Here is a 57,186-nt window from a genome sequence, read left to right as displayed (position 1 = left end):
CCATTGGTTGAGCAGGTAGGCCAGCAGCATGCCGACCACGATGCCGATGCCGGCCAGCAGGAAGTTCTCGGTCTGGAAGTAACGCAGGATCTGCGCGCGGGTCGCCCCTAGGGCACGACGGATGCCGATCTGCTTGGTGCGCTGCTGCACCCAGAAGCTGGCCAGGCCGATGATGCCCAGCGCGGTCACCAGCAACAGCAGGCCGCTGACGATCAACAGCAGGCCGATCATGTCGCGGTCATTGGCGAAGTTCTTGGCACGCTTTTCTTCAACGGTCTGTTTGGTCCAGACCAGACGGTTGGGATCGTTCTTGTCCAGCGTCGCCAATGCCTGCTTCAACACCTCATTGCGACGGCTCGGGTCGGTGACGCGCAGGATGTAGCGGCCGCCGTTGGAGAAGTTCATGCGGATCGGAAAGATGAGCGAGTGGGTGCGGTTGTTGTTCTGCATGTTCGGCCGCAGCAGGGTCTGCGCCACGCCCACCACGGTCACCGGGATGTTCGCCATGTACAGGGTCTTGCCCACCGCATTGCCATCCGGGAAGAACTGCTTGGCCATGGCTTCGGTGAGAATGGCCGGTGCTTTCAGCTTGCCCAGGTCTTCCACCTTCTCCAGTACATCGCTGCTCTGGTATTCATCGGCATTGAAATCGCGGCCGGCGACCAGCTTGACTCCCAGGGTCTTGAGCGCGTTCTCGCCCACCATGTACTGGGCACCATTGATCGACTGCGCTTCTGGCTCCGCGGTGGCTGCCAGCGAGGTGTTCCAGGAGCCGCCCTGGAACGGCAGCTGGTTGACGATGGCCACGCTCTCGACGCCGGGGATGCCGCGCAGCGAGGCGATGTCCTCGGCAGTGCGGGCGTCGGCATCAACCTGCTCACCAATGCCGCTCAGGCCGATCTCGATCAGCTGGTTGTCATCGATGCCGCTCGCCAGCTGCATGGCGTCGATGCGCTGCGACACGATGAACAGTGCATTGCAGATGATGGCGCAGCTCAGCGCGATCTCCAGCACGATCAGTGCAGCGGCAGTCTTGTGCCGCGACAGCGTGGAGAGGATGGGACGGATTTCCATGAGGTTTCTCCGGGGAAGCGTGGAGCTGGGAATGGGGTTTATGGAATGAGGCGAGGGCGTTGCTACTACCAAAAGCACCCCTCCCCAGCCTTCCCCTGCGCGTTGCGCAAGGGAGGGGGAAATGGCGTTACTGGCTCTTGAGCTGCAGTGCCGGGGTTACCTGCATGGCGCGCCAGGCAGGCAGGATGCCGGCGAGCATGCTGGCCAACACCGCCAGGGCGAAGGTGACCAGCAGCATCGAGCCATCCAGGTGGGCGAGCGAGGCGTATTCGGCCGGCCGCTGGCGTACCGCCCACAGGCCCAACAAGGCGAACACCAGTCCGAGCAGGCCGCCGGCCAGGCCAATCGTGCCGGCCTCGATCAGGCACTGCTTGAAGATTTCGGCGCGACTGGCGCCCAGTGCACGGCGCACGCCGATCTCGCCGCTGCGACGCAGGAACTTGGCCAGCAGCAGGCCAACGGTATTGACCAGGCAGACCAGCAGGAAGCCGAAGGCCAACCACATCTGCAGGCGCACGTCGCCCGGCACTGCATTGCGGTATTCCATCAGGTCCATGACATCACGCAGGCGGGTATTGGCTGGGCGCTCGAAGCGGCCAGCAGCGCGCTGCTGCTCGGAGTAGTTGTCCAGGTAGGCCTTGAAGTCTTTGGCATCACCTGGCGAGTTCAGCTCGACCCAGTACTGGATCCACGAGCACGGCACGTTCACTGCGGTGGCGTCATTGACCAGCTCGCGGCCGAAGCAGTTCATGCTGCCATTGCGGCCCAGCTTGAGCTCCAGCGCAGTGCTGAAGGGCAGGTAGACATCTTCCTCGGAGTCGAACTTGCCCGAGTACAGATCGTAGAACTTGGGAGCAGGCTTCCACTCCTTGAGCACGCCGACGATGCGCATGGCATTGCCTTCGACCAGCACTTCCTTGCCGACGCTGTTTTCGCCCTTGAACAATTTGTCATTGAGGGTGTCGCTGATCACCGCGACGCGACTGCGACCCTGATCCTCGTCGCTGCTCCAGCCCTGGCCGAACGCGAACGGCGTATCGAACATCGGGAAGAAGTCGGCCGAGGTGTAGCGCATGCTGATGCTGAAGGGCTTGAGCGCATCCACCCGCGGATCGACGATGCCGCTACCGCCGGTCATCATTGCCTGGCGCGGCGCCTTCTTCTGCCGTAGCAGTTCTTCGGAGTCGAAGCGCGTCATCTGCATCTCGGGCTCTTCGCCCGGCTTGTAGCCTTCCTTGGTATAAGGGTCCAGCTGCACATAGAACAGACGATCACTCTTGTGCGGAATCGGGTCACCGGACAGCACCTTGAACACCGTCAAGGTGGTCATCGCCGCACCGATGCCGAGCGCGATGGCCAACACCATCAGTGCGGTCAGGATCTTGTTGCGGCCGAAGCTGCGCAGCGCAAGTTTGAAGTAGTAACTGAACATGGACGATCCTTGGCAGCTCAGGCGCTGCGCGTGGCGACGATGGGCGGGATGGATGCGGCGCGCAGGGCAGGGCCGATAACAGCGGCCTGGCCCAGCAGGAACAGCAGTACGGCACCCAGCGGGAGGTAATACAGCGGCAGCCGGGGAATTTCGAAGTACGTCATCAGCAGTTGGTTGCCGGCGTAGGCCAGCAACATGCCGATGGCGATGCCGGCCGTGGTCAGCAGCAGGTTTTCGGTCTGGAAGTAGCTGATGATCTGGCGCCGGGTTGCGCCCAATGCGCGGCGCACGCCGATCTGCTTGGTGCGTTGCTGCACCCAGAAGCTGGCCAGGCCGATGATGCCCAGCGCGGTGACCAGCAACATCACCAGGCAGATGCCCAGCAGCAGTCGGGTCATGCTGCGGTCCTGCTGGAAGTAGACCTCGCGCAGTTCCTGCAGCGGCTTGCTGTAGTCGGCGGAGATGATCGCCTCCGGCGTGACCTTGGGCGCGGCGGCGACGGCGTCGCTGACGATGCGCTGCAGGTCACGCGGATTGGCGCGGATCACATAGGTGCCAGCCTGTGCATCGGAGGTCACCGGTACGATCACCGACCACTCCATGCCGGCCAGGCCGTTCTCGCTGCGGCCCGGGTCCGGCCGTGAGAAATGTGCCAGCACGCCGGCAACGGTGAGCTGGTAGTCGCCCATCCACAGCTGCTTGCCCAGCGGGTCCTGGCCCGGCCACAGATGCCTGGCAAAGGCCTGGGTGATCCAGACCTGCGCGTGCGCGGGCAGGAAGTTCTCCACCGGCTGGTAGTCGGCATCGCTGAACATGCGGCCCTGTACCGGCTTCAACTGCAAGGCATCGATGGCGCCCGCATCCATCAGGTAGAAATGTGGCACGCCGCCATGGTGCTTGCCTTCCTGATCCAGCGAGACGCCGGCGGTGCCGGCGCGCTGGCCGAACGGCACGGCATTGAGGACGCCCACCGCCTGCACGCCGGCCTGGCCGCGCAGCTGCTGCAGCCAGCGGCTGTTGATGTCCACCTCGCTGCAGGACTCACAGTCGAGCAGGCTCAGTGTTGCGATGGAGGCCTCGTCGACGCCGCTGTTCATGCCGATCAGCTCCATCCGCGATGCGGCCAGGAACAGGGCATTGCACAGCACGGCGCAGGCCAGTGCGATTTCCAGCACGATCAGGCTGGCGGCGATGCGGTGCCGCGACAACGTGCTGATGATGGGTTTGATGTCCAGGGTCATCGCTTACAGCGCCTTGATCTGCAGGGCCGGATCAATGCGGGCGGCGCGCAGCGCCGGCAGCAGTCCAGCAAGAACGGTGGTGGTTACCGCGGTGGCGAACGTGAGGCCAAGCATGGTCATGTCCAGCTGCACCATGTCGGCGTAGGCCAGTGGTTGCTGGCGGATGCTCCACAAGCCGACCAGGGTGAACAGCAGCCCCAGCGCCGCACCGCCAACGCCGATCAATGCCGCCTCGATCAGGCACTGCTGGAACACCATCGCGCGGGTGGCACCCAGGGCACGCAGCACACCGATCTCGCCGGTGCGACGCAGGAACTTGGCCAGCAGCAGGCCGATGGTGTTGAACAGGCAGATCACCAGGAAGGCCAGTGCCATCCACGCCTGCAGCTTGACGTCACGCGGTACCACGCCGTTGAAGTCCATCCACTCCATCAGGCTGCGCAGGCGCACCAGCTCGGGCTGGCTGATGCGGCCCAGCTGTTGTTGCTGCTGTACATAGGCCTGCAGGTGCTGCTGGTAGGCAGCAACCTTTGCTGCGCTGTCCAGCTGCACCCACAGTTGCAGCCATACGCAATCGGTGTTTTCCAGGTGGCCGGGCTTCTCCGGCAGCGTGTTGCAGGTGAACTGGCGGAAGTTGCCGGCGTTGATCTGCAGGCCGGTGTAGAACGGCACCATCACGTCTTCGACTGGACGGTAGTAGTCGGCGGTGTCGCCCTGCGCGAAGCGGCCACCGGCCACGGTGTAGAACAGCGGTGAAGGGCGCCACGGCTTGAGCACGCCGATGATGCGTACTTCGCTGTCGCGGATGCGCAGCATCTTGCCGGTGCTGTCCTTGCCGTCGAACAGACGCTGGTTCAACTCCGAGGAGATCACGGCCACGCGGGCGCGGCGCTGGTCATCCTCGGCCGACCAGCCGGCACCGTAGGCCATAGGTGCCTGGAACATCGGGAAAAAATCGGCGGTGGTGGACAGCAACGTGGTCATCATCGCCGGCACTTGGCTACCGGGAGCGGACAACTTGACGGGGCTGTCCACCACCAAAGCCTTGCGATCGGCCGGACCGTCACGCCACAGGTCGGTCGCCGAGGTGTAGTCGAGCATGTCCAATGGCTCGCGCCGCGCCCGCTCGCCGCGCGTCGATGCATCCACCTGCGGGTAATAGATCTGCCCACTGCGTCCGGGCAGTGGATCGCCCGAGAGCAGGTGCTTCACTGTCAGTGTGGTCATCGACGCGCCAATGCCCATCGCAATCGACAGCACCATCAGTGCGGTCAGCACGGGGGTGCGGCGCAGGCTGCGCAGGCCTTGGCGGAGGTGGTAGGCGAACAGCGACATGCGCGGGATCAGCCCTGGTTGTCGGCAACGGCGGCGATGCGCGCGGCGTGGGCCAGCACCGGCTCGCGGATCAGGTCGGTGGCCTGGCCGTCGACGATGTGCACGTTGCGCTGGGCACGTGCAGCCAGTTCCGGATCATGGGTCACCATGACGATGGTGGTGCCCTGGCTGTTGATCTCCTCCAACAGTTCCATCACGCCACGTGCCATCTGCGTATCCAGGTTACCGGTCGGTTCGTCGGCCAGCAGCAGGCGCGGGCTGCCCGCCAGGGCACGTGCGATAGCGGCACGCTGCTGCTGACCGCCGGACAGTTCGGCCGGGTAGTGCTTCATGCGCGAACCCAGACCGACATCGCTCAAGGCCTTCTCGATGCGCTGCTTGCGCTCGGCCGAAGGCATGCCGCGGTAGCGCAGCGGCACATCGACGTTGTCGAACAGGTTGAGGTCGGGGATCAGGTTGAAGCCCTGGAAGATGAAGCCGATCTTCTGGTTGCGCAGGCGCGAGCGGGCGTCGTCGCCGAGGTGGCTGACGTCCTGGCCATCAAGCAGGTACTGGCCGCTGGTGAAGGTTTCCAGCAGGCCTGCGATGTTGAGGAAGGTGGTCTTGCCTGAGCCCGACGGGCCGGTGACCGCGACGAATTCGCCTTCGCGCACATGCAGGTCCAGCGAACGCAGCGCATGGGTTTCGACCTGCTCGGTACGGAAGACCTTGGAGACGGATTGCATATGGAGCATGGGTATTCCTTTCAGCGACGGGGAATGTGGAAGGTGGAGCGGGAGCGGGGTGCTGGGACTGCGTTTGAATGGGTGGAGCCAGGTCCGGCGATGGGGGAGGGAGTTCGAGGGTTGCAGCGTGGACGGCAGGGCTCACGACAACCCGGACGCCTGCAGCTGTTTCCAATCACGATTCCCGACTCCCCAATCCCGGCCCCTATCAATTGATCGACACGCGTTCGATGTCACCGAACAGATCCGCGCCGGAGACAACGATCTTCTCGCCCGGCTGCAGGCCGGAGACGATTTCAACTTCGCCCAGGCTGCTGACACCGGTCTGGATCGGACGGCGCACCGCAGTGCCGCCGCTGACCACATAGGCGTAGCGACCACCGGACTGCTCGACGAACGGGCCGCGCTCGACCTTGAGCACGTTGTTGCGGGTATCCAGCAGGATGCGCGCGCTCATGCGCTGGCTCTGGCGCAGGCCCGGCGGCTGCTTGTCGGAGAAGCGCAGGCGGGCGACGACTTCACCGTTCACCACTTCCGGCGACACCGCGGCGATCTCGCCCGGGAACGGTTGGCCCGAACCGCTGGTCAGCTGCGCCGGCATGCCGATCGCCAGATCACGGGCAAAGCTTTCCGGCACCTTGATCTCGATCTCGAAGCGCGACAGATCGACCACGCCCAGGATCGGTGCGTTGGCGGCCACCTGGGTGTGCTGGGTCGCCTGCACCTGGCCGACCTGCCCATCAAACGGTGCGCGCAGGGTCAGCGCATCTACCTGGCGCTTCACTTCAGCTACCACGGCTTCCTGGCGATCCGCCATCAAGCGCTTGTTGCGCGCATCCAGGCTCGCCCCCTGGCTCTGCAGGCTGGCATCCTGCTGGGCGTGCTGCAGTTCGATCTGGGCTTTCTTCAGTTCGTCCTGGGCCTTGGCCAGGTCGACCTGCGGCACCGCGCCGCCATCGAAGCCGCGCTGGTAGCGTTGCAGGTCGCGCTCGGCAGCGGTGCGCACCAGCCCGGCCTGGTCGGACAGCTTGGCGCCGGTGGCACGGGCCAAGGTGGCATCCAGTGCGGCGCGGCTGGCTTCGGCTTCAAGGCCGGCCAGGGTCGCCTGTTCCTGGGCCAGCTTGCTGCGCAGTTCCGGGCTGTCGATCACCGCCAGCTCCTGGCCCTGCTTGACCACGTCACCTGCGACCACCTTCAAGGTCACGGTGCCGGCGGAGATGGCGTACAGCACCGGGCTGTTGGCGGCGATGACGCGGCCATCGGCGGCGATATCGCGGACCAGATCGCCGCGCTTGACCTCGGCGATGCGCAGGCGGTCACCGTCGAAGGAGCGGCTGGCGCCCAGCCAGTTGCTGGCGACGTAGCCAATGCCGGCCACCACCACCACGGTGATCACCGCCGGCCACATATAGCGACGCCACACGGGTTGCGGGCGCTGGGTACTTACCTGGTCCTGGGCGGAGGTGTCGCGGATCATCGTCGGCTTCGCTGCTGGGTTTGTTATCCATTAAGCAGATCGCGTGCCAACTCCAAGGTATTGAATTTGTTTGAAAAATATTCATCGATGTGAGTGTCCGGGTGTCCGCGGACGCTTGCGCGGACAGTGTCCGGGCGCCGATGTCCCGGCATGTCCGCTGGTTGTCTGATCCGGCTGACTTAGAATGTCCGCTCGTAATTACCAATGGATAGGCTATGTGCGGGATTGTTGGGGCGATCGCTGATCGCGATGTGGTTCCGGTACTGATTGAAGGACTCAAGCGGCTGGAATACCGCGGCTACGATTCTTCCGGCATAGCCGTGCTCGATGGCGAGCACATCCGCCGCGTGCGTCGCACCGGCCGTGTTGCCGAAATGGAAGGCGCGGCCATCGCCGAGCAGTTCCATTCGCTGATGGGCATCGGTCATACCCGCTGGGCCACTCATGGCGGTGTCACCGAATCCAATGCCCATCCGCATATCAGCCAGGGCGTGGCCTTGGTGCATAACGGCATCATCGAGAACCACGAGGAGCAGCGCGAGAAGCTGCTGGCGCTGGGGTATGTGTTCGAGTCGCAGACCGATACCGAGGTCATCGCCCACCTGATCCATCATCACCTCAAGGCCGATCGCGACGATCTGCTCAGCGCCCTGCAGCGCACGGTCAAGGAATTGACCGGTGCCTACGCGTTGGCGGTGATCAGCGAGAACGAGCCCGCGCGCATGGTGGTGGCACGCATGGGTTGCCCGTTGCTGATTGGCTTGGGCGAAGGCGAGAATTTCGTCGCTTCCGATGTATCGGCCATCCTGCAGGCCACCCGCCGGGTGATGTTCCTGGAAGAGGGCGACACCGCCGAACTGACCCGTCACGGCGTGCGCGTGTTCGATGCCAACAATGCCCCGGCACAGCGCGAGCAGCGCCTGTCGGATGTGTCGTTGGCCTCGTTGGAGCTCGGCCCGTACCGCCACTTCATGCAGAAGGAAATCCACGAACAACCGCGCGCGCTGGCCGACACCGTCGAGGCAGCGATTGATGCCGGCGGTTTCCCGGCAAGCCTGTTCGGCCAGAACGCCGAGGCGGTGTTCAAGGACATCGAAGGCGTGCAGATCCTGGCCTGCGGCACCAGCTACTACGCGGGCTTGACCGCGCGCTATTGGATCGAAGCCATCTCCGGCCTGCCGTGCAGTGTGGAAATCGCCAGCGAATACCGCTACCGCGCCGCCTACGCCAATCCCAGGCACCTGATCGTCACCATCTCCCAGTCCGGTGAAACCCTGGACACGATGGAAGCGCTCAAGTACGCCAAGTCGCTGGGCCACAAGCACACGCTGTCGATCTGCAATGTGCCGGAAAGCGCTATCCCGCGCGCCAGTGAGCTGGTCTGCTACACCCGCGCCGGCGCCGAGATCGGCGTGGCTTCGACCAAGGCCTTCACCACCCAGCTGGCAGCGCTGTTCCAGCTGACCGTGGTGCTGGGCAAACTGCACGGCAAGGTTGATGCCGCCCAGGAAGCAGACTACCTGGAGCAGCTGCGGCATCTGCCGGGCAGCGTGCAGCACGCCTTGAACCTGGAGCCGCAGATCATCGCCTGGGCTGAGCGTTTCGCTGGCAAGTCGAACGCGCTGTTCCTCGGCCGTGGCCTGCATTACCCGATCGCCCTGGAAGGCGCACTCAAGCTCAAGGAAATCTCCTATATCCACGCCGAGGCTTATCCGGCCGGCGAGCTCAAGCATGGCCCGTTGGCACTGGTGGACGCGGAAATGCCGGTGGTGGTGATCGCTCCCAATGACAGCCTGCTGGAGAAGGTGAAATCCAACATGCAGGAAGTGCGTGCGCGTGGCGGCGAGCTGTTCGTGTTTGCCGACCAGGACAGCAATTTCAACGCCTCCGAGGGCGTGCATGTGATCCGCACCCCGCGCCATGCCGGCGTACTCAGTGCCATCGTGCACACCATCCCGGTGCAGATGCTCGCGTACCACACGGCGCTTGCCCGCGGCACCGACGTGGACAAGCCGCGCAACCTGGCCAAGAGCGTTACCGTGGAGTAACGCAGGTGTCACGGGAGCGTAACCGGGACTACGGACAATCACCTCCAGCAGCCCGGTCCTCTCTCCCCCGACGTTGCTCGAAGCCCGGCCCAGCGCCGGGCTTTTGCTTTGCGGGCAGTGGGCATGCACCGCCGGTGGACCCGGGCAGCTGCCCGCGGGCCTGTGGCGGCAGAACCGCGAATACCGGGCAGCGCCGGGCTAAGCTGCCCGTCCTTGTGATCGCGAGCTGAACCCGTTGTTTTCCAGAAGTACCCAAACCGCCCCTTGCCACGCACTGCATGGTCAAGGGGGCGCCATGTCCGTTGCCCTTGCCATTGGGAGTGGGTGATGAGGTTGTGGAAAAGCCAGGGCCGGCATGGTCCGGGTAGGAGGCGATGATGGAGCCGGCCGGACAGGACCAGCCAGGGCGCGATTTCGCGGCCCGCGCGGTCCATGACTACAGCGCCGAGCTGCACCGCTACCTGCGCCGGCGGGTGGCCGAGGCGCAGGATCTGGGTGACCTGGTGCAGGAGGTCTACCTGCGCCTGCTGCGCGTGCAGAGCATCGAAACCGTGCGCAACCCGCTGGCCTACATCTATGGCATCGCCGCGCACGTGGCCAGCGAGTTCAACATGCGCCAGCGCCAGGGCCGCCTGCTGTATGACTCGACGGTGGTGGACGCGGTATCCGAGAACCCCGCACAGGTCGCTTTCAGTGAAGGCGGTGGCTTCTTCGAGCGGCAGGTGGGCGATGCGCTGGCGCAGCTGCCGGCCAACCGGCTGGCGGTGCTGCTGCTGGAGCGGCGCGAAGGCCTCAGCCATGCGCAGATTGCGCAGAAGCTGGGGCTGAGCGTGCATACGGTGAAGAAATACAGTGTCGAAGCGCTGGCGCATGTACGCGCGAGCTTGGAACGATGAACAGGATGTGGACCTTGCCCCGGGCAAGGCGGGTGAAAGCATGAATATCTATCGCACATCGCCGCAACAGAGCCGGGAGCGCGCCGCACGCGAGGCCGCCGAGTGGCTGCTCGTCATGGCTGATACGCCCAGCGCTGCAGACCGTGCCGGTTTTGCGGCCTGGGTGGCGCGTTCGCCACTGCATCTGGAAGAGCTGCTGATGGCGCAGCTGGTGCAGCGCGAGCTGGCGTCCAGCGCCGCACTGCAGGCCTTTGATCTGGATGCGGTGCTGGCGCAGGCACAGGCCATGGACAATGTGGTGCCGCTGCACCCCGCACCCAGCGCTGTAGCAGGGCCGGGGCCGCTGGAGCGCAAATCTGTCGCGCGTGGGCGCCGCCGCAGGGTGGGCTGGGCATTGGCAGCCGGGGTGGCTGGCTGTGCACTGCTGGCTGGCAGCTGGGCCCTGCTGCAACCGGAGGTGCCGGTGTACCAGTACGCCAGCGCGGTCGGTGAGCAGCGCAGTATCGCCCTGGCGGATGGCTCGATGGTCACGCTGGCACCGGCCTCGTATATCGCCGTGCGTTTCAGCGCCGGTGTGCGCGATATCGAACTGCGTGATGGCGAGGCCAGTTTTGACGTTGCGCACGACAGCAATCGCCCCTTCCGCGTGCATGCCGGTGACAACACCGTGCAGGCAGTGGGAACCCGCTTTACCGTCAACCGGCTGCCCTCGGGCACCCTGGTGGCGGTCAGCGAGGGCAAGGTGAAGGTGACGACCAATAGCAGCTGGCTGGAATCGCTGTGGCGCGACGATGCGTCGACGTTGGAGGCGGGCAAGGCCAAGGTTGAGTCATTGGGCCGCCCGGCAGCCCTGTCGGCCGGCGAGCAGGCGCGCATACCGCAAGGCCAGCAGGCCATGCTGCGGATGCCGCTGGAAGCGCCGAACGAACCCGTCGATGGCAAGCGTCGGCTGAGTTTCCGCAATGACACGCTGGCCGACATCATCAGCGAGTTCAATCGCTACAACCCGCGGCCGATCGTGGTCACCGATCCGCTGATCCGCGAACAGCGTTACAGCGGTGTGTTCTATGCCGATGATGCCGATTCCTTCCTGCAGTTCCTGGAATGCTGCTCGCAGCTGCAGGTGAGTCGCCAGGTCGATCGCAACGTGATCGGGAGCCGCGGCAGTCGCCAGTAAGCCGCAATGCGGGTGGTCGCAAAAATATTTTTGACCCTGAGTACCCTTTTCCCGCACTTGGACACACGGATGTAACAAGAGGCTGGTTCCGCGCAAGGCGGCTCCGGTTGCTCGGTAACCATTCGATGTCTTTCGGGGGCGAATTATCCATGGGGTCCAGCACTATTCTTCGTAAACACACGCTGGTGACAGCAGTGGCGGTCGCACTGCTGGTCGGTGCCAGCAATGTGGCCATGGCACAGTCAGCAGCGGCGGCCGATACGGCTGCCGCTGCGGCGGTGTTCCAGTTTGATATTCCAGCGCAGTCATTGGCCTCGGCACTTGAGGCGTTCGCCGAGCAGAGCGGCCAGCAAGTGGTGTATGCCGGTGGCGCTGGTAGCGGGGTGCAAAGTGGCGCGGTCAATGGCCGTCTCGGCGCGGACGCGGCCTTGCAGCAGCTGCTTGCGCCTACCGGCTATACGCATGCCTATATCAATGCCAAAACCGTTGCCATCCGCCCGCGCAGCAGCGCCGGCGAGGTGGTTGAACCGACAGCTGGCAACGCGGAGACGCTGGAGACGATCAATGTCACCGGTACCTACCTGAAGAATATCGATCCGGCCTCGCCGCTGATCGTGATCGACTCGCAGCTGATCGAAAGCCGTGGCTATGCGTCCATCGAGGATGTGCTGCGCAACTTGCCGCAGAACTTCTCCAACCGCACCAGCGCCTCACGCGCGCTGGGTGAGAAGGAGTTCGGCAGTACCTATGGTGATGGGGTGTCCGGGCTGGGCTCCTCCGGTGCCAACCTGCGTGGCCTGGGCAGTCGTTCCACGCTGATCCTGGTCGACGGCCGCCGCCGCAGCGGCTCGGCACAGGCGCAGGGCGCCTACACCGATATTTCCTCGATTCCTGTTTCGCAGATCGAGCGCATCGAAGTGCTCAGCGATGGCGCCAGCGCCATCTATGGCTCCGACGCCGTCGCCGGCGTGATCAACATCGTGCTGAAGAAGTCCTACGACGGCACCACCGCGCAGCTGCGTCATGAAAACTCCAGCACCGGCGCCGATGTGTCGCGGCTGGATCTGGCCCACACCTTTGGCTATGGCAGTGGCCACGTCACCGCTGCGGTCGGGCTTGAGCGTACGCTGCCTGCAGACGTCACCAGCCTGATCCACGTCGGCCCGGACGGCCGCGGTGACTTCAGCGACCGTGGTGGCGTCAACGGCCGCACCCGCAACAAGGGCCAGCCCGGCGTGGTCTATGAGTCGCTGGATTTCGGCATCGATTACCACTTCATGGGCGACGTGCTTGGGGTGATTCCCGGTGGCCAGGATGGCACTGCGCTGGATCCGGACAGCCTGCTTGCCTACGACCCGGCAACTGCGCCGTCGACCTATGAGCGCAGCCGCATCGGCCCCAAGGTGGACAACACCTATGTCCGCATCAGCGGCGTGCACGATCTTGCCGAAACCACCCAGCTGAACTACGGCATCAGCCATGTGCGCCAGGTCAACAAGGAGAACTGGCGGCCGACCCTGTTCGACTTCAGCATCTTCGAGGACGGTTACAACACCTACGTTCCCGAGAGCAACAAATACAACAACTTCGGCAGCGACGTGCTGGTGGGCTATTCCTTCGAGCGTGAGTTCGAGGGCATGAACCTGAGCGAAGACCAGAAGCAGACCAACAGCGACGCGCATGTCGGCATCAACGGCAAGCTGCCGTTCGCCAAGGGCTGGGATTACGAGGCGACGTACAGCATCGGCCGCGAGAAGGGCACCACCACCGCCCTGATGGACCTGACCGGCTCGATGGGTGCCGATGGCTATGCGCGCACGCTGGAAGTGCTCAATGGCTTGAACGTGTTTGGCGACGGCAGCAATGACGCCATCGTCGCGCGCAACCGCGAGCTGCTGCAGAGCCTGGTCGAGCGCCACGTCTATCGCTTCCAGTCGCGCGCCAATACCGTCGACCTGCTGACCCGTGGCGAGCTGTTCCAGCTGCCCGCAGGCAAGATCGAAGCGGCATTCGGCGCACAGCACCGAGAGCAGCGTTACAACTACGAGAGCAATCTCGGCGAGCAGCTGACCTCTGAGAGCAAGGGCAAGTCCGAGGCGCTGTTCACCGAAATCGGTATCCCATTGTTGAAGGATCAGCCGCTGGCCAAGCTGCTGAGCCTGACCGTTGCCGCCCGCTACGAGCGCTTCGACCAGCGTGGCGACAGCGCGCTGCGTGATTGGTCGGCTGGGCTCGGTGAACTGGGTGGCTTCGATGTCGAACGGCTGACCGGCGTCAACAACGACGGCGCAAGTGGCAGCACCGGCAGCGATACCGTGGTATCACGCAGCTTCAGCCGCACCAGTCCGCTGGCACGCTTGGCGTGGAAGCCGATTGAGCAGCTGCGTCTACGCGCCACCTGGGGTGAGTCCTTCCTGGTGCCGCAGGCCCAGCAGCAGTTTGGTCAGCTGATCATGGATGACTACACCTCACGCGTGTTGTTCAACGGCGGTCAATTGCCAGATGGGATCACCCAGATCGTCGCGCTCAGTGGCCCCAACGTGAACCTGAAGCCGCAGGTGGCCAGCGTGGTGACCTATGGTTTCGATTGGTCGCCGACCTTCGCCACAGGGCTGCAGCTGTCGGCTACCTATAACCGCACCACCTTCGACAACTACATCGGCGATCCGCTTTCCGGGCTGACCTACTCGGAGATCTTCAAGGACATCAGCAAGATGCCCGAGGGGACCTTCACCCTGGGCGAGAACGGGGTGATGCTGTGGGACAACCGTGCGATCAACTTCCTTGGCCGCCGCTCACGCAGCATCGATACCACCGCCAGCTATTACTTCGGCAACGGCTGGGGTGATTGGCGTATCGAGCTCAATGCCGTGCGAACGCTGGAGCTGACTTCGCGTTCGCTGGCATCGATGCCTACGTTGAGCTACGCGGACAGCGAGTTGGGGCCGAGCAAGTGGGCCGGCGACCTGTTCGTTGGCTGGGAAGGAAATGCGTGGTTTGCGTCGTTGGGCAGCCATTACAGCGCCGCGCATCGCGTGCTGTACCCGCTGTCGGCCGTCGCCACCGACTACAACGATTTCATCCCCAATGAAAATCCGCGTACACGTTCGGCGTCCTATACCACCTTCGATGCGCAGGTTGGTTACCGCAAGCACCAGCGTGATGGTTGGTTGGGTGGGGTGACCGCACGCATGGGTGTACAGAACATGTTCGATCGCGACTATCCGTTCGTCGACAACCTGTCCGGTTTCGTCTCCAACCGCGTCAACATCCGCGGCCGCGTGCTTTACCTGGACATCAAGAAAGAGTTCTGACCTCGACGGGCTGCTCCGTAACAACGCGGTGCGCCGGTCCCTCGTCGGCGGCGCACCGCATCCACTGCAAGGAAAACCATGAAGTCCATCGCCACCACCACGCGCGCTTGCCTGCTGGCCAGCGCGGTCGCCGCTGCACTCGGCCTCGCTGCCTGCGGTCCATCGCACGCCCCGCCTGCAAGCCCCGCCCAGGATGCGTCCGCCGCGCCGGCAAGCAGTGGCGCGTACAGTATTCGCGGCGCGCTGTCAGGGTTGGACGATGGCACCGAGCTCAAGCTGTTGGTGCCGTCCGCGGCGACCGATCCCCTGCATGTCGAACCGGTGGCCACGGCAACCGCACAGGGCGGAGCGTTCGTGCTCAGCGGCCAGGTGCAGCAGGCGGTGCCGGCGGTGCTGATGGTGGGCAATCAAGGCTCGGTGAAGCTGGTACTGGAGCCGGGCGAAGTGCGCATCGTAGCCGGCGCGTTGGGCCCGGTGGCCAAAGGCGGCAGCCTGACCGAGCGGGTTTACGGCTATCTGGAAGATCCAGCCTATGTGGCCGCCTACAAGGCCAACCGCGAAGCCAACCGCAAGGCCTTCGCTGGCGTGGATGAGAACGACGAAGCGGCGATGAAGGCCGCGCGTGATTCGGTGGCTGCGCCGTTCGCTGCCCTGACCAAGGTCAGGAACGACTACGACGCCGCCATCCTCGACGGTGCCGAGCCGGCCCTGCTCAAGCTGCTGGTGCTGAGCGAGAACTACGACTGGAAGCGCTACGACGTGGCCCGTCGCGCGCAGTTGCTGGCCAGCTACAAGCAGGAGCTCGGCGCGCATCCATTGATCACACAGATGGAGCAGGCGGCTGCTGACTACGCCAAGACCCAGCAGCTGGCGGAGAAGTTCGGCCCGGGCAAGCCCTATGCCGACATCGAGGCAGTCGGCGTGGATGGCAAGGTGGTCAAGCTGTCCGAGGTGCTGGCACGCAACAAGCTGGTGCTGCTCGATTTCTGGGCCTCCTGGTGCGGCCCGTGCCGGGGCGAGTTCCCGCACCTGCTGAAGGTCTACCGCGAGTTCCATGCGCACGGTTTCGAGATCTACGCCGTATCGCTGGATGAAGACAAGGAAGACTGGACCAAGGCCATGCAGGAGGAGGGCGGCAGCAATGACCTGCCGTGGATCAACCTGCAGGCGCCGGGCTTCGAGGACAAAGCCGCACAGACCTATGGCGTGGTGCAGTTGCCGCAGAACTACCTGATCGCCGGTGACGGCACCATCGTCGGCGTCGGCATGCGCGAATGGGACGTCGAGCGCGCAGTGCGTGCGCAGATCAAGAAGGTTGAAGATGCGCCTGCCCGTTGATGCCATCCGCCGCGTCGCGCTGAACGCATTGCTGCTGCTCGGCGTGCTGTTGCCTGGCAGCGTGCTGGCACAGGTGCAGGCCGAGCTGGTGGCGGCACAGCGCTCGGTACAGCCGGGCCAACCGCTGCAGTTGGCGCTGCGCATGCAGCACGATCCGCATTGGCACAGCTTCTGGAAGAACGCCGGCACCGGTCTGCCGACCAAGCTGATGTGGGAGCTGCCGCCGGGCTGGACGGCCGAGGCGATCCAGTGGCCGACGCCAATCCTGGTACGTGACCGCGAAGGCAACATCACCGGTCATGGCTACGAAGGCCTGTCCTATCTGCCGGTGCGCTTGATCGCTCCGGCCGACCTGAAGCCGGGCAGTGCGGTCGAGTTGAAGGCACAGGCCCGTTGGCTGATGTGCGAGACGGTGTGCATTCCGGGCAAGGCTGCGGTGAGCCTGAGCTTGCCTGTCAATGCCGACCCACCACAGCCCGACGCCGATGTGCAGGCGGCGTTGGCGGCATTGCCGATGCCAAGCTCCAGTGAAGGCTGGCAGTTGGCTGCAACCCGCGAGCAGGGTGACCTGACCCTGCGCGTGGCGGCGCCGACCGATATCGCTGAGTTGCACTTTTTCCCGGCCGACGAGTTCGTTTCCTACAAGGTGCCGCAGACCATCGGCAATCGCGGTGCACGCGCCTTGCTGAAGCTACCGCTGGACCCGGCCGAGGCCATGCCGTCCGATGCAGCGCTGCGCGGTGTGTTGGCCTATACCGACGCACAGGGCGCCTACCGTGGTGTCAGTATCGAGCTGCCGTTCGTCGCCGAGGCCGAAGCCACGGCGCTGGTCAGCACGGCCGACCTTGGGGCTGCACCGGCTTCGGGCGCAGGCAATGATGGTGCGCAGCTATCGCTGTTGGTGCTGCTGTTCGCAGTGCTCGGCGGGCTGATCCTCAACCTGATGCCCTGCGTGTTCCCGGTGCTGGGCCTGAAGGTGGTTGGTTTCATCGAGCAGGCCGGCAATGACAGGCGCAAGGTCAGCCTGCATGCACTGTCGTTCACCGCCGGTGTGCTGCTCTCGTTCTGGGCATTGGCCGGCATGCTGGCGGTGCTGCGCGAAAGTGGACAGCAACTGGGCTGGGGCTTCCAACTGCAGTCGGCTCCGTTTGTGTTCGTGCTGGCGGTGGTGATGCTGGCGTTCGCGATGAACCTCAGTGGCGTGTTCGAGGTTGGCATGCGTGCCACCAGCGTTGGCTCTGGCCTGCAGACCCGCAGCGGTGTGGCCGGCAGCTTCTTCAGTGGCATGCTCGCCACGGTGGTGGCAACGCCGTGCAGTGCACCGTTCCTGGCACCGGCCCTGGGTGCTGCTCTGGCCCTGCCGACTGCACAGTCGTTCCTGGTGTTCACCGCCATCGCGCTGGGTCTGGCGCTGCCGTATCTGTTGCTGTCGGTATTCCCGTCCTTGGTGAAGCTGTTGCCGCGCCCCGGCGCGTGGATGGAAACCTTCAAGCAGCTGATGGCCTTCCCGCTGTATGCCACCGTCGGCTATCTGCTGTGGGTGCTGGCCGGGCAGTTGCACGAAACGGCACTGCTCAACGCCTTGCTGGCATTGTCGCTGCTGGGCTTTGGCCTGTGGCTGTACGGCCGCGGTACCCGTCCTGGTGCCCGCGGTGGCAAGGCCAGGCTTAGTGCAGTTGCCGGTGTACTGGTGCTGGCCGCGGCGGTGTTGTTCGGCTGGCCGCGGGCAGCGGCACCGGAGGCATTGCAATGGGAGCCCTGGAGCAGCGAGCGCGTGCAGCAGCTGCAGGCCGAAGGTCGACCGATCTATGTCGATTTCACCGCACGCTGGTGTGCTACCTGCCAGGTCAACAAGAAGGTGGTGTTCGCCGCGGCGCGGGTGACGGACTACTTCCGCGACAACGACGTGGTCGCGCTGAAGGCGGACTGGACCAATGCCGATCCATTGATCACCGCCGAGCTGGAACGGTGGAACCGCAGCGCGGTGCCGTTCAACCTGGCCTATCCGGCCGGTGGTGGTCCACCGCGCGAACTGCCTGAAGTACTCACGCCGGAGATCGTGCTCTCCGCGCTGGAAAACGCCACCCCACAAGGACGGGACTGAACCCCCGTCGCTGACTTCCCCGCGCCTCCGGGCGCATTTCAAGAGAACGCAACGCATGATTTCGCAACGCCTGTTGTGCGCCGGCCTTGCGCTGGGCTTGATGGCAGCTACCGCTGCCTCGGCCGAGCCGGTCAAGGTCAATGGCTTCACCCACGTCAAATCCCTTGATGGCATCGATGAGTACCGGCTCGACGCCAACGGTTTGAGCGTCCTGCTGCTGCCCAACCACGCCGCACCGGTGGTGACTTTCCAGATGACTTACCGGGTTGGTTCGCGCAACGAGGTGACCGGCACCACCGGTGGCACCCACCTGCTTGAGCACCTGATGTTCATGGGCAGTACCAACTTCGACGGCGCAAACAACGTCGATACCTACCTGGATCGCGTTGGTGCGGGCTTCAACGCCACCACCTCACTGGACCGCACCAACTACTACGCCACGCTGCCACCGGCTGCGCTGGATGGTTACATCGCCATCGAAGCCGACCGCATGCGCGGCCTGCTGCTGCGCGAGAAGGACCGCCAGAGCGAAATGACCGTGGTGCGCAACGAGTACGAGCGCAATGAGAACAACCCCAATGGTGCGCTGATGAAGCTGATGTGGGCCACCGCCTACAGCGCCCACCCGTATCACCACCCGGTGATCGGCTGGCGCAGCGACATCGAGAACGTGTCCATCGAGAAGCTGCGTGCGTTCTACGACACCTTCTACTGGCCGAACAACGCCACGGTCACCGTCGTCGGTGATATCGACAGCGCCAAGGTGCTGGCCAGCATCGGTGAGAAGTTCGGCAAGGTTCCGCGTTCGCCGCATGCCATTCCCGAGGTCTACACCACCGAACCGGAACAGCAGGGCGAGCGTCGGGTGACGCTGCGTCGTGGCGGTGAAACCGGCACGGTGATGATGGCGTACAAGGCACCGGCCGGCCTGGACAAGGACATTCCCGCACTGAACGTGCTGGAGCTGGTGCTGCAAGGCGGTCGCAGTGCCCGCCTGCAGCGTGCGCTGGTGGATACCAGCAAGGCAGTGGCGGTATCGGGTGGCATGTACCAGCAGCGCGATCCCAGCCTGTTCATGCTCAGCGTGGCGCTGGCCCCGGACAGCAAGCATGAGGACATCGAGAAGATCGTCCGCGACGAGATCGCCAAGGTCGCCCGTGATGGCGTCAGCGTCGAGGAGATCAAGCGCGTGCTCGGTCCGTACCGCGCCGAGGAAGCCTACCGCCGCGATGGCACCGACCAGGCCGCCGATGCGCTCAACGAGTTCATCGCGATGGGTGACTGGACCCTGTATTCCACCGCCCTGAAGGACCTGGAGAAGGTCACCCCGGCTGACGTGCAGCGCGTTGCCGGCAAGTATTTCACCGCAGAGCAGAGCACGGTTGGCTGGTTCGTGCCGGAGAGCAGCAAGTGAACAACGCAAAACGCATTCGACTGATTCCGCTGGCACTGGCCGCACTGTCCAGCCTTGCTGGGTTCGCCGCACAGGCAGGTGTCGCCGACACCGCCGTGCACGCCAAGGCGGCAGGTATCGACCTGATCGTCTACCCGATGGGGGTCAAGGACGTGGTCACCTTCACCGGCTCGATGCCGCTGGGTGATGCCTTCCTCGCGGCCAAGGCCGACAACCCGGCGGTGCCGACACTGACCGCGATGCTGCTGGAAGCCGGCACCACCCGCCGCGACAAGTTCGCCATCTCCGATACCCTCGACGGCATCGGTGCGCAGCTGTCCTTCAGCCCCAGCGCCGCGCGCATCGGCATCTACGGCAAGAGCCTGAAGCAGGACCTGCCGACCGTACTCGACCTGCTCGCCGAACAGCTGCGCCAGCCGGCCTTCAGCGCCGAGGAGCTGGCCAAGGCCAAGGTGCAGCTGGAAGCGGCGCTGCGCCAGGCCAGCGACAACCCCGGCACGATGGCCCGCGAAACCATGATGCTGAGCATCTTCCCGGCCGGCAGCATCAATGCACCGGCACCGCGCGAAGCCATGCTCAAGGCGGTGCCGCAGGTGACGCTGGAGCAGATCAAGGCCTTCCACGCCAAGTACTACGGTCCGGCGCACATGACCCTGGTGTTCACCGGTGACGTCGATGCCAAGGCGATTGAAGCCGCGGTGGCACACGGCTTCAACGGCTGGAGCGGCGGCGTCGACTACCTGCGCGACGCGCCGGCACGGCTGCCTGCCAAGGCCGCCGAGCACAGCATCGCGATGAAGGACAAGGCCAGCGTCAGCGTGTTCCTGGGCCAGGCCACCGGCCTGCGTTACACCGATGCCGACTACCTGCCGATGACGGTGGGCGTGGACGTGCTGGGTTCGGGCTTCACCGGTCGCCTGATGGCGGCGGTGCGCGCGAAGGAAGGCCTGACCTACGGCATCGGCGGCAACCTGCTGGGCAGTGACTACATGGACGGTGGCCTGGGCATCAGCACCACGTTTGCGCCGGAGCTGATGGACAAGGGCATCGCCAGCACCCGCCGCGAACTGCAGCGCTGGTGGAAGGACGGCATCACCGCCGAAGAACTGGATGCACGCAAGCAGGCGATGGTCGGCAGCTACCAGGTCGGCCTGGGCAACACCGACGGCATGTCGGCGGCGATCATCGGTACGGTCGAGCGCGGCGTGGGCCTGGCATGGCTGGACAACTACCCGCAGGCGATCCAGTCGGTGACGCTACAGCAGGTCAATGGCGCGATCCGCAAATACGTGGACCCGCAGAAGATGGTGCTGGTCAAGGCAGGCACCTTCAAGAAGTAAGTCGTCACCTCTGCCAAGTGGTTCGACACCAGCAAACGCCGGCGCAAGCCGGCGTTTGTTGTTTCAAGCTGTGCGCTTATCAAGCACGCACGGTGTTGGAAATGATCTCCACCCAATAACCGTCCGGGTCCTTGATGAAGGCCAGGCTCTTCATGCGGCCATCGCTCAGGCGCTTCTGGAACGGCACGCCCAGTTCCTCGAAACGCGCACAGGCCGCTTCCAGTTCCGGCACCGACACGCAGATGTGGCCAAAGCCGCGCGGGTCGCTGTTGCCGTCGTGGTAGACCGGGCCATCCTGGTTCTCGGTGCCGTGGTTGTGGGTGAGTTCCAGCACGCCGGGAATGCCGGCCATCCACAGGCGGCGCTCGGCATCGTCCTGCGGCACCTGCACCCCGGCCGGTACATAGGCCAGGAAGTACAGGCTGAACTGTGCTTCGGCGAAATCACGCTGGTCGATCAGCTGGAAGCCGAGCACGCGCGTGTAGAAATCCAACGAGGCGCGGATGTCCTTGACCCGCAGCATCGTGTGGTTGAACACGAAACCGTTGGTTTCGGCGGGCACCTGGGCGGCGACGCCGGGCTGTTGAGCAAGGGTTTGAAGGCTCATGAAATCTGTCCTGTTGCGATGAATGGGGGAGGGCGCGTGTGCAGCTACGGCAACGCAATGCTCATGCAGAAAGTTGCATTTGAAATCGCCACCCCTGCTTGCATGCGTCGATACAAAAAATCATCAACGGCATACCTTCAGTGGCTAGGCGGCTGCGCGCGCGCTGGCTATGCTGCGTCGCAGGATAGTCGTTGTTCCCCTCGTTTGGATGAAGCGCACATGCATTGCCTGATGTGCGCCGGGAAGTGACGCTGGCGCAAGGGCTGCGCGGCTTGTTGGCAGGGGATGCCACCACGGATGGAGCCATGGCGTGAGCAGCGGCGGTTGACAAGGTTTCGCTGCTCGCGTTATTCATTGTATGTATATACAAATAACGGAATTGTCCGGAACTTCATGTCCTACCGTATGTGCCTGCCGTTGCTGCTGATGCTGGTGCTCGCCGTCGAAGGCGTGCTCGGGGCATGGGCGAGCACGCGCATGGTGCTGCATGCGGACGGGGTTCCGTCGGTCGCCGGGATCACCCGTGCGGCCAGTGCCGGCTGTGATCCAGTGCGAAGTGACGTGGCGGCTCGCGCGTTGGCATCGCCGCGCGCAACTGCTGGCGGCGGCCACGACGAGCATGCCGGCAAGTCGGCTTCCAGCCATGCCGATGACTGCAGCTGTGCCGACAGCGTCGGCTGCGAATGCCTGTGCGTGTTCACCATCTATCCCCCCGCGTCGGCGCTGTTGTTCGCCGGTGCACACCCGCCGGTGGCAGCCGAAACCTCGTTGCCGGTGCTGGTACTGCCGGCGGGCAGGTTATCCCGCGTCTTCCGACCTCCCATCGTCTGAGCGGTTGTTCTCGCGTCACCACGACGTAGTAGTGAACCGTGCTCGCGCCCGCGACCGCGGCTATCGCCCCGAGAAAGAATCCCAGCGAGAGAGAACATGTACTTGAAGCCCCAAGCCTTGGCTGCGGCCATCGGCACGCTGTTGTGTGCCACCGCCGTCCACACCGCCAACGCGCAGGACGCGCAACCCCCGAATGAAGCCGCCCGCACGCTGGACGCCGTGCAGGTCACCGGCAGCCACATCAAGCGCGCGCAGTTGTCGGGCGTGGGCCCGGTCAGCGTGATCGACGCGCAGGCCATTGAACGCTCCGGCGCTACGTCGGTGGACACGCTGTTGCAGCGCCTGCCGGCCTCGGCCGGTTTTGCAGGTAGCCAGAGCAACGCCTACTGGGCCGAGAACGGCTACGGCACCACCCAGGTGAACCTGCGCGGCCTCGGCATCAACCGCACCCTGGTGCTGCTCAACGGTCGCCGCATCGTCAATGGCGGCACCGGCGCCAACAGTTCGGTCGATCTGAACATGATCCCGGTGTCGCTGATCGAACGCGTGGAAGTGCTCAAGGACGGTGCCTCGGCCATCTACGGCGCCGACGCGGTGGCGGGCGTGGTCAACATCATCACCAAACAAGGCTTTGATGGTGCCGAGGCTGCAGTACGTTACGGCCAGACCACGCGTGGCGATGGCGATGAAACCGCTGTCGATCTGGCCTGGGGCGTCACCAGTGATCGCGGCTCGCTAATGGCCGGCATCAACTATGCCGAAGGCGGCACGGTGAACATGGCGTCGCGTGCGCCCTGCGGTTTGGCCGAAGTGGACGGCAAGCTGGTGTGCTCGGGTAGTTCCACCACGGTGGGTGGCCGCGCGCTGCTGGCCGATGGCAGTCGCGTCAACTTCAACCAGGTACTGGGCGGCAATGGCGATTTCTACGAGCCGTACTCGGCCGCCAAGCACAACTACAACGGCAACCCCACGCTCAACGCGGTCAATCCGATCAAGCGCATCAGCATCAGCGTGTTCGGTGACAGCCAGCTCAGCGAGAACACCACCGTGTTCACCGAGCTGATGTACACCAACCGCCAATCCGACCAGTTGGCCGCGCCGGGCGGGCTCGGCGTGTACCGGCCGATCAATATCGCTGCCAATCACCCGACCAACCCGACCGGACAGGACCTGCTGCTGCAGCGCCGTCGCCTGGAAGAAGCCGGCCCGCGGCATTTCTCGCAGGAGGTGAATACTTTCCGCGGGCTGGTGGGTGTGAAGGGGCAGTTCGGCACTGGTTGGGACTGGTCGGCTGCCTTGAACTGGGGCCGTAACACTGGCGTCGATGGCTCGGACAACGTTGCCAATCTCGACCGCGTCGAGCAGACCTTGAACCGCAGCATCTGCAGCCCGGTACCGGGCGCGGCGATTCCCTGCGGCGACTATCTGGGTTACGGCGACCTCAGTCGCGAGGTGCTCGACTACATCCTCTACACCTCGCGCGATACCGGCGGCAACGAACAGAAGAGCTTCACTGCCAACCTGAGCGGACAGATCTTCGAGCTGCCTGCAGGCTGGGTGGGTTTCGCCACCGGCGTGGAAGTGCGCAAGGAACGCGGCTGGCGTAATCCGGATTCGTTGACCGTGCTGGGCATTGGCAACACCAACCAGCAGGACCCGATTGCCGGTGAATACACCGCCAAGGAAGTCTTCGCCGAGCTGGCCATCCCGCTGCTGCAGGACAACGTCATCGCCGATTCGCTGTATTTGAATCTGGCCGGGCGTGCCTCGGACTACGATCTGTTCGGTCGCGACTACAACTACAAGGCTGGCCTGGACTGGCAGGTCAACTCCTCGCTGAAAGTGCGCAGCACCTATGCCACTGCGTTCCGCATCCCGAACATCCCCGAACTGTTTGGCGGCGTGGCCGAAGGCAACCTGACCACCACCGACCCATGCAGCAACTGGTCGGCCTTGCCGGCTGGCTCAACGGTGCGTGCCAACTGCCAGGCCTACGGCGTGCCGGCCGGCTATGTGCAGCCGGGCAATACCATCCTCACCACCTCCGGTGGCAATTCGGCATTGGAGCCGGAAGACGCCACTTCGTTCACGGCAGGTGTGGTGTGGACACCGGAGTTCCTGTCCGGGCTGACCTTGACGCTGGACTACTACAACATCCGCATCAAGCACGCGATCCAGCGTATCGACGGCTCCACCAAGCTGGCCATCTGCTACAACACGCCGGGACTGGCGCATCCGTTCTGTGATGCCAGCAACTTCACCCGCAACCCGCGTACCGGCGAAGTGGACTTCCTGTCCTCGCAGCCGGTCAATGCCGCCAACGAGCATGTCACCGGCTACGACTTCGGCGCGCTGTATGAGTTCAAGGCAGCAGGCTTCGATGCCAGCGTCAGCGCCGATGTGTCGTATCTGCAGCGTTATGACGTGCGGCCGTACGACGGTGCTGACCTGATCGAGTACGCCGGCAAGATCACCGGCGGCCGCGGCAGCTATGCCAAGTGGCGTGGCCTGGTCTCGGTCAATGCCTCGCGTGATCAGTGGTCAGGTACCTGGAGCACGCAGTACATCGGCCGTGCCGATGACATCAATGCGGCGCGCGGTGATATCGGTGACCACGCGCCGTCGGTGTTCTACCACAACCTGCAGCTCAAGTACGCGGTGAGCAAGGCGCTGGATGTATCGCTGGGGCTGGACAACGTCTTCGACAAGAAGCCGCCGTTCATCCAGAGCTATACCGATGCCAACACCGATACGATGACCTACGACCTGCTGGGTCGCCGCTGGTACGCACGCATCGGCTACCGCTGGTGATTGGATGCGCCCCGTCGCAGCAGCGGCGGGGCGCGTCATTGAACGAGGACGATGTTGATGAAACCCGCATTCTGGGCACGCCGTGCCCACAAATGGATCGGTCTGGTGATCGGCGTGCAGGCGCTGCTGTGGATGCTCAGCGGCGTCTACATGACCGTGGTGCCGCTGGACGTGATCCATGGCGACCACCTTGCACATGTGCACGGCACACCGCTGCCGGCGCAGACTGCGCGCGTCGGCGCCGATGTGCTGGCTGCGCGCTATCCACAGATGGAGTCGTTCCGGCTCAAGCATGTGCTGGAACGCGAGGTCTATGAGATCCGCCAGGGCAAACAGAAGTACCTGGTGGATGCCGCCAGCGGCGAACGCCTGGCACCGATGGACCGTGAGCAGGCAATAGCGCTGGCGCAGTCGCTGTATCAGGGCAAGGGCGAAGTGGAGCGGGTGGAGTGGATCACCCGCGCCCCGTCGGAAGTGAAGACCCGCCCGGTACCGATGTGGGCCGTGCATTTCAGCGGCCGCGGTGACAGCACGCTGTACCTGTCACCGGACAGTGGTGAGCTGTTGGCGCGCCGGCATGACCTGTGGCGTGTATTCGACTTCGTGTGGATGTTGCACATCATGGATTACGAGAACCGCACCGACGTCAACAACACCTTGTTGCGCGTGGCCTCGATCATTGGCCTGGGTTTTGCCCTCAGCGGCATCTGGCTGCTGTTCTACAGCTTCGGTAAGCGGAGGAACGCATGACGCCCCGGATGCGGACCCTGCACAAGTGGGTGGGCCTGATCGTCGGCCTGCAGTTCGTGGTGTGGTTGGGCAGCGGCCTGATGATGAGCCTGCTCGACCCTGACAAGATCGAAGGCAGTGCCCAGCAAGCCGCAGCTGTCGCCAATCCTGCATGGCCGGCCACGGCAGTGTCGCCGAGCGTGGCGCTGGCTGCAGCCAAGGGCGAGGCGGCAACACTGGACAGTGGCTGGTTGCTGCAGCAGCCCGTATATCGTCTGCAATCACCGGAAGGCACCGAGGTGATCGATGCCCGCGACGGCAAGCGCATCAGTATCGATGCGGCGATCGCCGCGAAAGTTGCACAGGCTGCATATGCCGGTGATGGTGTCGCCGCCGCGCCGCAGTACTTGGAAAAGACGCTGGAAACCCGGGCCAACCCGGACCCGGTGTGGCGCGTCGACTTCAGTGATGCGCAGGACACCAGCATCTATGTGTCCGCGCACAGCGGCCAGGTGATGGAACATCGCAACGCGACATGGCGGCTGTTCGACATCTTCTGGATGCTGCACATCATGGACTACAGCAGCCGGGTCAACTTCAACAATCCGCTGGTGGTTGGCATGGGCATCGGTGGTCTGTGGTTGGCGCTGACCGGCGTGTGGTTGCTGATCGCCAGTTTCCACCTGCAGGAGTTCATCCCGCGTCGCTGGCGTTCGCGGCGGCAGCTGATGGTCTATGCACCGGGCGGCGCGCATCTGCGCACGGTCGAAGTAGCCAGTGGCGACAGCGTTTACGTGGCACTGGCGCGCGAAGGCATCAATCTTCCCTCCAACTGCGGTGGCGGCCAGAGCTGCGGTCTATGTGAAGTGCGGGTGCGTTCCGGTGCTGGCAAGGCAACGGCGGCAGATCGCGCACACGTGTCTGATGCCAAGCGCAAGGTCGGCTGCAGGTTGGCCTGCAATCTGCAGGTGGACGAGGACGTCGAGATCGAAGTGGCCGGCGGCGCCAGCCTGTGGACCGAGCACTGGGCCAGTGTCGAGAAGGTCGTGGCGGTGACGCCGTTCCTGCGTGAGATCCATCTGCGCCCAGAACAGGCTGCAGACGCGCAGTTCCAGCCCGGCTGCTATCTGCAGCTGCACGTGCCCGAGTACGAGCTGCCGCGCAGCGCGGTGTGGTATCCGGGTGAGCATGAAGAGGATTGGAAGGCGCTGTCCCTACCTGCGTCCCTACAGAACAAGGCGACGGTTCGGCGCTCGTATTCGTTGGCAACACCGGTTTCCAATGCGGACGGCGGCCTGGTGCTGCTGGTGCGTTTCAGTCCCGGCTGGCAGGAGAACCGCAAGCATCCGCCGGGCAAGGGCTCGACCTTCGCCTATACGCTGCGCGAGGGTGACCGTGTTCGCTACAGCGGCCCGTTTGGCGATTTCGCACTCAGCGGCAGCGAGCGCGAGAAGATATTCATTGGCGCTGGTGCGGGTATGGCACCGCTACGTGCGTTGGTCCAGCAGCGGCTTGATGAGGGTGGTGGCGAACGTATGCATTACTGGTACGGCGCCCGTGGCGAGCGAGATTGCCCGTATGTCGAACAGATGCAGGAGCTGGCGCACGAGCATGCCAACTTCAGTTGGCATCCGGTGTGGTCGGGGCAGGGAGCCGATGCACGTCGTGTGCATGAAGCGATCCATGAAGATCTATTGAAGCAGCATCCGGATCTGGCGGGTTGCGAGTTCTATCTGTGTGGGCCACCGGCGATGTTGGCGGCGACCAGGCAGCTGCTGCGCAAGCTGGGTGTTGCGGATGAGCGGGTTGCGTTTGATGACTTCAAGATCTGAGTGAACTTGAGCTTGGCTGTTGCGGCTGCAGATGTAGGAGGTCTGCAGCTGTTGTAGTTGCTGTTTCCGTTGCTATTGCTCCGGCTTCGGCCCTGGCCTTGGCTCTGGCTTTGGCTTCGGCTCTGGACATTCCCTTCTCCCGCTTGCGGGAGAAGGGGCCCGGAGGGCGGGTGAGGGGCGCTTTTGCACCTTGCGGTAAAGCCCCTGCCGAGCATGGCTCGGCACTACAACCGCGCGCGGCTTTGGTCCCGTCCCTTGCGCTGAGGCAAGGGGGCTACGAATCAATAGTTCGTCTATTGCGTCTCTCCCGCCCGCAAGCGGGAGAGGAGCTTTTAGCGCAAATTACTCGTGCCTTGAGAACTCGCTCAACGAACCATCATTGCCCAGCAGTGCAACCGTGAACGCCTGGCGGTAGCCATCCGGCGATTCCATGCCCGGTGTACCTACCGGCATACCCGGCAGCACCAGCCCGCGTGCCTGCGGGCGCTCGGCCAGCAACTTCTTGATGTCTTCCACCGGCACATGGCCTTCCACCACATAGCCGTCGATCTCGGAGGTGTGGCAGGACATCATGCCGTCACCGATTCCGAGCCGCTGCTTGACCGCCATCATGTCGCTGGTGTCATTGAGCTGTACCGGGAAACCCGCCGCCTGCATATGCTCGGCCCAGCCGCCACAGCAGCCGCAGTTCGGATCCTTGTGCACAACCACCAACGGCAATGCCTTGGTAGCCGGCGCAGCTTCAACAGCTTTCGCAGGTGTCGCAGCAGCCGTTGCGGCTGACACAGTAGCAGTCGACGGACTGGCATTGCAGGCGCTGATCAACAAGGTACCGGCAGCCAGCACCAGCAGCGAGAACATCGGCTTTGAACGCATTTTCATGATCTAGATTCCTTGGACAGTTTGCCGCACCGGCCGGAGGCGAGTGCGGCAGCAGGGCGTCACAGCATCGACAGGCCGCGCTCGAATTCCTTGGCGTCGAGCTTGCCATCGCGGTTGCCGTCGCTCATGCCGAAGTGCGGCAGCAGCGGGTGACCGCTGGGCAGCTCCTCGCGGCTGATGAAGCCGTCCTTGTTGGCATCAAAGCGTTTGAACGTCGCCGCTGCATCAGCTTGCGGCGCTTTCGCAGCAGGCTTGGCCGCCGGTGCATGGTGCTCATGGCCGGCATGCTGGGCCTGCGCGATGGAAACGGAGGCAAGGGAGATCGCGCCGACCAGTGCGGCCTGGATAAAGAACTTCATCGAATGTATTCCTTGTAGGGAGAGTGGGGATGGCGCCGGCAGGCGACGCCATCACTACGAATCAGAACCAGAAGCGCACGCCGGCAACCCAGCGCGATTCGCTCACGCCTTCGCCGGCATCACGGTGCATATCAGCGGTATCGCCGAACGCGCGTTCGTGCACGAAGCCCACATACGGTGCAAACTTGCGGGTGAACTCGTAGCGCAGGCGCAGGCCTGCTTCCACGCTGCTCAAGCCCTTGCCGACACCGCGGCGCGGATCGTCATCGGCAACGATGCTGGCTTCCACCACCGGCTGCAGAATCAGCCGATTGGTCAGCAGCACGTCGTACTCGACCTCGAAGGCCAGCTCGGCCTTGCGCGGTCCACCGATGTAAGCCATCGCCGAGACTTCGAACTTGTACGGCGACATGCCCTGCAGACCGAAGGCCGCGCGGGTCAGATCCGGCGATTCGCGGCTGTTGTCATGCCGCGCACCGGCTACCACGTCCCACCATGGCGAGATCGAGTGCCCGTACAGCGCATCCACCGACCAGTCGCCGAGTGCGTTCTCGCTGCGCTCGCCTTCGCTGCGGATCCACAGGCGGTTGATGTCATTGCCGAACCACGAGTCGATGCCCCAGGCCTGGCCGCTGCCGTGGGCGTTGTCCCAGGCTTCCAGGTGATCGAATACCACCAGGCTGTTGAACGACGGTGCGTGTTCCATCGCATGCGGCTTCAGTACCGGGAAGGCATCGTCGAAGTCCTGCTTGGTCGGCGTCGGGATCGGTTCGCGCGGCGTGTCGCTGGCACTGCCACCCTGCATGTTGTGGCCGGCATGCGGATCGGCGGGCATTGCATGCCCTGCGTGCGGGTCAGCTGCTGCGCCGTGGCTGGAATGATCTTCCGCCTTGGGCATGTTGTGACCAGCATGCGGATCGGAGGGCATGGCATGTCCCGCGTGCGGGTCAGCCGTCGTGTCGTGGCTGGAGTGATCCTCCGCCTTGGGCATGGCATGGCCTGCATGTGGGTCAGCAGCCTTGGCCTTGCTGCCATGACCGCCGTGCGCAGCATGCGGATCGGCCGGCTTGGCCTTGGGCATGTTGTGCCCGGCATGCGGATCAACTGCCGGTTTTGCTTCAGCGTCATGCCCGGCGTGGCCCGCATGCGGGTCCTGCGCGAAAGCGCTGCCACTGGCGGCCAGGGCGATGAACATCAATGAGCGAGAAAGGGTCTTCATGCGTCGATCCTCACTTCGCGCATCATGCCCGCTTCCATGTGGTAGAGCAGATGGCAGTGGAAGGCCCAACGGCCCAGCGCATCCGCGCGAACGCGGTAGCTGCGGCGTGTGCCCGGCGGCATGTCGATGGTGTGCTTGCGCAGCTGGAACTCGCCGTCGGCGTTCTCCAGGTCACTCCACACGCCGTGCAGATGGATGGGGTGCTGCATCATCGTGTCGTTGACCAGCACGATGCGCATGCGCTCGCCGTAGTTCAACTTGATGGGCTCGGCACCGGCAAACGGAATCCCGTCGAAGTTCCAGGCGAACTTCTCCATATGACCGGTGAGATGCAGCTCGATCTCGCGGCCGGGCTCGCGTCCATCCGGGTCCTCGAACAAGGAACGCATCGCGCCATAGGTCAGCACCTTGCGGCCGTTGTCACGCAGGCCGATGCCGGGGTCGTCGAGCTTGGGCTCGGTGGCCGCAGTCTGCATGTCGATCAGCGGATTGCCGGCTTCACTGGGCTTGTGCTTGGGTGACTTGTCGCCGCCGCCATGGGCACCGTGGCCCATCGCCGCGCCGCAACCGCCTTCCATGCCCTTGGCACCCATGTTGGCGCCGCAACCACCTTCCATGCCGGCACCGTGGTCGCCATGGCTGCCCATGTCGTGACCCATGTCGCTCATGGTCAGCAATGGACGCGGATCGATCTGCGGAATCGGCGCCTGCAGACCCTGCCTCGTTGCCAGCGTGCCGCAGGCGTAGCCGGTGCGGCCCATGTCCTGTGCGAACACGGTGAAGGCATCCTGGCCGGTCGGTTCGACGATCACGTCGAAGGTCTCGGCCGGGGCGATACGGAACTCGTCGATGCTGACCGGGTGGATGTACTGGCCATCGGCGGCGACCACGGTCATCTTCAGGCCGGGAATGCGCACATCGAAGTAGGTCATCGAGGCGCCGTTGATGAAGCGCAGCAACACCTTTTCACCACTGCGGAACAGGCCGGTCCAGTTGCCGGCTGGCGCGGTGCCGTTCATCAGGTAGGTGTAGGTGTGGGCATTGATGTCGGACAGATCGGAAGGCGTCATCCGCATCCGGCCCCACATGCCACGGTCGGCCAGGGTCTCGCGCAGGCCGTCCTTGCGCGCGTCGCGCATGAAATCACCGACCGTGCGCTGGTAGGTGTTGTCGTGCATCGGCATCTTCTTCATGCGCCGGAACAGCGCATCCGGATCGATGTCGGTCCAGTCCGAGAGCATGACCACGTGTTCGCGGTCGAAGTGATACGGCGGCGGTGCCAGCGGATCGACGATCAGTGCGCCATACAGGCCGGCCTGTTCCTGGAACAGCGAATGGCTGTGATACCAGTAGGTGCCGGACTGTTTGAGCTGGAAGCGGTACTGGTAGGCCTCACCCGGCGCGATGCCGTTGAAGCTCAGGCCCGGCACACCGTCCATGTTGGCCGGCAGCAGGATGCCGTGCCAGTGGATGGAGGTCATTTCATCGGTGAGCGTATTGGCCACGCGCAGGTTGACCGTATCGCCCTCACGCAGGCGCAGGATCGGTGCAGGCAAGGAGCCATTGACGGTGATGGCGGGGCGGGTGCGGCCGGTGAAATTCACCGCCGAGCGACCAATCGCAAGGCTCAGCTCGGTACCTCGCAGCTCAACCGGCGGCACCGCCATGGCGCTGCCGGCGGCGAAGGCCTGAGGAATGCGCGCCAGACCGGCACCGGCGACCACGCCGCCAATGGCCAGACCCTGCACGAAGCGACGTCGCGACAGTACCGAGCGCGAATCGGAAAGGAAATCAGAAGACATGTGGAACTCCCGGTCACACAGCCGCATCACGATGCGTTGCTGCATGTCCTGAACAGATCAAGGGTGCACCAGGGCGATGGCCTTGGCACAGATATCTGCGGACGCCAGAAGGCGCGGGAATCAGGCGATGGGAGGGCGGTTGAGCTGGCCCGGGGCCACGTCGTCGCGAGAGGGGAGTGCTGACATTGGCGCCAGGGCATGGCGCATCGGTGCAAGCCGCACCATCGCGGCGCTGGGCAGCATGTTGCAATGCTGCTTGCAGTCACAGTTGTCACCGCTGGCACAGGACGAGGGCGCCTTGTCGGCGTCGCCTGTTTCGCACTGCAGATTGGCTTCCTGCTCGTGGCAGCAGTCGTGGGTGCTGTCACCGGCTTCCATTGCCATTGTCATTGCCTGCATCGGCATGGCCATCGCCGTTGCAGACCACACCGAACCGACCGCACCAGCGATCAGGGTCAGGCACAGCAGCAGGGGCAGCAGGATGCGCGGCACGGGCTTTGCGGTTGGAAGCGAGGCTGAACCATAACATTCCTGAGTAGGGGCTGGGCTGAATGGTTGGGGAGAGCGGGTACGCAGGTGGGTAGGGGGGGGGCCGGTTCTGTTCCTGCTCACAAAGCCAAAGCACCCCTCCTCAATCCTCCACTGCGCCTGCGGCGCAAGGGAGGAGGTAGAAGCGTGCATCGGCCAACTCACCGGCGGGTGCAATCACCCCCTCCCTTGCGCCGCAGGCGCAGGGGAGGGTTGGGGAGGGGTAGCGCTCCTGCAGTTGTTGCCAATCTCCCGCAACCCAACCAAGTAGAATCCACCCAGCATTCACCAAGAAGTGGCGATCCATGTCCCAGCGTGATTGGGTGGCGGCGGCCATCCACAAGATTGAAGCCGACTACAACCGTTCGGCTGATACCCATCTGATTCCCATCGATCTGCCGGGCTTCCCCGGTATCGATGTCTATCTGAAGGATGAATCCAGCCATCCGACCGGCAGCCTCAAGCACCGCCTGGCGCGCTCGCTGTTCCTGTACGCGCTGGCCAATGGTTGGCTGCGCGAGGGTTGCCCGGTGATCGAGGCATCCAGCGGTTCCACCGCAGTGTCCGAAGCCTACTTCGCACGCCTGCTGGGCCTGCCATTCATTGCGGTGATTCCGGCCAGCACCTCGCCGGAGAAGATCGCCGCCATCGAGTTCCACGGCGGTCGCTGCCATCTGGTGCAGCGCGCCTGCGACCTGAACTGCGAATCCGAACGATTGGCGCGCGAGACCGGCGGCCACTTCATGGACCAGTTCACCTACGCCGAGCGCGCCACCGACTGGCGCGCCAACAACAATATCGCCGAGTCCATCTTCAAGCAGATGGCTGAAGAGCCGCATCCGGTGCCGGAATGGATCGTCTGCAGCCCCGGCACCGGTGGCACCGCCGCTACCCTCGGCCGCTACGTCAGCTACCGCCGCCATGACACCCGCATTCTCTGTGCCGACCCGGAAGTCTCAATCTTCTACGACGGCTACTGCGCCGCGCTGGAGGGCCGCGACTGGCGGAACATGACCTGCGAAGGCGGCTCGCGCGTGGAAGGCATTGGCCGTCCGCGCGTGGAGCGCAGCTTCATCCCGACCTGCGTTGACGCGATGGTGAAGGTCACCGACGCGCTGAGCCTGGCTGCGATGCGCCATGTCAGCGCCACCCTGGGACGCCGCGTTGGCGGCTCCACCGGCACCAACTTCATCGGTGTGTTGTACGCCGCCCAGCTGATGCGCGCTGCCGGCCGTGATGGCTCCATCGTCAGCATCCTTTGCGATGCCGGCGAGCGTTACGCGCACAGCTATTACAACCCGGACTGGTACAGCCAGCAGGGCATCGACGTGGCCGGTGCCGATGCGGTGGTGGCCACGGCCGTGGCCGGGCAGGGCATGCCGGTCCTGCCTTGTGCCTGGCTGGAAGCGTCGCCATATCAGGTTTGATGCCGGCGCAGCCGGAACTGTTTGAAGGAACGTTGTGAACACCACCAATCCCCTGCTCGATTTCTCCGGCCTGCCGCGTTTCGACGCGATCCGCGCTGAACACGTCACCCCGGCCGTCGATGCGCTGCTGGCCGAGGCCGAAGCCGCGGTGAAAGCTGCAGAAACCGTGGCGCCGGTGAGCTGGGAGAACTTCGTGGTGCCGCTGGACGATGCTACCGAGCGGCTGTATCGCGCCTGGGGCCAGGTCTCGCACCTGCAGGCGGTGGTCAACACGCCGGAGCTGCGCGAGGTCTACAACGCCAACCTGCCGAAGATCAGCCGCTTCGGCAGTTCGGTCGCGCAGAACCCGGCGCTGTACGCGCAGTACAAACTGCTGGCCGCCGCGCCAGCAGCGGCCAGTTACGACGAAGCACAGCGCAAGGCGCTGGAAAATGCACTGCGTGATTTCCGCCTCGGCGGCGCCGAGCTGGACGACGCCGGCAAGGCACGTTTCGCCGAGTTGCAGGAAGAACTGTCCGGCCTGCAGGCCAGGTTCTCGCAGAACGTACTCGATGCCGGCGATGCGTTCGCGCTCTACGTGGATGTAGCCGACGACCTGCTGGGCCTGCCCGATGACGTGGTTGCCAGCGCCCGCGCCGCCGCGCAGAAGGATGGTCGCGAAGGGTACAAGCTGACCCTGCAGATGCCGTGCTATCTGCCGGTGCAGACCTACGCCGACAACCGCGCGCTGCGCGAGCAGCTGTATCGCGCGCATGCGATACGTGCATCGGAGTTCGGCGATGCGGCGCTGGACAACACCGGCAATATCGATCGCATTCTCGCCGTGCGCAACGAACTGGCCGCATTGCTGGGTTTCGACAACTACGCCGAATATTCGATTGCCACCAAGATGGCCAGCGACGCACCGCAGGTGCTGGGCTTCCTGCGTGACCTGGCCGCACGCGCCAAGCCCTATGCGCAGCGCGACCGCGCCGAACTGGAGGCTTTTGCCCGCGAGCAGTTGGGCATGGATGAACTGCAGGCCTGGGACCTGGCCTATGTGGCCGAGAAGCTCAAGCAGGCGCGTTACAGCTACTCCGAGCAGGAAGTGAAGCAGTACTTCACCGAGCCCAAGGTGTTGGCCGGCCTGTTCGGCGTGATCGAGCGTCTGTACAGCCTCAAGGTGGAACAGGACAGCGCTCCGGTCTGGCACGAGGATGTGCGTTTCTATCGCCTGGTGGACGCCGACGGCGCGCTGGTCGGCCAGTTCTACATGGACCTGTACGCGCGCGAAGGCAAGCGCGGTGGCGCGTGGATGGACGATTGCCGCAACCGTCGCGTTACTGCCGCTGGCGTGCAGACGCCGCTGGTCTATCTGGTCTGCAATTTCGGGCGCGGCAATGATGGCAAGCCAGCGACCTTCAGCCACGACGAAGTCACCACCGTCTTCCATGAAATGGGCCACGGCCTGCATCAGTTGCTGACCCGCATCGGTGAGCTGGCGGTGGCCGGTATCAATGGCGTGGAGTGGGATGCAGTGGAGCTGCCCAGCCAGTTCATGGAGAACTTCTGCTGGGAGTGGGAGCAGGTGGAAGCGATGACCGCGCACGTCGATACCGGTGCGCCGTTGCCGCGTGAACTGTTCGACAAGATGCTGGCGGCAAAGAACTTCCAGAGCGGCATGTTCACCGTGCGCCAGCTGGAGTTCGGTCTGTTCGACATGCTGCTGCACAGCCAGTACCAGCCTGAACAGGAAAGCGTGCTGCAGCTGCTGGAGCGCGTGCGTGGCGAAGTGGCGGTGAACATCCCGCCGGCCTGGAACCGTTTCGCCAACCAGTTCAGCCATATCTTTGCTGGTGGCTATGCGGCCGGTTATTACAGCTACAAGTGGGCCGAAGTGCTCAGCGCCGATGCCTATGCCGCGTTCGAGGAAGCACCGGGGGCATTGGCTGAAACCGGCAAGCGTTTCCGCGATGAAGTGCTGTCGCGCGGCGGCAGCCGCAGTGCTGCGGAGAATTTCCGTGCCTTCCGTGGCCGTGAACCGCAGATTGACGCCTTGCTGCGGCATAGCGGCATGACTGCCTGAACAGTGTCCACAGCCGGGGCTGGTCAGTCGCGGCGATGAGGATCAAGCTTGGGGATACGCCTTCCCCAAGCCTGACGACATGCCCCGGCTAATCACCCGCATCGCAGCCTGCGCAGCCATCATTGCTGCGGTGCTGTGGTTCCAACCGCGCATCAACGAACCTGCTGCCCAGGTCAGCAACGGGCTCAATCTGCGCAGCGCGCCGGATCAGCGTGCCGAACGTCTGGCGGTATTGCCGGTGGGCACGACAGTGGAAGTACAGCGCTGCCTGGCCGACCTGCAATGGTGCAATGTGCGTGCGGACGGCAAGAGCGGCTGGGTAGCGGCGGATTACCTGATCGCCCGCAGCGACGGCAAGCAGGTCAAACTGGCCGAAGCCGGCAAGCAGATGGGCGTAGTCATAGAGACCGCCAAACCCGGCGGCTGAGTAGCCGCTGTAGTGGGGGGCCCCGCGGGGGGGGGGGGTTTTAGGCAAAAAAAAACAACACCAGGGGTGGGCCCGGACCGAATGTAAAGCCCCAGAGCCCGGGCGTGGGGGGGGGGTTGGGTGGGGGGGTTTACCGCTCCTCGCAGGTTGCAGCGATATCAGCTTCGCGGCTTACGCCGCTCCTACAACAGCAGAATCAGGCCGACTCCGTTACTTCTTGTTCGGCACTTCAAAGCCCAGCTTGTCCACCTGCTGCGGGTGTTGCGGCACGCGCTTGAGCTTGTCGGTGTTGACGTCGTACTTGTCACGCAGGCGCGTGGCCAGCTGGCGATAGGTGGCGTTGTCCATGTCCGGTTCGCGGGCGAAGATCCATGCCATCTCGCGGCCCGGGTAGCCAATCAGTGCCCAGGAATAATCCGGCGCCACTTCCAGGATGCGGGTGTGGGTGGGCACGATCCGGTAGAACCAGGTGCGCCAGCGACGGTTGCCGCTGTCTTCGTCGACCTTGGCGCGGATATCGATTTCATCTTCCGGTTCGGCGAAACCGTCGCGGAACTGATACTTGATCGAGACCTTGTCGTCGTCGCGCAAGGTGTAGGTGTTGACGCTGGCCACATGACCGCGCTCGATGAAATTGGGCACCCGCCCGATCACATACCAGCGGCCCATGAAGCGCTGCAGGTCAATCGGACCCTCGGCGATTCCCTCAACCGTCGTCGTCGCCGGCGCAGCCTCCTGTGCAAAAGCCGGGCTCAGCGGCAGGGCAAGACTCAGCAACATGGCGGACACAAAGACGGGAATCGGTCGCATTACGGTTTGGGCACCTATGAAGGTCAGGGCTGCATGTTCGACGGGCAGTGATGCGCCCGTCAATGGCAGGTCGCAGTCTGTGAGATGGCGGCCACCGAGGATGCACTCCAACACAGCCATGTTGCCGGAGAACGTCATGACCAAGCCGCTCGCATCGTCATCCCGTCGTAACGCGCAGGACGCGCCCGACCCGCAGGTGTTGCGCTGCGTCAGACAGGTTGCCCTGGCTGGCTTGGCGCTGGTGCTGGTATGGCCGGCGGTGCGCGGCCACAGCGACTGGATCGGCTGGCTGCCGCTGTGGTTGGTAGGTATGCCGCTGAGCGCCTGGTGGGCCTTGTACCGCTTTCGCCTACCCGCAGCCTGGCGTAATCGCCATGCCAAGCCACGTAAGCGCGGCCCGCAGGCCACCCGTGGCCGCCGTCCGGCCCGGCGCCGCCTGCCACAGACGGCCTGACCTTCGACACGTTGGGGTGGGCAGGGGGCTGTGGTAGCGTTCGCGGCTTATGACCGCATGGAGCCAACATGTCTCGACTCACCTCTGCCTGCCTTGTAGCGGGTCTGCTTTCTTCCGGCTTGGCCGGGGCCGCCATGGCCGCTGACGACTCCCAGGACAAGTACGCCTGGTTGGAAGACGTCACCGGCGACAAACAGCTGGGCTGGGTGAAGGAGCAGAACGCCAAGTCCGAAGGCCGCCTGGCCGTGACCCCGCAGTTCAAGGCGATGGAAGCAGGCATCCGCGAAGTGCTGGATTCGGATGCCAAGATTCCGGGTGTCCAGAAAATCGGTGATTACTATTACAACTTCTGGAAGGACAAGCAGCACGAGCGCGGCGTATGGCGCCGTACCACGCTGGTTGAATACCGCAAGGCCGAGCCGCTGTGGGAAACCGTGCTCGACCTGGACGCGCTGAACAAGGCCGAGGGTGAGAACTGGGTATGGCACGGTGCCAACTGCCTGCGCCCGGAGTACACCCGTTGCCTGATCGCGCTGTCGCGCGGTGGTGCCGACGCCGATGTCACCCGCGAGTTCGACATCTCCAGGAAGGATTGGATCAAGGACGGCTTCTTCCGTGCCGAAGCCAAGGGCGGCCTGGGCTGGATCGACCAGGACAACGTCTTTGTCTACACCGATTTCGGCCCGGGCTCGATGACCACCTCCGGTTACCCGCGTGTGGTCAAGCGCTGGCAGCGAGGCACCCCGATCACCGCGGCAACCACGGTGTACGAGGGCAAGCCGGAAGACATGTACATCTCGGCGATGCACGACGATACGCCCGGCTTCGAGCGTAACTTCGTCAGCCGCACCATTGCCTTCTACAACAACGAACTGTTCCTGATCGGTGCAGACGGCAAGTTGACCAAGGTAGATGCGCCGAACTCGGCCGAAAAGGGCGTCCGCCGCGAATGGCTGACCCTGGAACTGCGCGAGCCGTGGACCGTGGGTGGCAAGACCTACACCGCCGGTTCGCTGCTGGCGACGAAGTTTGATGACTTCATGGCCGGCAAGCGCGAGTTCGACGTGCTGTTCGCGCCGACCGATACCACCTCGCTGGCCAGTGTCAGCTGGACCAAGTCGCACGTGGTGTTGAACGTACTGGACGACGTCAAGAACCGCCTGAAGGTGCTTACCCACGGCAAGGATGGCTGGGTGAGCAGCGATTTCACCGGCGCACCGGCGTTCGGCACCATCGGTGTTGGCGCGGTGGATGCGGACGAAAGCGATGCGGTGTGGATGACCGTCACCGATTACCTGACCCCGACCACCCTGGCCCTGGCTGAGATCGGCAAGCAGCCGGAAGTGCTCAAGACCATGCCGGCGTTCTTCGACGCCAGCGACAAGGTGATCGAGCAGCACTTCGCCACCAGCAAGGACGGCACCCGCGTGCCGTACTTCGTGGTGCATGACAAGGCGATGAAGCTGGACGGTTCCAACCCGACCCTGCTGTACGGCTACGGCGGTTTCGAGATCTCGCTGACCCCGAGCTATTCAGGCGGCATGGGCCGCGCCTGGTTGGACAAGGGCGGTGTGTATGTCGTGGCCAACATCCGTGGCGGTGGCGAGTACGGTCCGCGTTGGCACCAGGCGGCGCTGAAGCAGAACCGCCACAAGGCCTACGAGGACATGGCGGCGGTGGCGCAGGATCTGGTTACCCGCAACATCACCTCGGCCAAGCACCTGGGCGTGCAGGGTGGCAGCAACGGCGGTCTGCTGACCGGCAACATGCTGACCCAGTACCCGGAGCTGTTTGGTGCGGTGGTGGTGCAGGTTCCGCTGCTGGACATGAAGCGTTACAGCCACCTGTTGGCCGGTGCCTCGTGGATGGCCGAGTACGGCAACCCGGACACGGCGGATTGGGACTACATCAAGACCTTCTCGCCATACCACCTGTTCGACCCGGCCAAGAGTTACCCGCCGGTGCTGTTCACCACTTCGACCCGCGATGACCGCGTCCACCCGGGCCACGCCCGCAAGATGGCGGCCAAGATGATCGACGCAGGCAAGGACGTGACCTACTACGAAAACATCGAAGGCGGTCATGGTGGGGCGGCGAACAATGCGCAGGCCGCGCATATGTCAGCACTGGCGTACAGCTTCCTGTGGGAACAGCTGAGCAAGAAGTGAGGCTTGGCTTGAAGTGATGCAAAACAAACGCCACCGAAAGGTGGCGTTTGTTTTTTTGCTTGAGCCCCTCTCCCCTGCGGGAGAGGGGTTGGGGAGAGGGTGCGGCGGAGCCCGGATGGTGAATTACCGAAGGTTGTTCCAAGGCTTGGAGCCTTCCCCCATCCGTCCTCCGGGCACCTTCCCCCGCAAGCGGGAGAAGGGAATAGCCGAAGCCGAGCCAAAGCCAAGCCGATGCCAAAGCCAAAGCCAAAGCCAAAGCACCCCTCCCCAACCCTCCCCTTCGCCTGCGGCGAAAGGGAGGGAGTTGCAAGCAAAGCATGCGTGCTGAGTTGTGCTTGCGGCTTGTGCTCTTGCTTCAGCTGTCGCTTCTACCCCCTCCCTTTCGCCGCAGGCGAAGGGGAGGGTTGGGGAGGGGGGCCTTTAGTCTTCTAGCTTCTAGCTTCTAGCTTTTAGCCCTCAGCCCTCAGCCAACTTTCCCCTCCAACCAACTCCGCAACCCCCGTTCAATCCGCTCAACAGCCTCCTGCAAGCGCCCGACATCCTGCGTATACGCAATCCGCACATGTTGGTTCGCCCGGTAGTTCCCAAAATCCAGGCCAGGCGTAAACGCCACATGCTCGGTCTCAAGGAAGTGCGCACAGAACGCCTGCGCGTCATCGGTAAACGCGCTCACATCGCAGTACAGATAGAACGCACCCTGCGGCTCCACATCAATCCGGAACCCAAGCGCCCGCAACGCCGGCAATAGATAATCCCGCCGCTGTTGGAACTGCCCACGACGCTGCTCGAAAACCGCAATCGTCTCCGGCTCGAAACAGGCCAGCGCCGCATGCTGTGCCATCGACGGCGCGCTGATGTACAGGTTCTGCGCAAGCTTCTCCAGCTCCGGCACCGCACGCGGCGGCGCCACCAGCCAGCCAAGGCGCCAGCCAGTCATGCCGAAGTATTTGGAGAAGCTGTTCAACACGAACGCCTCGTCATCCACTTCCAACACGCTGGGCGCATCAAAGCCATAGGTCAGCCCGTGGTAGATCTCATCCACCACCAGATGCCCACCGCGCTCCTTCAGCGCCGCAGACAAGCCGGCCAACTGCCCAGCATCCAGGGTGGTGCCGGTCGGATTGGCGGGCGAGGCCACCAACGCACCAACACTGCTGGCATTCCAATTGGCCGCAATCGATTCCGGGGTCAGCTGATAGCCACTCTCCGGCCCCACCGGTACCAGCTGTGCCGCACCTTCAACCAAGCGCAGGAAATGCCGGTTGCAGGGATAGCCGGGGTCGGCCAGCAGCCAGTGCTTGTCCGGGTCTACCAGCAGGCTGGAGGCCAGCAGTAGTGCGCCCGATCCGCCCGGGGTGACCAGGATCCGCTCCGGGTCGATATCCAGCCCGTAGCGCTGGCCGTAGAAGCCCGAAATGGCCTGGCGCAGGGCGGGCAGGCCGCGCGCTGCGGTATAGCGGGTGTGACCGGCAGCCAGTGCGGCCTGGCCGGCGCGGACGATGGGCTCGGCGGTGGTGAAATCGGGCTCGCCGATCTCCAGGTGGATCACGTCGTGGCCTTGTTGCTCCAGCGCGTTGGCGCGGGCCAGCAGCGACATGACGTGGAAGGGCGCGATCTCCTGACTGCGGCGGCTGTATGGGGCGTGTGGGGTGTGGGGCGTGTTCATCGCTGCATGATAGGCGCCGTTGATGGCAGCGGGGCAAGCGCCGGGCATGGCACACTGTGGCTCGCTGCACTGGATGCACCACCGTTGTTCCGGAGCGAACCTGATGAAATCCCTTCTTTGCCTGTTGGTTGCAAGCCTGATGATGACTACCGCCGCCGCATCCCAGCCCACCCCGCCCGATGTTGAAAAGCGTCCGCATACGGTGACCGCGCCGTTCGGTGCACAGCGCGAGGACGACTATTACTGGCTGCGTGACGACGAGCGCAAGGAGCCGGCGATGCTGGCCTACCTCAACGCCGAGAACGCCTATACCGATGCCCTGATGGCGCCGCTCAAGCCTCTGCAGGACAAGCTCTACGCCGAGATCGTCGGCCGCATCAAGCAGGACGACGCCAGCGTGCCGTACCGCGAGCGCGGCTACTGGTATTACACCCGCTACGAGACCGGCAAGGATTACCCCATCCATGCGCGCCGCAAGGGCGACATGCAGGCGCCGGAAGAAGTGCTGCTGGATCTCAACGTGCTGGCCGAAGGCAAGGGCTACTTCGGCATCGACGACATGGACATCAGCCGTGACAACAAGTTGCTGGCCTTCGCTGAAGACGCCGTCGGCCGCCGCCAGTACACCATCCGCTTCAAGGACCTGGCCACCGGCAAGATGCTGGACGACGTGATCGAGGGCGTGTCGGCCAATGTGATCTGGGCCGATGACAACCGCACCCTGTTCTACGTCGAGAACGACCCGGAAACCCTGCTCACCGTGCGCGTCAAGAAGCATGTGCTGGGCACTCCCGTCAGCGACGACGTGCTGGTCTACGAGGAGAAGGACGACAGCTTCTACATGGGCATCGGCCGCACCCGCGACGACCGCTTCATCACCATCGGCGTGGACAGCACCGTGTCCTCCGAGCTGCGTTACACCTCGGCGGCCAACCCGGGCGAATTCACCGTGCTGGCCAAGCGCGAGCGCGATGTGGAATACGACGCCGACCACTACAACGGCCAATGGGTGATCCGCACCAATGCCGATGGCGCCACCAACTTCAAGCTGGTGACCGCACCGGAAGGTGCCACCAGCCGCAAGCAGTGGAAGGATTGGGTCAAGCACGATCCGCAGGTGCTGATCGAAGGCTTCGAGCTGTTCGATGGCTATACCGCCATCGCCGAACGCGCCGAAGCGCTGGAACGCGTGCGCCTGCTGTTCGCCGATGGCCGCAGCGAGTTCGTCAAGGCCGATGAGCCGGCCTACTCGATGGGCCTGTCGGTCAACGCCGAACCGGAAACCGAGTGGCTGCGCTACACCTACACCTCGCTGACCACCCCGGCCACCACCTACGAGCTCAACGTCAAGACCGGCGAGCGCCGCCTGCTCAAGCAGCAGCCGGTGATCGGCTATGACCCGAGCAAGTATGAAACCGAGCGTGTGTGGGTGACCGCCCGCGATGGCGCGCGCATTCCGGTATCGCTGGTCTACAAGAAGGGCTTCAAGAAGGACGGCACCGCCGCCCTGTACCAGTACGCCTACGGCAGCTACGGCATGTCGATGGACCCCAACTTCAACCAGAGCGTGGTCAGCCTGCTTGATCGTGGCGTGGTCTATGCCATCGCGCATATCCGCGGCGGCGAGGAGATGGGCCGCAGCTGGTACGACAACGGCAAGCTGCTGCACAAACAGAATACCTTCAACGACTTTGTCGACGTGACCCGCGCGCTGGTTGCACAGGGCTATGCCGCCAAGGACCGCGTTGCGGCTTCGGGCGGCAGCGCCGGTGGCCTGCTGATGGGCGCGGTGGCCAACCAGGCCCCGGGCGACTACCGGGTGATGGTTGCGCAGGTGCCGTTCGTCGATGTGGTCACCACCATGCTCGATGCCAGCATCCCGCTCACCACCAACGAGTACGACGAGTGGGGCAACCCGGAGCAGAAAAAGTACTACGACTACATGCTCAAGTACTCTCCGTACGACAACGTCACCGCGCAGGCCTATCCGTCGCTGTTCGTCGGTACAGGCCTGTGGGATTCGCAGGTGCAGTACTGGGAGCCGGCCAAGTGGGTGGCCAAGCTGCGTGACGTCAACACCGGCAGCCAGCCCATTGTGTTCCGCACCAACATGGAAGCCGGCCACGGCGGCAAGTCCGGCCGCTTCCAGCGTTACAAGGAACAGGCCGAGTCCTTCGCCTTCGTGCTGTGGCAGCTGGGTCTGGCCGATTGATGCAGCCGGGTCGTAGCGATGCCTGATACACCGCCGCCACGTGATCCTCGTGAGCCACGCCCACCGCGCCTGCGCTGGGCGTGGTGGCTGCTGGCCTATGTCAGCCTGGGGGTGGGCATCGTCGGCATCTTCGTGCCGGGGCTACCCACCACCGTGTTCGTGCTGATCTCGGCCTGGGCGGCCTCGCATGGCTCCGAGCGGCTGCACCGCTGGCTGCTGGACCACCCGCGCTTCGGCCCGGCCATCCGTGACTGGCAGGCGCACGGCGCGGTCAGCCGCAAGGGCAAGTGGATGGCCAGCCTGACCATGCTGGCCTGTGCCCTGATCACCCTGTGGTGCGTGCCGCTGGCCTGGGTGAAATGGACCTCGATCAGCATCATGGCCTGTGTCTGCCTGTGGCTGTGGCTGCGCCCCTTGCCCCCCGGCGAACGCTGAACAGGGTGCGGCCACGGTTCGGACTTCATGGTCCAGTGGCTATACTCCGGGGATGAACAAGACGTCCCGTTTCCTGATTCTCATCCCGGCGGCCTTGCTGCTGCTGGGCCTCAGTGCCTGCGGTAACAAGGGCCCCTTGGTGATGCCGCAGAAGCCGGTGCCGATCGAGGAACAGGAAGTCACCCCGGCCGAGCAGCCCGCCACTGAAAAGACCGACCCGGCCGCCGACAAGAAGGCCGACGAGGCCGTTGAGGACGGAACCGGTGGTGCTGGCGTAAATGGGTAAGTCGGCAACAGGGCGCATGCGCTTCAGCAAGATGCATGGCGCCGGCAATGATTTCGTGGTGTTGGACCTGCGTGACGGCAGCGCGCCGCCGGATGCGGCGCAGGCAGCGCTGCTGGCCGACCGCCACCGCGGCGTGGGCTGCGACCAGATCCTGACCATCGAGGCTCCGCGCAGCGAAGGCGCGGTAGCGTCCTACCGCATCTGGAACTCCGATGGCTCCACCTCGCAGCAATGCGGCAACGGCGCGCGCTGCGTGGCCGCCTGGCTGGTACGCGACGGCGCGGCGCAGGGCGACGATTTCATCATCGACAGCCCCACCCGCACCCACGCCGTGCAGCGCCTGGCCAATGGCGAATACGCCGTGGCCATGGGCAAGCCCGAGTTCGAGCCTGAGCAGATTCCGCTGCTCGGCTTCCCGCGTGCGCGCGAGGAATACATGACCTCGCTACAGGGCGAGAACGTGCGCTTCGGCGCCGTGTCGATGGGCAACCCGCACGCCGTGCTGGAAGTCGGCTCGGTCGACGCTGCACCGGTCGAGCGGGTAGGGCCCTTGCTGCAGCAGAACCCCTCGTTCCCGGAATCGGTGAATGTCGGCTTCGCCCAGGTAATGGATGCCGGCCACGCCCGCCTGCGCGTCTACGAGCGCGGCGTTGGCGAGACCCTGGCCTGCGGCAGCGGAGCCTGCGCGGCGGCGGTAGTGCTGATGCAGCGCGGCCGCCTGCAGCGTGACGCCTTGATCTCCTTGCCCGGTGGCGACCTGCGTATCCAATGGCCGGCAGACGATGCCGAGATCGTGATGTCCGGCCCGGCAGCATTCGTATTCGACGGAGAGTGGATGGGATGAACGACACAGTCGAGAAAATCGGTGCCCATGAAGTCGCAGCCTGGCTGCGGCGTCATCCGACCTTCCTCAAGCAGTTCCCCGATCTGGCACTGACCATGGTGGTGCCGCGCGACGACGGCCCCACCGCTTCGCTCGCCAGCTACCAGCTGGAAGTGCTGCGCGACAAGAACCGCGAGCTGTCGCGGCGCTTGGCCGACCTCGGCGCCAACGCACAGATCAACGAACGCCTGGCCGTGCGTACCCACCAGCTGACCCTGGCGCTGATGCGCCAGACCAGCGCCGCCGACACCCTGCGCGCGATGGCCGCCTCGCTGGAAGAAGATTTTGCCGGCGACCTGGTGCGCATCGTCTCCTTCGACGACGTGCCGGAACTGGCCGAAGCACCGTGGCTGCAGGTCATCGCCAAGGACGACGCCAGGCTGGCGCCGTTCCACGACTGCCTGCAGGACGGCGAGCCCATCTGCGGCCGCCTGCAGCAGGAAAAGAACGACGTGCTGTACGCCGAGCGGGTCAACGAAGTGTCGTCCACCGCACTGTTGCCGCTGCCGGGCGTCGGCCTGATCGCGGTAGGCAGCTACGACCCCAACCGCTTCTATCCCGGCATGGGCACGCTGTTCCTGCGCATGATGGGCGAATCGCTGGTGACGGGCCTGCAGCGTTTCCGCAGCGCTTGAGTGGAGTGACGCGGCGATGAGCGCCGTCCAGGCATTCCTGTCCTATCTGCAGGTCGAGCGCCGCATGTCGGCGCACACGCTGGACGCCTACCAGCGCGACCTCGCCGCGCTCACGCAATGGTGCGAAGCGCATGAAGTATCCGACCCGCAAACCCTGCAAGGCGACCAGCTGCGCGAGTTCGTCGCCAGTGAGCACCGCCGCGGCCTGTCGGCCAAAAGCCTGCAGCGCCGCCTGTCGGCCTGCCGCAGCTTCTACGCCTGGCTGCTGAAGAACAACGTCATCGACAACAGCCCCGCCGCCGGCCTGCGTGCGCCCAAGGCACCGCGCAAACTGCCGCAGGTGCTGGACGCCGACGAAGCCGTGCAGCTGGTCGAACTGCCCACCGATGCACCGTTGGGCCTGCGCGACCGCGCGCTGCTCGAACTGTTCTATTCTTCAGGCCTGCGCCTCAGCGAACTCTGCGCCATGCGTTGGCGCGACCTCGATACCGCCACCGGCATCGTGCTGGTGCACGGCAAAGGCAACCGCGAACGCACCGTGCCAGTGGGCTCGCATGCAATGAACGCATTGCAGGAGTGGCGCAAGGAAAGCGGCGGCACCGGCGAGAAATCAGTATTCCCGGGCCGCAGCGGCGGCCCGATAAGTCAGCGCGCCGTGCAGATCCGCATCAAGCAACTGGCGCAACGCCAGGGGCTGTTCAAAAGCGTGCACCCGCATATGCTGCGGCACAGTTTCGCCAGCCATATTCTGGAGTCCTCAGGCGACCTGCGTGGTGTGCAGGAGCTGCTGGGGCATGCAGATATTGCGACCACGCAGATCTATACGCACCTGGATTTTCAGCATCTGGCCAAGGTTTATGATGCTGCGCATCCTAGGGCTAAGCGGAAGAGCTGATTTTATTTTCTTGGGATGGCTGGTTCCGACCCAAAGCGGACATCTGAAATTCTACCGGAGCGAGCTTGCGTTGGTCACTAAGCCCTCCGCTGGGTCCGGTTATGCGCTGGCTTGTTAGCCGGATCCAGCTGCCCTAATATCGAGCTGTATCAAGGGCAAAGCCCACCACCCGGCGCTTTGCGAATAGGTCGTATAGCCGGACTTACGGATCCGTCTATTAGGTAGTTAAGCACCCAATGGGAGGTCATTTCTTCTTGCTGGCTGAATTCATCGCGCTGGCAGGCTATTCGGTGAAGCATCCAAGGATTGTGTCGAGTGGAAGGGTGCATTCGTCGCCGGCTATCCTGAAGGCTAGTTCCTTGTTTACAGCCATTGCAGCAGCACGCCACTCAAGGTTTTCTTTAAGCGTGGCACCCGCGTTACGATGCCTAACAGTTCATTCAAGCCGACGCCGCTTCGCGGCGTAGGTTAATTCCGGAGTTGCGCCTTTCTTGAAGCATCTATGGCTGCCAAAATCACACCTCGTCTAGTTGAACTGACCTATGAGGCCACGCTCAAGTCGTTCTGGCGCAAGGAATCATTGCGCAAATTTCTGCGTGCCTGCCACGTAGCGGAAGTTCACATAGCTACTTGGTCGGCTGACGAGAGCAAGCGAGATTTCCTAGACAGAACGTTTCAGAAGCTTCAAACAATTGATCGTGGAAAGGCTTTGATCTTTCAGATGGCTAGAAATCTCTCCCAGCAAACAAGCTTTCCCGATCTTCGCGATTGGGAAGACTCTGCGAAGAAGATTGCAGATGCCACAAAAGCAGTCGCTGAGCTAAAGGCACACTTGCGATCGCAGGACGAAGAGACTCGTAGCGAACGGGAGCGCGAAGAAGCAAAAGGGAGGGCCCGAGAGGAGCGGCAGCGAATCCAGCGGAGCCTCACGGACAAGAACAAGTTGCAGCAACGCTTGGATGGATTACATTCCTCTGTGGGGACGCAAAAGGGCGGATACGATTTTCAAGATTGGTTCTACGATCTCCTGGACTTCTCTGACATCCAAAACCGCCGACCATATGTAAGCAATGGCCGGCAAATAGACGGCTCAGTGACACTTGACGGCACAACCTACCTTGTGGAGCTTAAGTTCACCGCAAACCAAGCGGCAGCTACTGACATTGATTCATTGCGCACCAAGGTCGACGACAAAGCTGATAACACCATGGGTATCATGGTTTCCATTTCTGGCTACTCCAGCGTCGCGATCTCCGGCGCATCTGGCCGCCAAACTAAACTTATATTGCTGGATGCAATGCACTTGTACCTATTTTTATCCGGGTCCATTGCCTTCTCGGAGGTGGTTTTACGCTTGCGGCGGCATGTATCACAGACGGGTGAAGCATATCTACCGGTCAGCGAATTCAACGGATGAACGGTCTAAAAAATCGTTAGAGCCGAAACTGCTTCATTGCAGCAAAGGCACGGCAGAAAAGCTTGCCATGCCTTTGGCTCCACTGCGAAGTTCGGCTTAGCTCTGGCGTTATGCTTACAGGAAAGATCTTCGTGACCGAAACCAACAACACACTAAAGACCTTGGGGTGGATTTTCTCGGGGTTTGTTGCCGGCTTTGCCGTCTCTCAATTTTTGAGTAAAGATTCAATATTTTCTGACTCATCTATTGTGGAGCAATGCACTAGTGACCAGTGGCAGCAGATCGCCAGATCATCTGATTGGACACCTAAGAACGAATGCCCCGCTTATCCGCTCCGCCTGAGTATTGCCAGTCCTGGAGATCAATCTCGCATATCGCTTGATCAGCAGAACCCCACGATAGTGCGTGAGACGGTTGTCGTCGCTTTGTCCAGGCCACTTCCTGAGGGAAAGAGGCTCTACCTTGCTGCGCAAGAGGTTGGAGCTCCGAATCTATACGTTTCCCGCTCGAAGCTCTACTCAAACGCAAGCGGTACTGCAGCAAGCACTATCGGCCCCCTGTACTTAGGCTTTGATCTGTCAAAGGCCGGAAGCATTCAGATTTGGGCATTCGCAACCGATGACGATAATCGCATCGGCGATTTGTATAGAGATGTTCATCAGTTGCAGGACGGCACCCAAAACGTTTATATCTCTGACCCGGTTCAGTTGAACATCACTCAATCGACACCTCCGGGCTAGTAAGCCCAACAATTCATTCAAGCCGAAGCGGCGCGCATTTATTTGCTACCATCGGCTAGCGCCGGTGTATGTATTGCAATGTCGACGGTAGATCTGGGCCGCATAAACAATAAATGCGCCACCAGGGAGCGGTGCCAATGCATATCGAAAGTGTCACCATTACCGGATTCCGGTGCTATGGCCCCGGTTCCGACGGTCATTCATCTGAGCCCGGGCCTGACCGGATTCGTCGGGGCCAATGCTTCCGGCAAGACAGCGGCACTGCAGGCCCTAATGCGCCTGTTTGGGGTGACCCGGGCACTGCGCACGGTCGTCCTGTTTGACTTCCATGTGCCGTCCACCGAGACCGAGCGCCCAAAATCGCGGGCGCTGACCATCAATGTGCGCCTGAGCTTGCCGAAGTTGGAGAAAATAGGAGTCAGAGCCGGGTTGATTCGGAAGGCGCCGACGTCAGAGCCGGATTGATTGCAAAGCACTGCCATCACAAGAGGCTTACAGCAGAATTCAGAAAGTACTTGTCACATTGGAAGATCGCCACAGTTCCATTCGGGCGCCCAAGCGTGCAATGGCGCTCCGTGAAAGTGCCATTGCAACGCAGCCGATTGAAGCCAGGAGCATGCAGGACATCGGCTACCTGCTCATTCCCGGACTAAGCGGAACCGATCTGGTCGCGAGCCGGGCTTTCACTGCCCAGCTTTGCAAACAGGTCGTAAGCCTCGCGCCGACATCATCGAGAGGTTGGATCATCGACCTGCGTGCAAACCCCGGGGGCAATATGTGGCCGATGATCAATAGGCTGCACTCATTTCTGGGCAGCGCCAACGTCGGCGCGGTCAAAGAGCGCGATGGGGTTGTAACCCCATGGCAATCCAGGCGCTCGGCTGCATGCAGCGTGGAACTGTCGCGCAGCCGTGTTGCTGTTCTTGTCGGGCCGAGGACGGCAAGTTCCGGGGAAGCGGTGGCGGTTGCTTTCCGTGGTCGCCCTGAGACCAGCTTTTTCGGCGAGCCAACTGCGGGACTTTCAACATCCAACAGAAGCTTTGATCTTCCTGATGGCGGCGTGCTTGCGTTGACGACCGCGGTATTCACTGATCGATCTGGGGTTGAGTATCCACGCGGTATACAGCCCGAGAACGTTGTGCCGGCTGATCAGAATGTGATTCAGGCAGCAACGGCATGGCTGCGCGCGTCGCCTTGATAGCATGCAGTTGATGGTTAGTTGTAGCAGCGGCTGGTTGAGTGGTAGATGCACCCCGCAGAATAAGCGCCTTGTCGGCGATGGTGTGGGACCATCGAAGTCGCGGTCAGAGTGATCTGCACAGACTCGGTTTGAAATAGTCGATTCAATGCAAGAATCTTGTCATGCGTTCCTGCGAATGGATCTGCTTCTACAAAGATGCCCCGCCTTTGTTGGAAGCTTGTTGCCTGGCTTGAGGGTTCAACTCAATTTTCAGGGCCGCGGCGAACAATGATCATCTCCTTTGCGTGGTGCTTCTCCAGATCCATTCGATCCAGCTCCAGGTACTTCGGATAGAGCTCGCACCTGCGGGCGATCTCCTCAGGCATCGAACCTTCCATTTCTGCTCTCATGGCATCGCCCATGTGGGAAAAAATCGCTTCCACTCCAGAGATGAACCTTGCATGTTTCTGCGGATCTCCGTCGGCGCTTTTCAAGGCAAAAGATGACATGGCAGCCTCGATTTCCTCCATGAAAGGGAGGTGACGATGCTGCCAGGCGGCGTAGCTGTCCGAATTCGCTCTGGCTTGGTCTGGAAACCTCTCCGTACAGAGTTCCCCAATCATCTTGGCTGTACGAATGGCGCCATAGACCCTGCTGAGATTTGTTTCATAGCTTTCGCTGGCGGCACTTGCCGGAGCTTCCTGGGCGCAGACGCTGGAGCAGCAGATCAGCGTGAGCAACGTCAATGTCATTCCCTTCATCATCAACCAAGTTCTATCGCGGAGCGGAAGTTTAGTGCACCACTATGTCGGGCGCAGCAGGCAGCCAGAGCGGGAAAGTTGGGGTCAGAGTCGGGTTGCTTGAAGCTTGGTTTCGATACTCCACATGCAGGGCCATCGCCTGACGTAGTGAATGGGTCGAAACCGGACCTTCAGTCGACGGCTGGCGGTGACGCCGTGCTGCTCGTTGGCGCATAGAGGCCGTCATAGCCGGGTATCGATCCAGCTGCCGGCAGATAGCCCCTGTTGTCGCCAACGAAGCGGTTGTTCTGGATCGGCGTGACACCACATTCTGGTACGCAAACCCAAGCTGTGCCGGCAGGCCCGCGCACATAGACGCTGTGGGGATTCAGGTCGGACAGCAGGTATCCGGCCGGCTCATAGTCGGGTGCTGACTCTCGACCTTTTTGACGGCTGGCATGGACGTTTCCAAGCAGAGCAATCACCGTGACTCCCCCGCCGTGTGCTGAGCGGATGCGCCTGGCCATACCTGCGTCCCTTGATCCGGCCATGCCATCGTCCACGGCCAGCACGCTGATTGCTGCACCTTCAGTACGAAGTGTTCGTAGACGATGCAGCAGTTTCAACATGGCCGCGCTGGATCGCCCGTCCTGGGGCTGGCGTGTCCAGAATTGGCTGGCTAGGAGTGCCGCCTGGTTCGCATCGGAGCCCTTGCTTGCAAGGAAGTTGTCCAGGCTTGTCTGCTCTTCGATTGGAATCTCCAGCGCGACTGCCACTGGATTTCCAGACGTTGTGCTGGCGCAGGCCAGGTCACCAATCAGTGCTGGTGCCTCGTTGGTGCCATGGACCTCACCTACCAGCAGCAGGCTTGCAGAGGGCATGTTCAGAGGCCAGCTGCAGTTGGTGTTCCCATCGACTGACGCAGCTTCACTCGCGAATACGCTTGACGCCAGCAGCAGAAGTGGAAGGAGTGACTTCATGTCGAGATCCTATGTCATGGTGCATCCGTGGCACGCCCGTCACTGTACACGGCTGCCTCCTTTGTGGCGAAGGCGTGGGACGTATGATGCAAGACTTGGTTTTCCTTCGCTTGATCGCTCGGCATCCCCATGACCAAACTGCTGATGACAAGAATCGATGTGCCCGGCTGGGCGCGTCCATTCGCAACGGATATCGATGCGGAGTTTGGCGCGCGGTTCCATCAGGCCGCCGAGTCTCAGATGGCCGAGATTCATATCACTGCCCATCAGCTGGTCCAGCGTTACGTTGACGAGGTGGCGGACGACATGCTGTTCCCCGATAAGGGAAGAATGACCGGTGATTACTACGTTTCCGAGCTGCGTTATGACGTTTTGAGAACTGCTTCTTTCCAGAAGGAGGGAGCGCACTGGCTAAGCCTGTTTGTGCGCTGCCTGGAACATCCCTCCGCGCAGCAGCAAATAGATCTCGATTACCTCGGGCTTGAGGTGCACTTCCTCTGGAATGAGGAGAGCGCAAGCTTCGAAGCTACCGGTGATATCGATTCAAGCTCGATCTGAGCAGGCCAGTGGTAGATGGCCATCGGATTTGAACTGCCACTTTGAAAGCAACGTCACCAGCGAGAATCGCGCTTCAAGGTGGAATCAGGTGACTGCTGCTCCCGTGCCCCGGCATTTCGGGAAATTGCTGCAGCCAAGGAAGCGCTGCCCCGTGCTTCTATTGACCCGCTGCACCAATGCACCTCCGCAACGAGGGCATGGCGCGGCATCGGGCGCTGGGTGCACTGATGTCTGCAGCGTTGGTTCCGTGCGCTGATTGATTGGCACGGGTGCATCTTCCACTGTCTTCAACGACTGGATCATTGCCAGTAGTTGTTCGCCGCCGATCAGTTCGATGGGCTTGTCGTGCGCGAAGGCCTCCGCATCCGGAGTGAACGTGCCGATACAGACAATCATTACGGCCTGCGCTTGATGGTGGGCAAGAAGCCCTGCCATCTCGCGCACCACGCTGACCCCCACCTGTTGGCGCTTCCACTGTTTGCATTGCACCAGCGTGCGCCGGCCGTCCTTGTGCAGGATGAGGTCGATGCCGCCATCGGGACCGCCCAGCCCGGTTTCTTCCACCGCGTAGCCTTGGCGGCGGAATGCTTCGCCGACTAGCTGTTCGAACTGGCGCCAGCCGCCGGCCGCAAGGCTTTCGAGCGTGGTGCGCGTGTCCAGGAAGCGGCGGCGTTTGCGTGCATTGAGGTAGGAGGCCAGGGCGGCGATCCAGCAGATGACGAGCAGCATCCATGCCAGCGGCGCGAAAACAGGACTGGATTGTTGGGCAAAGGCTTGCGCCAGCATGCCGCCTTGAAGGGACAGGAACCACTGGATGCCGTAGCGCACCAGGATGAAGCCGATGATCCCTGCGAGGATGCCTACTGGCCACGGCATGGTTGCCAATGCGCCGATAGGAGATTGTTTTGTTCTGCGTCCCATGCGAACCCCCTCTTCCAGAGGGCAACTTAGCGCTTGGGTTGGGTGTTGTCAGCAGGTCGGTCGATTTGTAGGGGTGCGGTGTAAGGCGCGAAGCTTGTTGTGTTGGGTGTTTGGCAGCTGGTTGTGCTGGTGGTGTTCTTGCTTCGCGGCTTACGCCGCTCCTACAAATGCAGCGGGGCGTTATCGGACTGGCAACGCTATCGGGCGCAGCGGGGCTGCGTCTCCGCCGCGGATCTTCAATGGGCCGCCGATGAAGGCGAACTCGTAGACCTTGTCGCGGGCCAGTTCGTCCAGCGCGATCAGCTCGATGATCGGTGCGCCTTGCTGGGCCAGCAGGTAGGTGTGCAGCGGGACGTAGTCGTCGGCCACTTCCGAGGGGAATGTCTCGAAGCTGAGGTTGTCGGCGCCCACGATCATCGCGCCGCCGTCCTCGACCAGGAAGCGTGCGGCATCCAGACCCATGCCCGGCGGGTTGGCCATATAGGCCTTGGGCTGGTTGAACAGTTGCATGCGTCCGGTGCGGATCAGCACGATATCGCCTTGCTGCAGGCTGACCTTCTGCCGGCGCAGTGCATCCTGCAGGTCCTGGCGGGTGACGCGGTAGCTGTCTGGCAGCATGTCCACGCCCTTGGCGCCGGCGACGTCGATCAGGATGCCGCGGGCAACCAGCGGTGGGAATTTCTCGATGCCGGTGACCTTCCAGCCACGATCACCGAGGTGTTTGCTGGCCTCGAAACCGTTCCAGATCTTGCCGTGGATGCCGAAGTGGTTGAGTGCGTCGATATGCGTGCCGGTGTGGCTGTACATCAAGAACGCGGTGCCGGTGTAGCTGCGGGTGATGTTCATCGCTTCGCCCACGCCCATAGGGTCATCGATCACCGTGCCCTGCGGCGTGTGGGTCATCCAGAACTGGTAATGCGGATCGCCGGCGTCCTGCCAGCTCGGCATGCCGACGTAGTAATCGGTGGCCAGGTCGTAGACCTTGCCGCCGCTTAGCCGCGACAGGATCGCCGCGCGTGATGCATCGGTAATCAGGTTGAGCCGGCCGATCTCGTCGTTCGGGCCCCAGGGGCTGACGCCGACCTGCTGACCGGAGGGGAGTGGCTCGGCTGTGGCTGAAGGGTGAGCCGCCGAGGGCAGGGCGGTGGCGGCCAGCAGCAGGCCGAGTGCAGTGGTGAGGTTGCGGATATTCATCGGGGAAAGCTCTGTGCGGGGGAGCGACGTGATGGCGTCGCAACAGGCACGCGGTAGCGTACGCGGGTCTCCGTTTTGCAGCAGGGCCGCCGCGCGCAATGCGTCGGCTGTCGGTCGAGTTGCCTGTAAGGGCAGCACACTGACATCAGGCCCGGCTCAGCGGGAGAACGCAGCTTAGGTAGCTGCCGTAGCGCGAAACAGCGGCTGCCGGGCAGCTCAGTATTCGCTGGGCGTCAGTAATCCAGGCCGGCGCAGCGGGGCAGGGCGTCGTGCAGGAAGTCGATGAAGGCGCGCACCTTGGGCTGCAGGTGGCGTTGGGTCGGGTAGACCGCGTAGACGATGCGTTGCGGGTAGTGATGATCCGGCAGCACCTGCTGCAGCTGGCCGCTGGCGAGGGCGGGCGCGGCCAGGAAGGAGGGCAGTGCGCCGATGCCGGTGCCGGCCACCAGCAACTCGCGCAGCAGCAGGCTGTTGTTGGCGCTGACGCGGGTCGGCCGGGTTACTGTCACCTGCCCATCGGGGCCGTGCAGCGGCCAGCTGCCGGGCGAATCGGACAGGCTGTAGGCCAACAATGCGTGCTCGCCCAGCTGCGCCACCGTGGTCGGGGCTGGATGCTGTTGAAGATAGGCGGGCGCAGCGCACAGCACCTGCTGCAAGGAGGCCAGTCGGCGTGCGACCAAGCTGGAGTCGTGCAACTCGGCGCGTATACGCAGCGAGACATCGAAGCCTTCGCCGACAGCATCCACCACCCGGTCTTCCATCACCAGATCCAATGCCAGCTGCGGATGCTCGGCCAGGAACTGCGGCAGCAGTGGCGATAGCGTGCTCAACGCGAACGACAACGGTGCATTGACCCGCAGCCGCCCGCTGACCTCGCCGCTTTGCTGGGCGATGCCGCGCTCCAGTGCATCCAGCTCATCAAGCAGGCGGCAGCACTCCAGGTAATAAGCCTGGCCGGTATCGGTCAGGCTCATGCGGCGGGTGGTCCGCTGCAGCAGCACCACGCCCAGATGCGCTTCCAGCGCACGCAGCTGCTTGCTCAAGCCCGCCGCCGACATGCCAAGGTCCTCGGCCGCACGCGCCAGATTGGCACGTTCGACAATCCGCCGGAAGGCACGCATCAGGTTGAAGGAATCCACGGCAAGCCTCGCTACAGAACGCGCACAGGGTAAAGAAAACCGGGGACAGCGTCAGGTTCTTGTCTCGGAAGTGAGTGGCGTGGCAGCGCCCCCATCCGTCCTTTCCTGGTCCGCGCCCGACGCGGGCGCGAGATGGCGCTTGGAACCACATGCACGCGCTTCTACATTCTGGCCGTGTATAGGTTCCAGGCGGCTGCTGCACCGACACCCCCGCGCCATGGATTGCGGTCCATCTCCGGCGGCAAGCATCAGGAGGCTTTATGACGGTCAAGCGCATGGACAACGTTGGCATCGTGGTAGCGAACCTGGATGCCGCCATCGAGTTCTTCATTGAGCTCGGCCTGATCCTCGAAGGGCGCATGCCGATCGAAGGCGAGTGGGCTGGCCGCGTCACTGGCGTGCGCGACCAGCGTGTCGAGATTGCCATGATGCGCACTCCTGACGGCCACGGCAGGCTGGAACTAACTAGGTTCGACGCTCCCGCGATTGCATCCGATCACCGCACAGCCCCGGTGAACTCCCTGGGCTACCTGCGTGTCATGTTTGCAGTTGAGGACATTGACGACACGCTTGCCCGGCTCAGGAAGCTCGGCGCGTCGGTGCTTGATGAGGTGGTCAATTACGAGAATACCTATCGGCTGTGCTACATCCGTGGTGTGGAGGGAATCCTCATCGGGTTGGCGCAGGAACTGGGACAGAAGAGTTCGCGGTAAGCATCTGCTCACTGGCAGGCCGAACTTGGAGGTCAAGCGGGTTCGGCACGGCGGTTTGAGTCTGGACCTGCCGCAGTGGTTTCCTGCCCGGACTCAGCCGTCAGCGCGCTGGATGGAGATGGACGGGCAGGTCGCTTGACTAGTACTGGGGCCACTGTGACTATCCGCGTATTCATCATGACCAACGGGATTCCGCGATGTCTGGCTTGCTCGGCGGGTTGATTGAGGGCGTCGTGGATTTCGTCACGGATATATGGGTGTTGCGCAGGCAGCGCTCAGCCAGGAATCTGCCAGGAAAATCCCTCGGAAAAGATGTCGCAGATACAGCGTTGTTCAACGTATCGGCCATGCTTCTTTCGCTGTTGGCTTTTGCCTGTTTCGCCACGATGTTCTTCGTGGTCGAGCTGCCGTTATGGATCAGCTTGCTACCGGTGGCTGCAGTCGTTGGCTATCTCGTCTATCGCTGGTTTGTGTTGGTGCGAGCAGAGTAGTTGCCGGTCGCGCGCTATGGCTGTTTTTCCTGCCGGGCGGATCGGGTCTGACGGTGATGCCGAGCATGGTTGCGCCGCTGATGCGTTGGCCTGTGGCAATGGTTCCGGGCGCACCCAGCATCCGGCGGAGCTGCAGGGCGAGGATTGGTATCTGGCGTGGGGGATAGCGTCGGAGCCGGGTAAGCCAGGGCGGGCGGCGCTGGAGCCTTTGTAGGAGTGGCGTAAGCCGCGAAGC

Annotated in this window: 50 protein-coding genes (1 of these 50 only partly in view); 31 read left to right on the top strand and 19 right to left on the bottom strand. The window is 63.3% G+C overall.

Features of this window, described 5'->3' with window-relative positions; genetic code table 11:
• The 6 genes from ACVOL0_RS02940 to ACVOL0_RS02915 form a co-directional block, all read right to left on the bottom strand.
• A protein-coding gene (locus ACVOL0_RS02940; RefSeq protein ID WP_481547833.1) for an ABC transporter permease crosses the window boundary here: on the bottom strand, positions 1 to 1,074 show its 5' portion. It extends 150 nt beyond the left edge of the window; 1,074 of the gene's 1,224 nt are visible here — the first part of the coding sequence; it begins with the start codon at positions 1,072 to 1,074; its stop codon lies off the left edge, out of view.
• A 127-nt stretch (positions 1,075 to 1,201) separates the two neighbouring features.
• Positions 1,202 to 2,506 (bottom strand): ABC transporter permease, encoded by a 1,305-nt coding sequence (locus ACVOL0_RS02935; RefSeq protein WP_481547832.1) that lies wholly within the window; start codon positions 2,504 to 2,506, stop codon positions 1,202 to 1,204.
• Between the two features lie 17 nt (positions 2,507 to 2,523).
• Positions 2,524 to 3,747, bottom strand: a complete 1,224-nt coding sequence (locus ACVOL0_RS02930) for an ABC transporter permease (RefSeq protein ID WP_481547831.1) — start codon at positions 3,745 to 3,747, stop codon at positions 2,524 to 2,526.
• A gap of 3 nt (positions 3,748 to 3,750) precedes the next feature.
• Positions 3,751 to 5,076, bottom strand: coding sequence for an ABC transporter permease (locus ACVOL0_RS02925; RefSeq protein WP_481547845.1), 1,326 nt, complete (start codon positions 5,074 to 5,076; stop codon positions 3,751 to 3,753).
• Positions 5,077 to 5,090: 14 nt separating this feature from the next.
• Positions 5,091 to 5,816 carry an ABC transporter ATP-binding protein gene (locus ACVOL0_RS02920; protein WP_296247631.1) on the bottom strand — a complete coding sequence of 242 codons (726 nt, stop codon included), beginning with the start codon at positions 5,814 to 5,816 and terminating at the stop codon, positions 5,091 to 5,093.
• Between the two features lie 199 nt (positions 5,817 to 6,015).
• Positions 6,016 to 7,284, bottom strand: a complete 1,269-nt coding sequence (locus ACVOL0_RS02915; protein ID WP_481547830.1) for an efflux RND transporter periplasmic adaptor subunit — start codon at positions 7,282 to 7,284, stop codon at positions 6,016 to 6,018.
• Positions 7,285 to 7,499: 215 nt separating this feature from the next.
• Between ACVOL0_RS02915 and glmS the strand changes: the two genes are divergently transcribed.
• The 8 genes from glmS to ACVOL0_RS02875 all read left to right on the top strand — a co-directional run bounded on the left by glmS (position 7,500) and on the right by ACVOL0_RS02875 (position 20,915).
• The gene (glmS, locus tag ACVOL0_RS02910) at positions 7,500 to 9,332 is read left to right on the top strand and encodes a glutamine--fructose-6-phosphate transaminase (isomerizing) (protein ID WP_481547829.1); all 1,833 of its coding nucleotides are present in this window, start codon (positions 7,500 to 7,502) and stop codon (positions 9,330 to 9,332) included.
• Positions 9,333 to 9,709: 377 nt separating this feature from the next.
• The gene (locus tag ACVOL0_RS02905; RefSeq protein WP_481547828.1) at positions 9,710 to 10,228 is read left to right on the top strand and encodes an RNA polymerase sigma factor; all 519 of its coding nucleotides are present in this window, start codon (positions 9,710 to 9,712) and stop codon (positions 10,226 to 10,228) included.
• 40 nt (positions 10,229 to 10,268) lie between these two features.
• The gene (locus ACVOL0_RS02900; RefSeq protein ID WP_481547827.1) at positions 10,269 to 11,405 is read left to right on the top strand and encodes a FecR family protein; all 1,137 of its coding nucleotides are present in this window, start codon (positions 10,269 to 10,271) and stop codon (positions 11,403 to 11,405) included.
• 149 nt (positions 11,406 to 11,554) lie between these two features.
• A complete protein-coding gene (locus ACVOL0_RS02895) occupies positions 11,555 to 14,719 on the top strand; it encodes a TonB-dependent receptor (RefSeq protein ID WP_481547826.1) in 3,165 nt (1,054 codons plus the stop codon).
• 78 nt (positions 14,720 to 14,797) lie between these two features.
• Positions 14,798 to 16,057: a redoxin domain-containing protein gene (locus tag ACVOL0_RS02890; RefSeq protein ID WP_481547825.1), complete on the top strand. Its 1,260-nt coding sequence runs from the start codon at positions 14,798 to 14,800 to the stop codon at positions 16,055 to 16,057.
• The gene (locus ACVOL0_RS02885; RefSeq protein ID WP_481547824.1) at positions 16,041 to 18,161 is read left to right on the top strand and encodes a protein-disulfide reductase DsbD family protein; all 2,121 of its coding nucleotides are present in this window, start codon (positions 16,041 to 16,043) and stop codon (positions 18,159 to 18,161) included. Before ACVOL0_RS02890 ends, ACVOL0_RS02885 begins: the two co-directional genes overlap by 17 nt.
• A 55-nt stretch (positions 18,162 to 18,216) precedes the next feature.
• Positions 18,217 to 19,575 carry a M16 family metallopeptidase gene (locus ACVOL0_RS02880; protein WP_481547823.1) on the top strand — a complete coding sequence of 453 codons (1,359 nt, stop codon included), beginning with the start codon at positions 18,217 to 18,219 and terminating at the stop codon, positions 19,573 to 19,575.
• Positions 19,572 to 20,915 (top strand): M16 family metallopeptidase, encoded by a 1,344-nt coding sequence (locus tag ACVOL0_RS02875; RefSeq protein WP_481547822.1) that lies wholly within the window; start codon positions 19,572 to 19,574, stop codon positions 20,913 to 20,915. The genes ACVOL0_RS02880 and ACVOL0_RS02875 overlap by 4 nt, the downstream gene beginning before the upstream one ends.
• 79 nt (positions 20,916 to 20,994) lie before the next feature.
• Here the strand turns inward: ACVOL0_RS02875 and gloA are convergent, their stop codons facing one another.
• Positions 20,995 to 21,522: a lactoylglutathione lyase gene (gloA, locus tag ACVOL0_RS02870; protein ID WP_481547821.1), complete on the bottom strand. Its 528-nt coding sequence runs from the start codon at positions 21,520 to 21,522 to the stop codon at positions 20,995 to 20,997.
• 393 nt (positions 21,523 to 21,915) lie between these two features.
• Here gloA and ACVOL0_RS02865 point away from each other — a divergent pair, with 393 nt between their 5' ends.
• The 4 genes from ACVOL0_RS02865 (at position 21,916) to ACVOL0_RS02850 (ending at position 27,725) form a co-directional block, all read left to right on the top strand.
• On the top strand, positions 21,916 to 22,353 hold the full coding sequence (locus ACVOL0_RS02865) for a CopL family metal-binding regulatory protein (RefSeq protein ID WP_481547820.1): 438 nt from the start codon (positions 21,916 to 21,918) through the stop codon (positions 22,351 to 22,353).
• A gap of 96 nt (positions 22,354 to 22,449) precedes the next feature.
• Positions 22,450 to 25,164: a TonB-dependent receptor gene (locus ACVOL0_RS02860; RefSeq protein ID WP_481547819.1), complete on the top strand. Its 2,715-nt coding sequence runs from the start codon at positions 22,450 to 22,452 to the stop codon at positions 25,162 to 25,164.
• A gap of 57 nt (positions 25,165 to 25,221) precedes the next feature.
• Entirely contained in the window at positions 25,222 to 25,914 is a 693-nt protein-coding gene (locus ACVOL0_RS02855) for a PepSY domain-containing protein (protein ID WP_481547818.1), read from the top strand.
• A complete protein-coding gene (locus ACVOL0_RS02850) occupies positions 25,911 to 27,725 on the top strand; it encodes a 2Fe-2S iron-sulfur cluster-binding protein (protein WP_481547817.1) in 1,815 nt (604 codons plus the stop codon). The genes ACVOL0_RS02855 and ACVOL0_RS02850 overlap by 4 nt, the downstream gene beginning before the upstream one ends.
• A 342-nt stretch (positions 27,726 to 28,067) precedes the next feature.
• Here the strand turns inward: ACVOL0_RS02850 and ACVOL0_RS02845 are convergent, their stop codons facing one another.
• From ACVOL0_RS02845 to ACVOL0_RS02825, 5 genes are all read right to left on the bottom strand, one after another.
• Entirely contained in the window at positions 28,068 to 28,607 is a 540-nt protein-coding gene (locus ACVOL0_RS02845) for a DUF411 domain-containing protein (RefSeq protein ID WP_481547816.1), read from the bottom strand.
• 59 nt (positions 28,608 to 28,666) lie between these two features.
• Positions 28,667 to 28,966 (bottom strand): EF-hand domain-containing protein, encoded by a 300-nt coding sequence (locus ACVOL0_RS02840; RefSeq protein WP_481547815.1) that lies wholly within the window; start codon positions 28,964 to 28,966, stop codon positions 28,667 to 28,669.
• A 61-nt stretch (positions 28,967 to 29,027) separates the two neighbouring features.
• Positions 29,028 to 30,185: a copper resistance protein B gene (locus ACVOL0_RS02835; RefSeq protein WP_481547814.1), complete on the bottom strand. Its 1,158-nt coding sequence runs from the start codon at positions 30,183 to 30,185 to the stop codon at positions 29,028 to 29,030.
• Positions 30,182 to 31,987, bottom strand: a complete 1,806-nt coding sequence (locus ACVOL0_RS02830) for a copper resistance system multicopper oxidase (RefSeq protein ID WP_481547813.1) — start codon at positions 31,985 to 31,987, stop codon at positions 30,182 to 30,184. Before ACVOL0_RS02830 ends, ACVOL0_RS02835 begins: the two co-directional genes overlap by 4 nt.
• 120 nt (positions 31,988 to 32,107) lie before the next feature.
• Positions 32,108 to 32,479, bottom strand: a complete 372-nt coding sequence (locus tag ACVOL0_RS02825; RefSeq protein WP_481547812.1) for a CopL family metal-binding regulatory protein — start codon at positions 32,477 to 32,479, stop codon at positions 32,108 to 32,110.
• A 341-nt stretch (positions 32,480 to 32,820) separates the two neighbouring features.
• Between ACVOL0_RS02825 and ACVOL0_RS02820 the strand changes: the two genes are divergently transcribed.
• The 3 genes from ACVOL0_RS02820 to ACVOL0_RS02810 all read left to right on the top strand — a co-directional run bounded on the left by ACVOL0_RS02820 (position 32,821) and on the right by ACVOL0_RS02810 (position 36,434).
• Positions 32,821 to 33,942, top strand: a complete 1,122-nt coding sequence (locus tag ACVOL0_RS02820; protein WP_481547811.1) for a PLP-dependent cysteine synthase family protein — start codon at positions 32,821 to 32,823, stop codon at positions 33,940 to 33,942.
• Positions 33,943 to 33,976: 34 nt separating this feature from the next.
• Entirely contained in the window at positions 33,977 to 36,007 is a 2,031-nt protein-coding gene (locus tag ACVOL0_RS02815; RefSeq protein WP_481547810.1) for a M3 family metallopeptidase, read from the top strand.
• Positions 36,008 to 36,086: 79 nt separating this feature from the next.
• Positions 36,087 to 36,434, top strand: a complete 348-nt coding sequence (locus ACVOL0_RS02810; RefSeq protein ID WP_481547809.1) for an SH3 domain-containing protein — start codon at positions 36,087 to 36,089, stop codon at positions 36,432 to 36,434.
• A 210-nt stretch (positions 36,435 to 36,644) separates the two neighbouring features.
• Here the strand turns inward: ACVOL0_RS02810 and ACVOL0_RS02805 are convergent, their stop codons facing one another.
• Complete coding sequence (locus tag ACVOL0_RS02805) at positions 36,645 to 37,244, bottom strand: lipocalin family protein (protein ID WP_481547808.1); 600 nt, start codon at positions 37,242 to 37,244, stop codon at positions 36,645 to 36,647.
• A gap of 136 nt (positions 37,245 to 37,380) precedes the next feature.
• Here ACVOL0_RS02805 and ACVOL0_RS02800 point away from each other — a divergent pair, with 136 nt between their 5' ends.
• Together ACVOL0_RS02800 and ACVOL0_RS02795 are read left to right on the top strand one after the other, a co-directional pair.
• Positions 37,381 to 37,698: a hypothetical protein gene (locus ACVOL0_RS02800; RefSeq protein WP_481547807.1), complete on the top strand. Its 318-nt coding sequence runs from the start codon at positions 37,381 to 37,383 to the stop codon at positions 37,696 to 37,698.
• 68 nt (positions 37,699 to 37,766) lie between these two features.
• Positions 37,767 to 39,866: a prolyl oligopeptidase family serine peptidase gene (locus tag ACVOL0_RS02795; RefSeq protein ID WP_481547806.1), complete on the top strand. Its 2,100-nt coding sequence runs from the start codon at positions 37,767 to 37,769 to the stop codon at positions 39,864 to 39,866.
• A gap of 463 nt (positions 39,867 to 40,329) precedes the next feature.
• Here the strand turns inward: ACVOL0_RS02795 and ACVOL0_RS02790 are convergent, their stop codons facing one another.
• A complete protein-coding gene (locus ACVOL0_RS02790; RefSeq protein ID WP_481547805.1) occupies positions 40,330 to 41,532 on the bottom strand; it encodes a pyridoxal phosphate-dependent aminotransferase in 1,203 nt (400 codons plus the stop codon).
• A gap of 103 nt (positions 41,533 to 41,635) precedes the next feature.
• Between ACVOL0_RS02790 and ACVOL0_RS02785 the strand changes: the two genes are divergently transcribed.
• The 10 genes from ACVOL0_RS02785 (at position 41,636) to ACVOL0_RS02740 (ending at position 50,233) form a co-directional block, all read left to right on the top strand.
• Positions 41,636 to 43,744, top strand: coding sequence for a S9 family peptidase (locus tag ACVOL0_RS02785; RefSeq protein ID WP_481547804.1), 2,109 nt, complete (start codon positions 41,636 to 41,638; stop codon positions 43,742 to 43,744).
• A gap of 18 nt (positions 43,745 to 43,762) precedes the next feature.
• Entirely contained in the window at positions 43,763 to 44,179 is a 417-nt protein-coding gene (locus tag ACVOL0_RS02780; protein ID WP_481530507.1) for a YbaN family protein, read from the top strand.
• A 52-nt stretch (positions 44,180 to 44,231) separates the two neighbouring features.
• Positions 44,232 to 44,465, top strand: a complete 234-nt coding sequence (gene lptM / locus ACVOL0_RS02775; protein WP_481547803.1) for an LPS translocon maturation chaperone LptM — start codon at positions 44,232 to 44,234, stop codon at positions 44,463 to 44,465.
• Complete coding sequence (gene dapF / locus ACVOL0_RS02770) at positions 44,458 to 45,309, top strand: diaminopimelate epimerase (protein WP_481547802.1); 852 nt, start codon at positions 44,458 to 44,460, stop codon at positions 45,307 to 45,309. Before lptM ends, dapF begins: the two co-directional genes overlap by 8 nt.
• Positions 45,306 to 45,983 (top strand): DUF484 family protein, encoded by a 678-nt coding sequence (locus ACVOL0_RS02765; RefSeq protein WP_481547801.1) that lies wholly within the window; start codon positions 45,306 to 45,308, stop codon positions 45,981 to 45,983. The genes dapF and ACVOL0_RS02765 overlap by 4 nt, the downstream gene beginning before the upstream one ends.
• Positions 45,984 to 45,999: 16 nt before the next feature.
• Positions 46,000 to 46,878: a tyrosine recombinase XerC gene (xerC, locus tag ACVOL0_RS02760; RefSeq protein ID WP_481547800.1), complete on the top strand. Its 879-nt coding sequence runs from the start codon at positions 46,000 to 46,002 to the stop codon at positions 46,876 to 46,878.
• A gap of 502 nt (positions 46,879 to 47,380) precedes the next feature.
• Positions 47,381 to 48,295, top strand: a complete 915-nt coding sequence (locus ACVOL0_RS02755) for a hypothetical protein (protein ID WP_481547799.1) — start codon at positions 47,381 to 47,383, stop codon at positions 48,293 to 48,295.
• 131 nt (positions 48,296 to 48,426) lie between these two features.
• Complete coding sequence (locus ACVOL0_RS02750) at positions 48,427 to 49,035, top strand: hypothetical protein (protein WP_481547798.1); 609 nt, start codon at positions 48,427 to 48,429, stop codon at positions 49,033 to 49,035.
• 177 nt (positions 49,036 to 49,212) lie between these two features.
• Positions 49,213 to 49,500, top strand: coding sequence for a hypothetical protein (locus ACVOL0_RS02745; RefSeq protein ID WP_481547797.1), 288 nt, complete (start codon positions 49,213 to 49,215; stop codon positions 49,498 to 49,500).
• Between the two features lie 100 nt (positions 49,501 to 49,600).
• The gene (locus ACVOL0_RS02740) at positions 49,601 to 50,233 is read left to right on the top strand and encodes a S41 family peptidase (RefSeq protein WP_481547796.1); all 633 of its coding nucleotides are present in this window, start codon (positions 49,601 to 49,603) and stop codon (positions 50,231 to 50,233) included.
• 245 nt (positions 50,234 to 50,478) lie between these two features.
• Here the strand turns inward: ACVOL0_RS02740 and ACVOL0_RS02735 are convergent, their stop codons facing one another.
• Together ACVOL0_RS02735 and ACVOL0_RS02730 are read right to left on the bottom strand one after the other, a co-directional pair.
• Positions 50,479 to 50,979 carry a hypothetical protein gene (locus ACVOL0_RS02735; protein ID WP_481547795.1) on the bottom strand — a complete coding sequence of 167 codons (501 nt, stop codon included), beginning with the start codon at positions 50,977 to 50,979 and terminating at the stop codon, positions 50,479 to 50,481.
• 167 nt (positions 50,980 to 51,146) lie between these two features.
• Positions 51,147 to 51,935: a hypothetical protein gene (locus ACVOL0_RS02730; protein WP_481547794.1), complete on the bottom strand. Its 789-nt coding sequence runs from the start codon at positions 51,933 to 51,935 to the stop codon at positions 51,147 to 51,149.
• Between the two features lie 129 nt (positions 51,936 to 52,064).
• On the opposite strand from ACVOL0_RS02730, the gene ACVOL0_RS02725 reads away from it, so the two are divergent.
• Positions 52,065 to 52,493, top strand: coding sequence for a hypothetical protein (locus tag ACVOL0_RS02725; protein WP_481547793.1), 429 nt, complete (start codon positions 52,065 to 52,067; stop codon positions 52,491 to 52,493).
• A gap of 84 nt (positions 52,494 to 52,577) precedes the next feature.
• Here ACVOL0_RS02725 and ACVOL0_RS02720 read toward each other — a convergent pair whose 3' ends face one another.
• The 3 genes from ACVOL0_RS02720 to ACVOL0_RS02710 form a co-directional block, all read right to left on the bottom strand.
• The gene (locus tag ACVOL0_RS02720) at positions 52,578 to 53,414 is read right to left on the bottom strand and encodes a restriction endonuclease (protein ID WP_481547792.1); all 837 of its coding nucleotides are present in this window, start codon (positions 53,412 to 53,414) and stop codon (positions 52,578 to 52,580) included.
• A 180-nt stretch (positions 53,415 to 53,594) separates the two neighbouring features.
• The gene (locus ACVOL0_RS02715; RefSeq protein ID WP_481547791.1) at positions 53,595 to 54,608 is read right to left on the bottom strand and encodes a cyclase family protein; all 1,014 of its coding nucleotides are present in this window, start codon (positions 54,606 to 54,608) and stop codon (positions 53,595 to 53,597) included.
• Positions 54,609 to 54,841: 233 nt separating this feature from the next.
• Positions 54,842 to 55,747 (bottom strand): LysR family transcriptional regulator, encoded by a 906-nt coding sequence (locus ACVOL0_RS02710; RefSeq protein WP_481547790.1) that lies wholly within the window; start codon positions 55,745 to 55,747, stop codon positions 54,842 to 54,844.
• A gap of 260 nt (positions 55,748 to 56,007) precedes the next feature.
• On the opposite strand from ACVOL0_RS02710, the gene ACVOL0_RS02705 reads away from it, so the two are divergent.
• The 3 genes from ACVOL0_RS02705 to ACVOL0_RS02695 all read left to right on the top strand — a co-directional run bounded on the left by ACVOL0_RS02705 (position 56,008) and on the right by ACVOL0_RS02695 (position 57,165).
• Positions 56,008 to 56,460: a VOC family protein gene (locus ACVOL0_RS02705; RefSeq protein ID WP_481547789.1), complete on the top strand. Its 453-nt coding sequence runs from the start codon at positions 56,008 to 56,010 to the stop codon at positions 56,458 to 56,460.
• Between the two features lie 197 nt (positions 56,461 to 56,657).
• Positions 56,658 to 56,951, top strand: coding sequence for a hypothetical protein (locus ACVOL0_RS02700; protein ID WP_481547788.1), 294 nt, complete (start codon positions 56,658 to 56,660; stop codon positions 56,949 to 56,951).
• 16 nt (positions 56,952 to 56,967) lie between these two features.
• Positions 56,968 to 57,165 carry a DUF3079 domain-containing protein gene (locus ACVOL0_RS02695; RefSeq protein ID WP_481547787.1) on the top strand — a complete coding sequence of 66 codons (198 nt, stop codon included), beginning with the start codon at positions 56,968 to 56,970 and terminating at the stop codon, positions 57,163 to 57,165.
• Positions 57,166 to 57,186: the final 21 nt, after the last annotated feature.

Source organism: Stenotrophomonas sp. STEN021 (assembly GCF_056760175.1).
The sequence above is the reverse complement of the archived record's forward strand: the minus strand, read 5'-3'. Positions and strand labels throughout refer to the sequence as shown.

Bases quoted from the DNA above. Each gene is read 5' to 3' on its own strand.
- ACVOL0_RS02935 (WP_481547832.1), bottom strand. From the start codon at position 2,506: ATGTTCAGTTACTACTTCAAACTTGCGCTGCGCAGCTTCGGCCGCAAC.
- ACVOL0_RS02930 (WP_481547831.1), bottom strand. From the start codon at position 3,747: ATGACCCTGGACATCAAACCCATCATCAGCACGTTGTCGCGGCACCGC.
- ACVOL0_RS02920 (WP_296247631.1), bottom strand. From the start codon at position 5,816: ATGCTCCATATGCAATCCGTCTCCAAGGTCTTCCGTACCGAGCAGGTC.
- ACVOL0_RS02915 (WP_481547830.1), bottom strand. From the start codon at position 7,284: ATGATCCGCGACACCTCCGCCCAGGACCAGGTAAGTACCCAGCGCCCG.
- glmS (WP_481547829.1), top strand. From the start codon at position 7,500: ATGTGCGGGATTGTTGGGGCGATCGCTGATCGCGATGTGGTTCCGGTA.
- ACVOL0_RS02905 (WP_481547828.1), top strand. From the start codon at position 9,710: ATGGAGCCGGCCGGACAGGACCAGCCAGGGCGCGATTTCGCGGCCCGC.
- ACVOL0_RS02900 (WP_481547827.1), top strand. From the start codon at position 10,269: ATGAATATCTATCGCACATCGCCGCAACAGAGCCGGGAGCGCGCCGCA.
- ACVOL0_RS02895 (WP_481547826.1), top strand. From the start codon at position 11,555: ATGGGGTCCAGCACTATTCTTCGTAAACACACGCTGGTGACAGCAGTG.
- ACVOL0_RS02890 (WP_481547825.1), top strand. From the start codon at position 14,798: ATGAAGTCCATCGCCACCACCACGCGCGCTTGCCTGCTGGCCAGCGCG.
- ACVOL0_RS02885 (WP_481547824.1), top strand. From the start codon at position 16,041: ATGCGCCTGCCCGTTGATGCCATCCGCCGCGTCGCGCTGAACGCATTG.
- ACVOL0_RS02880 (WP_481547823.1), top strand. From the start codon at position 18,217: ATGATTTCGCAACGCCTGTTGTGCGCCGGCCTTGCGCTGGGCTTGATG.
- gloA (WP_481547821.1), bottom strand. From the start codon at position 21,522: ATGAGCCTTCAAACCCTTGCTCAACAGCCCGGCGTCGCCGCCCAGGTG.
- ACVOL0_RS02865 (WP_481547820.1), top strand. From the start codon at position 21,916: ATGTCCTACCGTATGTGCCTGCCGTTGCTGCTGATGCTGGTGCTCGCC.
- ACVOL0_RS02860 (WP_481547819.1), top strand. From the start codon at position 22,450: ATGTACTTGAAGCCCCAAGCCTTGGCTGCGGCCATCGGCACGCTGTTG.
- ACVOL0_RS02855 (WP_481547818.1), top strand. From the start codon at position 25,222: ATGAAACCCGCATTCTGGGCACGCCGTGCCCACAAATGGATCGGTCTG.
- ACVOL0_RS02850 (WP_481547817.1), top strand. From the start codon at position 25,911: ATGACGCCCCGGATGCGGACCCTGCACAAGTGGGTGGGCCTGATCGTC.
- ACVOL0_RS02845 (WP_481547816.1), bottom strand. From the start codon at position 28,607: ATGAAAATGCGTTCAAAGCCGATGTTCTCGCTGCTGGTGCTGGCTGCC.
- ACVOL0_RS02840 (WP_481547815.1), bottom strand. From the start codon at position 28,966: ATGAAGTTCTTTATCCAGGCCGCACTGGTCGGCGCGATCTCCCTTGCC.
- ACVOL0_RS02835 (WP_481547814.1), bottom strand. From the start codon at position 30,185: ATGAAGACCCTTTCTCGCTCATTGATGTTCATCGCCCTGGCCGCCAGT.
- ACVOL0_RS02830 (WP_481547813.1), bottom strand. From the start codon at position 31,987: ATGTCTTCTGATTTCCTTTCCGATTCGCGCTCGGTACTGTCGCGACGT.
- ACVOL0_RS02820 (WP_481547811.1), top strand. From the start codon at position 32,821: ATGTCCCAGCGTGATTGGGTGGCGGCGGCCATCCACAAGATTGAAGCC.
- ACVOL0_RS02810 (WP_481547809.1), top strand. From the start codon at position 36,087: ATGCCCCGGCTAATCACCCGCATCGCAGCCTGCGCAGCCATCATTGCT.
- ACVOL0_RS02805 (WP_481547808.1), bottom strand. From the start codon at position 37,244: ATGCGACCGATTCCCGTCTTTGTGTCCGCCATGTTGCTGAGTCTTGCC.
- ACVOL0_RS02800 (WP_481547807.1), top strand. From the start codon at position 37,381: ATGACCAAGCCGCTCGCATCGTCATCCCGTCGTAACGCGCAGGACGCG.
- ACVOL0_RS02795 (WP_481547806.1), top strand. From the start codon at position 37,767: ATGTCTCGACTCACCTCTGCCTGCCTTGTAGCGGGTCTGCTTTCTTCC.
- ACVOL0_RS02790 (WP_481547805.1), bottom strand. From the start codon at position 41,532: ATGAACACGCCCCACACCCCACACGCCCCATACAGCCGCCGCAGTCAG.
- ACVOL0_RS02785 (WP_481547804.1), top strand. From the start codon at position 41,636: ATGAAATCCCTTCTTTGCCTGTTGGTTGCAAGCCTGATGATGACTACC.
- ACVOL0_RS02780 (WP_481530507.1), top strand. From the start codon at position 43,763: ATGCCTGATACACCGCCGCCACGTGATCCTCGTGAGCCACGCCCACCG.
- lptM (WP_481547803.1), top strand. From the start codon at position 44,232: ATGAACAAGACGTCCCGTTTCCTGATTCTCATCCCGGCGGCCTTGCTG.
- dapF (WP_481547802.1), top strand. From the start codon at position 44,458: ATGGGTAAGTCGGCAACAGGGCGCATGCGCTTCAGCAAGATGCATGGC.
- ACVOL0_RS02765 (WP_481547801.1), top strand. From the start codon at position 45,306: ATGAACGACACAGTCGAGAAAATCGGTGCCCATGAAGTCGCAGCCTGG.
- xerC (WP_481547800.1), top strand. From the start codon at position 46,000: ATGAGCGCCGTCCAGGCATTCCTGTCCTATCTGCAGGTCGAGCGCCGC.
- ACVOL0_RS02755 (WP_481547799.1), top strand. From the start codon at position 47,381: ATGGCTGCCAAAATCACACCTCGTCTAGTTGAACTGACCTATGAGGCC.
- ACVOL0_RS02745 (WP_481547797.1), top strand. From the start codon at position 49,213: ATGGCCCCGGTTCCGACGGTCATTCATCTGAGCCCGGGCCTGACCGGA.
- ACVOL0_RS02740 (WP_481547796.1), top strand. From the start codon at position 49,601: ATGGCGCTCCGTGAAAGTGCCATTGCAACGCAGCCGATTGAAGCCAGG.
- ACVOL0_RS02735 (WP_481547795.1), bottom strand. From the start codon at position 50,979: ATGATGAAGGGAATGACATTGACGTTGCTCACGCTGATCTGCTGCTCC.
- ACVOL0_RS02730 (WP_481547794.1), bottom strand. From the start codon at position 51,935: ATGAAGTCACTCCTTCCACTTCTGCTGCTGGCGTCAAGCGTATTCGCG.
- ACVOL0_RS02725 (WP_481547793.1), top strand. From the start codon at position 52,065: ATGACCAAACTGCTGATGACAAGAATCGATGTGCCCGGCTGGGCGCGT.
- ACVOL0_RS02720 (WP_481547792.1), bottom strand. From the start codon at position 53,414: ATGGGACGCAGAACAAAACAATCTCCTATCGGCGCATTGGCAACCATG.
- ACVOL0_RS02715 (WP_481547791.1), bottom strand. From the start codon at position 54,608: ATGAATATCCGCAACCTCACCACTGCACTCGGCCTGCTGCTGGCCGCC.
- ACVOL0_RS02705 (WP_481547789.1), top strand. From the start codon at position 56,008: ATGACGGTCAAGCGCATGGACAACGTTGGCATCGTGGTAGCGAACCTG.
- ACVOL0_RS02700 (WP_481547788.1), top strand. From the start codon at position 56,658: ATGTCTGGCTTGCTCGGCGGGTTGATTGAGGGCGTCGTGGATTTCGTC.
- ACVOL0_RS02695 (WP_481547787.1), top strand. From the start codon at position 56,968: ATGGCTGTTTTTCCTGCCGGGCGGATCGGGTCTGACGGTGATGCCGAG.